Annotated in this window: 66 protein-coding genes and 1 other RNA gene (1 of these 67 only partly in view); 17 read left to right on the top strand and 50 right to left on the bottom strand. The window is 60.2% G+C overall.

The annotated features are described in order from the left end of the window. Positions 1-71: 71 nt before the first annotated feature. Both EOC83_RS17340 and EOC83_RS17335 read right to left on the bottom strand, forming a co-directional pair. Entirely contained in the window at positions 72-1,253 is a 1,182-nt protein-coding gene (locus EOC83_RS17340; RefSeq protein WP_013530937.1) for a lytic murein transglycosylase, read from the bottom strand. Positions 1,254-1,510: 257 nt separating this feature from the next. Beyond that, positions 1,511-2,311: a GH25 family lysozyme gene (locus tag EOC83_RS17335; protein WP_013530938.1), complete on the bottom strand. Its 801-nt coding sequence runs from the start codon at positions 2,309-2,311 to the stop codon at positions 1,511-1,513. A gap of 229 nt (positions 2,312-2,540) precedes the next feature. On the opposite strand from EOC83_RS17335, the gene EOC83_RS17330 reads away from it, so the two are divergent. Then, a complete protein-coding gene (locus EOC83_RS17330; RefSeq protein WP_063168488.1) occupies positions 2,541-3,920 on the top strand; it encodes a serine hydrolase in 1,380 nt (459 codons plus the stop codon). A gap of 52 nt (positions 3,921-3,972) precedes the next feature. On the opposite strand, the gene EOC83_RS17325 is transcribed toward EOC83_RS17330, so the two are convergent. From EOC83_RS17325 to EOC83_RS17310, 4 genes are all read right to left on the bottom strand, one after another. Next, complete coding sequence (locus EOC83_RS17325) at positions 3,973-4,656, bottom strand: class I SAM-dependent methyltransferase (protein ID WP_063168487.1); 684 nt, start codon at positions 4,654-4,656, stop codon at positions 3,973-3,975. Next, a complete protein-coding gene (locus tag EOC83_RS17320) occupies positions 4,653-5,951 on the bottom strand; it encodes a DUF3419 family protein (protein ID WP_063168486.1) in 1,299 nt (432 codons plus the stop codon). The genes EOC83_RS17325 and EOC83_RS17320 overlap by 4 nt, the downstream gene beginning before the upstream one ends. Before the next feature lie 467 nt (positions 5,952-6,418). Continuing rightward, on the bottom strand, positions 6,419-7,672 hold the full coding sequence (locus tag EOC83_RS17315; RefSeq protein ID WP_127224136.1) for a PIN-like domain-containing protein: 1,254 nt from the start codon (positions 7,670-7,672) through the stop codon (positions 6,419-6,421). A 312-nt stretch (positions 7,673-7,984) separates the two neighbouring features. Continuing rightward, positions 7,985-11,632 carry a hydantoinase B/oxoprolinase family protein gene (locus EOC83_RS17310; protein ID WP_063168484.1) on the bottom strand — a complete coding sequence of 1,216 codons (3,648 nt, stop codon included), beginning with the start codon at positions 11,630-11,632 and terminating at the stop codon, positions 7,985-7,987. 80 nt (positions 11,633-11,712) lie between these two features. On the opposite strand from EOC83_RS17310, the gene EOC83_RS17305 reads away from it, so the two are divergent. From EOC83_RS17305 to rnpB, 5 genes are all read left to right on the top strand, one after another. After that, on the top strand, positions 11,713-12,087 hold the full coding sequence (locus EOC83_RS17305; protein WP_244514312.1) for a hypothetical protein: 375 nt from the start codon (positions 11,713-11,715) through the stop codon (positions 12,085-12,087). 174 nt (positions 12,088-12,261) lie between these two features. Further along, positions 12,262-12,981 (top strand): DnaJ family molecular chaperone, encoded by a 720-nt coding sequence (locus tag EOC83_RS17300; RefSeq protein ID WP_013530944.1) that lies wholly within the window; start codon positions 12,262-12,264, stop codon positions 12,979-12,981. Beyond that, positions 12,978-13,736, top strand: coding sequence for an N-acetylmuramoyl-L-alanine amidase (locus EOC83_RS17295; protein WP_013530945.1), 759 nt, complete (start codon positions 12,978-12,980; stop codon positions 13,734-13,736). Before EOC83_RS17300 ends, EOC83_RS17295 begins: the two co-directional genes overlap by 4 nt. A gap of 211 nt (positions 13,737-13,947) precedes the next feature. Then, positions 13,948-14,679: a lytic transglycosylase domain-containing protein gene (locus tag EOC83_RS17290; protein WP_013530946.1), complete on the top strand. Its 732-nt coding sequence runs from the start codon at positions 13,948-13,950 to the stop codon at positions 14,677-14,679. 50 nt (positions 14,680-14,729) lie between these two features. Next, an RNA gene (rnpB, locus tag EOC83_RS17285) (RNase P RNA component class A) lies at positions 14,730-15,139 on the top strand. An 87-nt stretch (positions 15,140-15,226) separates the two neighbouring features. On the opposite strand, the gene EOC83_RS17280 is transcribed toward rnpB, so the two are convergent. The 25 genes from EOC83_RS17280 to EOC83_RS17160 all read right to left on the bottom strand — a co-directional run bounded on the left by EOC83_RS17280 (position 15,227) and on the right by EOC83_RS17160 (position 29,884). Then, complete coding sequence (locus EOC83_RS17280; protein WP_013530947.1) at positions 15,227-16,354, bottom strand: cystathionine gamma-lyase; 1,128 nt, start codon at positions 16,352-16,354, stop codon at positions 15,227-15,229. 161 nt (positions 16,355-16,515) lie between these two features. Further along, positions 16,516-17,712, bottom strand: coding sequence for an integrase (locus EOC83_RS17275; RefSeq protein WP_127224486.1), 1,197 nt, complete (start codon positions 17,710-17,712; stop codon positions 16,516-16,518). Continuing rightward, complete coding sequence (locus EOC83_RS17270; RefSeq protein ID WP_244514311.1) at positions 17,709-18,011, bottom strand: hypothetical protein; 303 nt, start codon at positions 18,009-18,011, stop codon at positions 17,709-17,711. The genes EOC83_RS17275 and EOC83_RS17270 overlap by 4 nt, the downstream gene beginning before the upstream one ends. Further along, positions 18,008-18,646 carry a hypothetical protein gene (locus EOC83_RS17265; RefSeq protein WP_063168482.1) on the bottom strand — a complete coding sequence of 213 codons (639 nt, stop codon included), beginning with the start codon at positions 18,644-18,646 and terminating at the stop codon, positions 18,008-18,010. Before EOC83_RS17265 ends, EOC83_RS17270 begins: the two co-directional genes overlap by 4 nt. Continuing rightward, positions 18,636-18,980: a hypothetical protein gene (locus EOC83_RS17260; protein WP_063168481.1), complete on the bottom strand. Its 345-nt coding sequence runs from the start codon at positions 18,978-18,980 to the stop codon at positions 18,636-18,638. The genes EOC83_RS17265 and EOC83_RS17260 overlap by 11 nt, the downstream gene beginning before the upstream one ends. Continuing rightward, positions 18,977-19,279, bottom strand: a complete 303-nt coding sequence (locus EOC83_RS17255; protein WP_063168480.1) for a hypothetical protein — start codon at positions 19,277-19,279, stop codon at positions 18,977-18,979. The genes EOC83_RS17260 and EOC83_RS17255 overlap by 4 nt, the downstream gene beginning before the upstream one ends. Then, positions 19,280-19,864 carry a hypothetical protein gene (locus EOC83_RS33025; protein WP_181172677.1) on the bottom strand — a complete coding sequence of 195 codons (585 nt, stop codon included), beginning with the start codon at positions 19,862-19,864 and terminating at the stop codon, positions 19,280-19,282. After that, positions 19,861-20,193, bottom strand: a complete 333-nt coding sequence (locus EOC83_RS17245) for a hypothetical protein (RefSeq protein WP_127224487.1) — start codon at positions 20,191-20,193, stop codon at positions 19,861-19,863. Before EOC83_RS17245 ends, EOC83_RS33025 begins: the two co-directional genes overlap by 4 nt. Beyond that, a complete protein-coding gene (locus tag EOC83_RS17240; RefSeq protein ID WP_127224488.1) occupies positions 20,186-20,428 on the bottom strand; it encodes a hypothetical protein in 243 nt (80 codons plus the stop codon). Before EOC83_RS17240 ends, EOC83_RS17245 begins: the two co-directional genes overlap by 8 nt. Continuing rightward, positions 20,428-21,042 carry an NADAR family protein gene (locus tag EOC83_RS17235; protein ID WP_063168478.1) on the bottom strand — a complete coding sequence of 205 codons (615 nt, stop codon included), beginning with the start codon at positions 21,040-21,042 and terminating at the stop codon, positions 20,428-20,430. The genes EOC83_RS17240 and EOC83_RS17235 overlap by 1 nt, the downstream gene beginning before the upstream one ends. Beyond that, on the bottom strand, positions 21,042-21,281 hold the full coding sequence (locus EOC83_RS17230) for a hypothetical protein (protein WP_127224489.1): 240 nt from the start codon (positions 21,279-21,281) through the stop codon (positions 21,042-21,044). Before EOC83_RS17230 ends, EOC83_RS17235 begins: the two co-directional genes overlap by 1 nt. After that, entirely contained in the window at positions 21,265-21,732 is a 468-nt protein-coding gene (locus EOC83_RS17225; protein ID WP_082826492.1) for an HNH endonuclease, read from the bottom strand. Before EOC83_RS17225 ends, EOC83_RS17230 begins: the two co-directional genes overlap by 17 nt. Beyond that, entirely contained in the window at positions 21,729-22,130 is a 402-nt protein-coding gene (locus EOC83_RS17220) for a DUF968 domain-containing protein (RefSeq protein ID WP_063168476.1), read from the bottom strand. The genes EOC83_RS17225 and EOC83_RS17220 overlap by 4 nt, the downstream gene beginning before the upstream one ends. After that, the gene (locus EOC83_RS17215) at positions 22,130-22,948 is read right to left on the bottom strand and encodes a radical SAM protein (RefSeq protein ID WP_063168475.1); all 819 of its coding nucleotides are present in this window, start codon (positions 22,946-22,948) and stop codon (positions 22,130-22,132) included. Before EOC83_RS17215 ends, EOC83_RS17220 begins: the two co-directional genes overlap by 1 nt. Before the next feature lie 8 nt (positions 22,949-22,956). After that, complete coding sequence (locus tag EOC83_RS17210) at positions 22,957-24,633, bottom strand: DUF87 domain-containing protein (protein ID WP_063168474.1); 1,677 nt, start codon at positions 24,631-24,633, stop codon at positions 22,957-22,959. Beyond that, positions 24,630-24,986 (bottom strand): hypothetical protein, encoded by a 357-nt coding sequence (locus EOC83_RS17205; RefSeq protein WP_063168473.1) that lies wholly within the window; start codon positions 24,984-24,986, stop codon positions 24,630-24,632. The genes EOC83_RS17210 and EOC83_RS17205 overlap by 4 nt, the downstream gene beginning before the upstream one ends. Positions 24,987-25,182: 196 nt before the next feature. Next, on the bottom strand, positions 25,183-26,295 hold the full coding sequence (locus EOC83_RS17200; RefSeq protein ID WP_063168471.1) for an AAA family ATPase: 1,113 nt from the start codon (positions 26,293-26,295) through the stop codon (positions 25,183-25,185). Further along, complete coding sequence (locus EOC83_RS17195) at positions 26,295-26,975, bottom strand: hypothetical protein (RefSeq protein WP_063168470.1); 681 nt, start codon at positions 26,973-26,975, stop codon at positions 26,295-26,297. Before EOC83_RS17195 ends, EOC83_RS17200 begins: the two co-directional genes overlap by 1 nt. Then, a complete protein-coding gene (locus EOC83_RS17190) occupies positions 26,968-27,360 on the bottom strand; it encodes a hypothetical protein (protein WP_181172676.1) in 393 nt (130 codons plus the stop codon). Before EOC83_RS17190 ends, EOC83_RS17195 begins: the two co-directional genes overlap by 8 nt. Next, the gene (locus tag EOC83_RS17185) at positions 27,353-27,616 is read right to left on the bottom strand and encodes a hypothetical protein (RefSeq protein WP_063168468.1); all 264 of its coding nucleotides are present in this window, start codon (positions 27,614-27,616) and stop codon (positions 27,353-27,355) included. Before EOC83_RS17185 ends, EOC83_RS17190 begins: the two co-directional genes overlap by 8 nt. Then, positions 27,613-28,332 carry a hypothetical protein gene (locus EOC83_RS17180; RefSeq protein ID WP_063168467.1) on the bottom strand — a complete coding sequence of 240 codons (720 nt, stop codon included), beginning with the start codon at positions 28,330-28,332 and terminating at the stop codon, positions 27,613-27,615. Before EOC83_RS17180 ends, EOC83_RS17185 begins: the two co-directional genes overlap by 4 nt. Continuing rightward, a complete protein-coding gene (locus tag EOC83_RS17175; protein WP_063168466.1) occupies positions 28,332-28,679 on the bottom strand; it encodes a hypothetical protein in 348 nt (115 codons plus the stop codon). Before EOC83_RS17175 ends, EOC83_RS17180 begins: the two co-directional genes overlap by 1 nt. Next, positions 28,676-29,218, bottom strand: coding sequence for a DUF1643 domain-containing protein (locus EOC83_RS17170; protein ID WP_063168465.1), 543 nt, complete (start codon positions 29,216-29,218; stop codon positions 28,676-28,678). Before EOC83_RS17170 ends, EOC83_RS17175 begins: the two co-directional genes overlap by 4 nt. Beyond that, a complete protein-coding gene (locus EOC83_RS17165; protein WP_063168464.1) occupies positions 29,215-29,655 on the bottom strand; it encodes a hypothetical protein in 441 nt (146 codons plus the stop codon). Before EOC83_RS17165 ends, EOC83_RS17170 begins: the two co-directional genes overlap by 4 nt. Next, positions 29,648-29,884 carry a hypothetical protein gene (locus tag EOC83_RS17160; protein WP_063168463.1) on the bottom strand — a complete coding sequence of 79 codons (237 nt, stop codon included), beginning with the start codon at positions 29,882-29,884 and terminating at the stop codon, positions 29,648-29,650. The genes EOC83_RS17165 and EOC83_RS17160 overlap by 8 nt, the downstream gene beginning before the upstream one ends. 43 nt (positions 29,885-29,927) lie before the next feature. Here EOC83_RS17160 and EOC83_RS32830 point away from each other — a divergent pair, with 43 nt between their 5' ends. After that, a complete protein-coding gene (locus EOC83_RS32830) occupies positions 29,928-30,305 on the top strand; it encodes a hypothetical protein (RefSeq protein WP_063168462.1) in 378 nt (125 codons plus the stop codon). Here the strand turns inward: EOC83_RS32830 and ssb are convergent. From ssb to EOC83_RS17065, 19 genes are all read right to left on the bottom strand, one after another. Continuing rightward, the gene (gene ssb, locus EOC83_RS17150; RefSeq protein WP_342030142.1) at positions 30,302-30,814 is read right to left on the bottom strand and encodes a single-stranded DNA-binding protein; all 513 of its coding nucleotides are present in this window, start codon (positions 30,812-30,814) and stop codon (positions 30,302-30,304) included. The two genes, EOC83_RS32830 and ssb, sit on opposite strands and share 4 nt — an antisense overlap. Positions 30,815-31,105: 291 nt before the next feature. Further along, positions 31,106-31,708, bottom strand: coding sequence for a hypothetical protein (locus EOC83_RS17145; protein WP_127224490.1), 603 nt, complete (start codon positions 31,706-31,708; stop codon positions 31,106-31,108). 14 nt (positions 31,709-31,722) lie between these two features. Continuing rightward, a complete protein-coding gene (locus EOC83_RS17140; protein WP_063168459.1) occupies positions 31,723-32,190 on the bottom strand; it encodes a DUF5662 family protein in 468 nt (155 codons plus the stop codon). A gap of 2 nt (positions 32,191-32,192) precedes the next feature. Then, positions 32,193-33,311 (bottom strand): DNA polymerase III subunit beta, encoded by a 1,119-nt coding sequence (gene dnaN / locus EOC83_RS17135; protein ID WP_063168458.1) that lies wholly within the window; start codon positions 33,309-33,311, stop codon positions 32,193-32,195. Next, positions 33,308-34,228, bottom strand: coding sequence for a 3'-5' exonuclease (locus EOC83_RS17130; protein WP_063168457.1), 921 nt, complete (start codon positions 34,226-34,228; stop codon positions 33,308-33,310). The genes dnaN and EOC83_RS17130 overlap by 4 nt, the downstream gene beginning before the upstream one ends. Beyond that, complete coding sequence (locus EOC83_RS17125; protein ID WP_063168456.1) at positions 34,225-35,484, bottom strand: hypothetical protein; 1,260 nt, start codon at positions 35,482-35,484, stop codon at positions 34,225-34,227. The genes EOC83_RS17130 and EOC83_RS17125 overlap by 4 nt, the downstream gene beginning before the upstream one ends. Beyond that, a complete protein-coding gene (locus tag EOC83_RS17120) occupies positions 35,481-36,419 on the bottom strand; it encodes a PD-(D/E)XK nuclease-like domain-containing protein (protein WP_063168455.1) in 939 nt (312 codons plus the stop codon). The genes EOC83_RS17125 and EOC83_RS17120 overlap by 4 nt, the downstream gene beginning before the upstream one ends. Further along, the gene (locus EOC83_RS17115; RefSeq protein WP_063168454.1) at positions 36,416-37,153 is read right to left on the bottom strand and encodes a hypothetical protein; all 738 of its coding nucleotides are present in this window, start codon (positions 37,151-37,153) and stop codon (positions 36,416-36,418) included. The genes EOC83_RS17120 and EOC83_RS17115 overlap by 4 nt, the downstream gene beginning before the upstream one ends. Before the next feature lie 139 nt (positions 37,154-37,292). Next, complete coding sequence (locus EOC83_RS17110) at positions 37,293-38,612, bottom strand: AAA family ATPase (RefSeq protein WP_063168453.1); 1,320 nt, start codon at positions 38,610-38,612, stop codon at positions 37,293-37,295. 1 nt (position 38,613) lies between these two features. Continuing rightward, positions 38,614-38,817, bottom strand: a complete 204-nt coding sequence (locus EOC83_RS17105; protein WP_063168452.1) for a hypothetical protein — start codon at positions 38,815-38,817, stop codon at positions 38,614-38,616. Next, a complete protein-coding gene (locus EOC83_RS32825) occupies positions 38,814-38,984 on the bottom strand; it encodes a hypothetical protein (RefSeq protein WP_158515797.1) in 171 nt (56 codons plus the stop codon). The genes EOC83_RS17105 and EOC83_RS32825 overlap by 4 nt, the downstream gene beginning before the upstream one ends. Beyond that, complete coding sequence (locus EOC83_RS17100; protein WP_127224384.1) at positions 38,981-39,172, bottom strand: hypothetical protein; 192 nt, start codon at positions 39,170-39,172, stop codon at positions 38,981-38,983. The genes EOC83_RS32825 and EOC83_RS17100 overlap by 4 nt, the downstream gene beginning before the upstream one ends. Continuing rightward, positions 39,160-39,363 carry a hypothetical protein gene (locus tag EOC83_RS17095; protein ID WP_063168450.1) on the bottom strand — a complete coding sequence of 68 codons (204 nt, stop codon included), beginning with the start codon at positions 39,361-39,363 and terminating at the stop codon, positions 39,160-39,162. Before EOC83_RS17095 ends, EOC83_RS17100 begins: the two co-directional genes overlap by 13 nt. Continuing rightward, positions 39,360-39,632, bottom strand: coding sequence for a hypothetical protein (locus EOC83_RS17090; RefSeq protein ID WP_127224383.1), 273 nt, complete (start codon positions 39,630-39,632; stop codon positions 39,360-39,362). Before EOC83_RS17090 ends, EOC83_RS17095 begins: the two co-directional genes overlap by 4 nt. A gap of 139 nt (positions 39,633-39,771) precedes the next feature. Further along, on the bottom strand, positions 39,772-39,987 hold the full coding sequence (locus EOC83_RS17085; protein ID WP_063168448.1) for a hypothetical protein: 216 nt from the start codon (positions 39,985-39,987) through the stop codon (positions 39,772-39,774). Continuing rightward, positions 39,974-40,150 carry a hypothetical protein gene (locus EOC83_RS32820; RefSeq protein ID WP_158515796.1) on the bottom strand — a complete coding sequence of 59 codons (177 nt, stop codon included), beginning with the start codon at positions 40,148-40,150 and terminating at the stop codon, positions 39,974-39,976. Before EOC83_RS32820 ends, EOC83_RS17085 begins: the two co-directional genes overlap by 14 nt. After that, positions 40,147-40,530 carry a ProQ/FinO family protein gene (locus EOC83_RS17080; protein ID WP_063168447.1) on the bottom strand — a complete coding sequence of 128 codons (384 nt, stop codon included), beginning with the start codon at positions 40,528-40,530 and terminating at the stop codon, positions 40,147-40,149. The genes EOC83_RS32820 and EOC83_RS17080 overlap by 4 nt, the downstream gene beginning before the upstream one ends. A 987-nt stretch (positions 40,531-41,517) precedes the next feature. Further along, a complete protein-coding gene (locus EOC83_RS17070) occupies positions 41,518-42,051 on the bottom strand; it encodes a hypothetical protein (RefSeq protein ID WP_127224382.1) in 534 nt (177 codons plus the stop codon). Next, positions 42,011-42,373: a helix-turn-helix transcriptional regulator gene (locus tag EOC83_RS17065; RefSeq protein WP_127224381.1), complete on the bottom strand. Its 363-nt coding sequence runs from the start codon at positions 42,371-42,373 to the stop codon at positions 42,011-42,013. The genes EOC83_RS17070 and EOC83_RS17065 overlap by 41 nt, the downstream gene beginning before the upstream one ends. Before the next feature lie 74 nt (positions 42,374-42,447). Here EOC83_RS17065 and EOC83_RS17060 point away from each other — a divergent pair, with 74 nt between their 5' ends. The 10 genes from EOC83_RS17060 to EOC83_RS17020 all read left to right on the top strand — a co-directional run. Beyond that, on the top strand, positions 42,448-42,678 hold the full coding sequence (locus EOC83_RS17060) for a helix-turn-helix transcriptional regulator (RefSeq protein ID WP_063168444.1): 231 nt from the start codon (positions 42,448-42,450) through the stop codon (positions 42,676-42,678). Next, positions 42,675-42,908, top strand: coding sequence for a hypothetical protein (locus EOC83_RS17055; protein ID WP_063168443.1), 234 nt, complete (start codon positions 42,675-42,677; stop codon positions 42,906-42,908). Before EOC83_RS17060 ends, EOC83_RS17055 begins: the two co-directional genes overlap by 4 nt. A 147-nt stretch (positions 42,909-43,055) precedes the next feature. Continuing rightward, positions 43,056-43,466: a hypothetical protein gene (locus EOC83_RS17050; protein WP_127224380.1), complete on the top strand. Its 411-nt coding sequence runs from the start codon at positions 43,056-43,058 to the stop codon at positions 43,464-43,466. 176 nt (positions 43,467-43,642) lie between these two features. Next, positions 43,643-44,020, top strand: a complete 378-nt coding sequence (locus EOC83_RS17045) for a hypothetical protein (protein ID WP_127325961.1) — start codon at positions 43,643-43,645, stop codon at positions 44,018-44,020. Between the two features lie 107 nt (positions 44,021-44,127). Continuing rightward, positions 44,128-44,526: a tellurite resistance TerB family protein gene (locus tag EOC83_RS17040; protein WP_164762425.1), complete on the top strand. Its 399-nt coding sequence runs from the start codon at positions 44,128-44,130 to the stop codon at positions 44,524-44,526. A 5-nt stretch (positions 44,527-44,531) separates the two neighbouring features. Then, a complete protein-coding gene (locus EOC83_RS17035; protein WP_063168439.1) occupies positions 44,532-44,720 on the top strand; it encodes a hypothetical protein in 189 nt (62 codons plus the stop codon). An 80-nt stretch (positions 44,721-44,800) separates the two neighbouring features. Then, on the top strand, positions 44,801-45,103 hold the full coding sequence (locus EOC83_RS17030; RefSeq protein ID WP_127273921.1) for a hypothetical protein: 303 nt from the start codon (positions 44,801-44,803) through the stop codon (positions 45,101-45,103). Continuing rightward, on the top strand, positions 45,100-45,252 hold the full coding sequence (locus tag EOC83_RS32815) for a hypothetical protein (protein WP_158515794.1): 153 nt from the start codon (positions 45,100-45,102) through the stop codon (positions 45,250-45,252). Before EOC83_RS17030 ends, EOC83_RS32815 begins: the two co-directional genes overlap by 4 nt. Before the next feature lie 34 nt (positions 45,253-45,286). Then, on the top strand, positions 45,287-45,826 hold the full coding sequence (locus EOC83_RS17025) for a hypothetical protein (protein WP_063168437.1): 540 nt from the start codon (positions 45,287-45,289) through the stop codon (positions 45,824-45,826). Further along, positions 45,823-45,873: the beginning of a hypothetical protein gene (locus tag EOC83_RS17020; RefSeq protein ID WP_063168436.1), read on the top strand. 558 nt of this gene lie beyond the right edge of the window; 51 of the gene's 609 nt are visible here — the first part of the coding sequence; its start codon is at positions 45,823-45,825; its stop codon lies off the right edge, out of view. Before EOC83_RS17025 ends, EOC83_RS17020 begins: the two co-directional genes overlap by 4 nt.

Below are 45,873 nucleotides of genomic sequence, written 5' to 3'. Positions count from 1 at the left end.
ATAGGGGAATAGGGGAATAGGGGTGGCGGCAGTCACTGCTTCGGGCTAATTTGCCCTACTGCCCTATTGCCCTATAATTTTCCCAACAGCTCCGGCGTCGGCCAGCCATCCACCGGCAAACCTAGCCGCGTCTGCTCCTTGCGGATCGCCTCGCGGGTGTTGGTACCCAAAATGCCGTCGACGGTGCCGACATCGTAGCCCTTGGCTTCCAGCTTGGTCTGCAACGCCTTCATCTGCTCATTGTTGAGACCGGTCTCGGGATTGCGCGGGTCCAGCGGCGGCGCGCCTGCCAGCCGTGCGGCAAGGTTGGCTGCCGTCAGCGCATAGGTGAAGGACTGATTCCATTCGAGATAAACGTCGAAATTGTCGTAGGTGAGGAAGGCTGGCCCCTTGCGGCCCATCGGCAGCGCGAGGCCTGCTTTCAGGCCGTTATCGACCAGCGGCGCGCCGCTGGGGTAGGTGACGCCCCATTGCGCCCACTGCGACAGCGGCAGCTTGTTGGTGCGACCGGTCTGATCCCACGGCATGTCTTCGGGCACGCGGACTTCCTGGATCCAGGGCTGGTCGCGTTTCCAGCCGCGCGACAGCACCTTGTTGGCAGTGGTCATGATCACATCAGGCACGCTGCCGCGCAGGTCGATCTTGCCGTCGCCGTCGCCGTCGACGCCGCGTGCCAGATAGTCGGAGGGCAGGATCTGCGTCTGGCCGATCTCGCCGGCCCAGGCGCCCCTGACATCGGCCGGCAGCACGCCGCGATCGATCAGTTCCAGAAGCGGCACCAGCTGTTGCCGGAAGAGCTGCGGCCGGCGGCAATCATGGGAAAGCGTCACCAGGGCGCTCAGCGTGTGGAAGTCGCCCTGCACGGCGCCGAAATCGGTCTCCAGCGCCCAGAAGGCGGCGATGATCGGCGCCTGGACGCCGAACTGCTGGTCGGCGCGGGCGAAGACATCCGCGTATTTCTTCATGTTCGCCGCACCTTGCTTCAGGCGATAGGCCGAGATCATCCGGTTGGAAAACTCGACAAAGGTTTGGGTGAAGACGCCCTGGGCGCGGTCGCGCGCCAACACCTTGTCATCTAAGGTTGCCGCTTCAAGGGCGTCGAGACCCACTGCACCTACGCCGGCCGCCTTGGCTTCCGCGGCGACGCCCTGCTTCCAGGATTCGAAGTCGCCGCCGCATTCCTGCGCCATCGCCGGCAAGGCCGTGGCGCACAGGGTCAGCGCAGCCGCGAGGACTTTGGAACGCAGTCGCATCAGCTTCCTTTCGAAACGAACAGGGGGTCATTTGTTGTGCTCCCCCCCGGGAAGCCCAACGCCCTGAATTACCGGCGGTTGCACTCTTTCCCGCTGGCTGTGTCGAAAAGCAGGCGGCAGGCCCGGTGTCAACGGTGTTCTGCGGCAGCTTCTCTGCTGGAGTGATTTGATGCAGGGCAGTGCTGCCGTTGCACCGGTTCAACGGAAGCTCTGCTGGAGTGATTTGATCCAGGGCGGTGCTGCCGTTGAACCTGACGTCAACGGGTGTTCTGCCGCAGCCATTTGTTCCAGGCGGCTTCGCTGCCGTTGAAGACGTTGATGTCGGACTTGCCGGTCATGCCGGGAACGATGCCGGTTCCGGTGTACTGCCAGAAGGTGAAGGGGTGGCTGCCGTATTTCTCACGCGGATGGCCGGCGACGGAACGCAGCCAGTAGGGATAGCCGCGGAACCCTGACAGCCCGTTGTCGTCGAAGAAGTCGACGGAAGTGTAGATGATCGGCTTCTTGCCGTAATGGCGTTCGACGATTTCGAGGAAGGTGGTCATCTCCGCGCGCACCGTGGCGGCGTCGGGACGCAGCCTGCAGGTCGGCGATTGCGGGTTCCATTCCATATCGAGGACCGGCGGCATCGCCGAGCGATCGACGGGGACGTTGCGGATGAACCAGCGCGCCTGAACGGCAGCCGGGGTGCAGAAATAATAGAAATGATAGGCGGCTCGCGGAATCCCGTTGGCCTTCGTGCGCGCCCAATGCTCGCTGAAATACTCGTCGAAACGGTCGCCGCCCTCGGTCGCCTTGATGAAGGCGAAGGAGATGCCGCTGGCCCTGGCAGCCGGCCAGTCGACCGAGGTCTGGTATTTGGAAACATCGGTGCCGTGGACGGCATAGTTCCACGGCGCGCCGCTCTCCCATTCATGCGGCTTGGAGTCGGCAAAGCGCGGCGCGCGCACGGCAACCGTCGGGCTGCTCGAAGCGGATGGCGACAGCGGCGAGAGATCGTCGACGGTCGAGCAAGCACCAAGCAGCGCTAGCATGATCAGGCCCGCAAGACGGCGCATCGCAATTCCCGAGCCGGATTCAGCCGGTCGCTGATGGGTCTCTACACTGATGGCCTGCTTTGTGATCGGGCCCCCTCCGAACGATCGCCCCACAGCATCGCTCAGCATATCCTGTGATCGCCGATCATGGTTGATAATCCGTTGATGGCGCTCGACAAGCATTGTGATTTGCGGAAGCAATGGCGGCAAATCGATGACATAAGGGTCGCGCAGGGCCCGGAGGAAATAAATGCGGATCGTGGTCAAGATCGTCAAATGGCTGCTTGGCCTGATCGTCCTGGCGGTCGCAGCACTTTTTGCCTGGCTTTATATCGCGCCACCGGAGTTGATCAGGGTCGGCTCGGGCTACTCGGCCAAGATCGTCTGTTCGAACGTTTTTATCGCCGGCCGCGATCCCAATGAGGTGCTGGCCGTCGACGTGCAGGCACCCGGGCATCCCCTGCTGCGGTTAATGCGGGTTTCGGTGGACAAGAACAGGGGAACGGTGTCTGCCGGCCTGTTCGGTTTCCTCGGCAAGAGCGTCGCCGTAGCCCGCGACGGGCTTGGCTGCGCTTCGGTTCCGGACGGCGACGTAGGAAAGGTGCGGCGGACCGCGATCCAAGCGGAGCCGTCCGCAGTCACCATGGGCGACCTGTGGCCGGAAGGCGAACGGGTCGAGGCATCACAGGATCCGGTTGTTGCCAAGCTGCTGGATGATGCGGCGCTGATCGGCACCGGCATGCGCGCGGTGGTGGTGGTCAAGAATGGCCGTGTCGTCGCCGAGCGCTACGGCGATGGCTTTTCCGCCAGGACGCCGCTGCTCGGCTGGTCGATGACCAAAACAGTGAATGCCGCCATCGTCGGTACGTTGGTCAAGGACGGCAAGATGGCTTTCGACAACAAAAACCTGTTCGCGCCGTGGAAGGCGGACGGCCGCGCCGCGATCAGCCTTGCCGACATGATGGCGATGTCGAGCGGGCTGGAGTTCAACGAGGATTATGGCGACGTCGCCGACGTCACGCGCATGCTCTATCTCGAACCTGACATGGCGGGCTTTGCCGAATCCAAGCCGCTGGCTGCAGAGGTCGGCAAACAGTTTTCCTATTCGAGCGGCACGGCGGTGATGCTGTCGCGCCTCTGGCAGGACGCGGTCGGCGACAAGGCCAGGGCGCTGACGTGGCCGCGCACGGCGCTATTCGAGCCGCTCGGCATGCACAGCGCGGTGCTTGAAACGGACGAGCAGGGCACCTTCGTCGGCTCGTCCTATCTCTACGCGACCGCGCATGACTGGGCGCGCTTCGGCCAGTTCCTGCTGCAAGGCGGGGTGTGGAACGGCAACCAGATCCTGCCGGCCGGTTTCGTCGACTGGATGCGCGAGCCGGCATCCGCCTCGAAGGTCTACGGCAAGGGCCAATTGTGGATCGAGGCCCCGGGCGATGAGGAAAACCCCGGCGCCGGCGTCGCGGCAGGCCTGCCCAAGGACACGTACTGGATGGAAGGCCATGACGGGCAGACGGTTGCCATCATTCCCTCGGAGCAGTTGGTGGTGGTGCGGCTGGGGCTGACGCCTGCCAAGCTTGGCTATCGGCCGCAGACGATGGTGGGGGCGCTGATGAAGGCGCTGCATTAAGGTGCATTGACATTCAGGTGAGGTCGGCCTGCAAATGGCGGTTTCACCTTGGCTAGCCGCGCGGCCCGATAACCGCCAGCCAGGCATAGCCGCGATAAAGCGTGCCGAAACGGAAGCTTGCGCCGGTTCGCCGAGATTCCGATTCCAGCACTTCGCGCAACGATTCACGCGGCGCGACGTGGAATTTTTTCAGCCAGCCGCGCAGCAGCGCACGGAACCAGCCGGGCAGCCCTTCCTGCTGGCCGAAATCGACGATGTGCAGCGAACCGTTCGGCGACAGGGCGGCAAGTGCCGCCGATACTGTTTTTTCCCAGCCGGGGATCATCGACAGCGAATAGGACACGAAGACACGGTCGAAGCGTTCGACATCGAAGAGTGCCCGGGCATCGAAATCGGTGGCATCGCCCCTAGCCAATATGACGCGACCGGACAGGCCCTCGCGGTCGATCGCCTTTCCGGCCGTCTCCAGCATTTCGGCCGAAATATCGAGGCCGAAAAAGCGCGCGTCGGGATAGTGACGGGCGGCGAGGATGACGTTGCGGCCGGTGCCGCAGCCGAGTTCCAGCACGGTGCCACCGGCAGGCACGTCGAGCCCCGAGATCATTGGGTCGCGGCCGAGCAGGTAGTATTTGCGGGTCAGGTCGTAGATGTGGCGCTGCCAGCGGTAGACGCCGTCCATCAGTTCGGCATGATTGGCCTTGAATTCGGGGCTGGCCGGCAGCTCGCTGCTGCTCATGCCGCGCGCTTTACGTAGAGATGGAAGCCGCCATAGATGGCCGAGCGGTCGCGGGCCGAAAATTCCCGCGAAGCCTGGTCCTGATAGTCCCATTGGTCGAGCAGCGAACTGGAGACGCGACCCGGCAGCAGGCTGGGCTCGGCGGCGGTGCGGAAGATGACGCGGGCGCCGGCCGAAGCCGTGCGGGTGATTTCCGCCCACAGCGCGTTGAGCTGATCGTCGGTCATCCAGTCCTGTGCGTCGAGCAGGACGAAGCGGTCGACCGCGCCTGCATCCTTGCCGGCGAGAAACTCGATCAGATTGGCATGGTGGATGGCGACGCGGCCGACATTGCCGCGGATGGTCTCGTAATTCTGCTTTTCGAGATAGGCGGGCAGGGCGGCCTCGCCGGGGTTCGGATAGCGGCGGGCAAAGGCCTGCCAGGCGAAGTAGTTATTCTCCAGCGGAAAATCGCAAGCGAGTTTTTCCAGCCGGGCTTTCAGCACGCTGGCCATGGTGCCGTCGCCAGAAGTGATCAGCGAATCGTACTGCGCCGGTGGAATGCCGAGGCCGAACAGCGAAGCCTTGCGCGACGTCGCCCATCTCAAAAGCTTGTTGTCGAAGACCGGCGCCAACTCCTCGTTGAAGAAGCGGCGCTGCTCGCCGATGTTCCTGGCCTGCATGATGCCGGCTGGGTCGACGCCGAAGAATTTTCCCGTGCGATGGCCCATGGCGATGAACAAGCCGAGCAGGCCGGTCTGGTAGAAATTGCGGTCGAACACAGTGATGCGACGGCGCCCGCGCCAGTTGCGGCGCTCCCAGTAGTGACGGCTGACAGGATCGAGATGCGGCGCGATGAAACGGTCATACGCTTTCGAATTGTGGCTGGTGTCGGCGGCGCCGAAGAAGCGGAACAGATCGCCCTGCGATGGCAAATGGCGCACCGCCTCCAGCTTCATGCGGTTCAGCGCGATGTGCGCGGTGTTGAGGTCGACGGCGTCGACCCGGGCCGGCGAGCGCGTGAGGTAGGCCAGGATGTTGCAGCCGCCGGAGGCGATGGTGACGACGCGGTGGCCCTGGCCAAGCTGCATCGCCTCCATGTCGACATCGGGGTCTTCCCAGATCTGCGGATAGACGAGGCCGGAGAACAGGAAGGCGAACAGCCGCTCCGAAATGCCGGCCTTCGACAGCGGGCGGTTCTGATAGACGGCCTTTCCAACTTCCTTGCCGCGGCGAAAAACCAGATCTGCGGAAACGTCCGTCATGGCAAGATGATTCCCCATTTGCTTTGCCGCAAGCGGGTAGCGCAGGCTCATGACAGGCCGGTGACAGCCGGTTGACGCCGGTCGATCCTTGCTGATCTCGATAATGTCTTCGAAAGTGCGGCGGTGCGCGTCTCGACATGGACCGCGCGCTTTTTCATCGAATCTGATTGCAAATAGTCATACGTCGGCCGGCTTCGGCAAGCAGGCCAACAGGACCAGTGCGCTCGATGAAGGGGTAGAGTTGCGAAGCCCGGTTGGAAGTTGTGTCGCCACAACGCTATATTCCGTGAACTGAATGTACGACAGCAGCAAGCTATACTCGACAGTCAGGAAGCCGCGCATGCTTGTCTTTTGGCGAGTCGGCATCCAGGCTGCGACATTGTCGTGGCAGAAATATTCCGGGGGTCGCCATTTCCCGATTTCACCCCCGCCAGCGGGACGATGCCGCCGGAGGGCCGATATACGAAGAGGTCTGTCGCCAGATCGGCAATCTTTTTATCTGAAGATGGTTCGTCCTTCTAGCCCTCTTTTTTGCGAAAAACTTCGTTTATCCCACGGTTTGATTTGATTGCATCCATTAATTTTGGAATCTGGTCCCAATATTCGCTGTAAGAAAAGCAATCTATTAGTTTACTGAACGCATACCACGTGTTTATTTTTTCCGGATCGTCTTTATTTTTGTTTTGGAAAATTGATTGTGCTTCTATGGATAGTTTTTCAAGATGCTCTTCCAGGGAATTGAATTCCCAGTCATCTAAATTCCCATCACCGGTTCTTCTAAGAGATTGTTCCTCCGAAATTCTCCCCGACACTTTAGTGATTTTCATAGCAGTTTTTATAATTTCATCTTCGCTTTTAGCCGTATGAAGGGCAAGGACGGTCACGAGATTCAGCATTTCGCTATGTCTAAACAAAATTGAACGTCTAGGAATTTCTCTTGTTTCTTGAACTCTCTCCATCTCTTTCACTGTTTCCTTGGAAACCAGTTCTTCGTCCTCGCTGGATACGAAGGCTAAAAAGCGCGATGGCGAATATGCGTAGAACAACTGGCCAGTCGCTTCGAAAAACTCGTGCCTGAGTTCAGGCCTTGGTCCCAGGGTCTTGCCATCATGTCGTGCCCACCAGTCTTCTTTGTTATCGTCAGTGACAAAAAGGACCGGAAGCTGAGCCGACTTTGCCTTGTCCTTCATTTCAGCCCAAATCAGATAATCGCCCGGACGGCCTTTGTCTTTATAACCGGGGGGGATTTTCGCATCGAAACGTCGCAGCGCTTCTTTCCGTCGCTGTTCGATGTCGACTGGTTGCTTCCCTACCTTTCCATCGAAGATGTCAGTAACGTCCTTGAAAACCGATAGAGCTTCAGGAAGCTGCTTTACGGCAGTTTCAACTTCAAGGGTCAGGCGCTCGAAGAACTTGCCGATCTCGTCCATAGAGGATCCTTGGGGCCAAGGATCGAATCTGGAGAACGCGCCAATTGCCCCTTCGACCTCATTGCGTTTCTTTAGCAGCTCATCTTTTAGCTTCTGATATGCCGCTCTATTGGTCGAATCAGCATCGCGCCCGTCTGCCTGGAACTCTGCACCGGCCTGATGAGGCAACCACAGTCTATCCCCAAATGACCTAAATGCAGCAAGGACTTCCGCCCGTCTAGCGGGCATAAATCTGAATAGGTGTAATAAGACATTTGTATCCGGGACCAGAAGTCCCGTCTTCCAGATCTTGTCTAATTCCTTTTTGGTGGGCTCGTAAAACCCATGAAAAATCTTCCGCATCCAACCCCCCGGAGTCGAAGCCATTACAACATCGCTGTGAACATTGAAGCAAGCGAGACTTGTAGAGAAATGCCTTTCGAAACCTTTTCTTACCGTGTGAACGGCTCGCTATTGTCGAATGGTAGCGTATAGCGGAATCCTGAATGGTTGCGGTCCCACGTGCCCTAGAATGTCAGAATGCTCCGATGGTGCGGGGAAGTAGGAGGTGGCGATCACAGCCGCTATCATCTGCGCAATAGCCTACTAGGCTAGCATCGCCGCCGAATAGCTGGTGATAAATGCGGCCGGGAGGCGCGAGCCAGTCAAGCGGTTTCAGGCCTTGCCAAATCCCCCCGGCGTCGGCGTCGTCAGGATGACGGCGTCGCCGGCCTGCAACATGGTCTGGTCGCAGGCTTTCAGCAGGTCGATCGTGCCGTCCTTGCGGCGGATCTTGGTCGAGCCGACCTCGCCGTCGCCGCCTCCGTCCAGCCCTTGCGGCGGCCGGTTGCGGTGCGAGGACAGGATCGCGCATTCCATCTTTTCGAGGAAGCGGATGGTGCGTTTGGTGCCGTCGCCGGCGCTCCATCTGCCCTTGCCGCCGGAATCTTTCCGGATGTGGAAATCCTCGAGCAGAACGGGAAAGCGCAGCTCCAGCACTTCGGGATCGGTGAGGCGCGAATTGGTCATGTGGGTGTGGACGCCGGAGGTGCCGGCAAAGCCGCGGCCCGAGTTCATCCGGCCGGCCGGCGAGCCGGAGCAGATCGTCTCGTAATATTGATACGTCTTGTTGCCGAAGGTCAGGTTGTTCATCGTGCCTTGGGCGTTGGCCATGGCGCCCATGGCGCCGAACAGCGCGTTGGTGACATGCTGCGAGGTCTCGACATTGCCGGCGACGACGGCGGCGGGGTAGGCGGGTTTCAGCATGCAGCCATCGGGAATGATGATGTTGATGGGCCGCAGGCACCCGGCATTCATCGGGATCATATCCTCGACCATGACGCGGAAGGCGTAGAGCACGGCGGCGCGGGCCACCGGCTCGGGCGCGTTGAAATTGTTCTTCATCACCGGCGAGGTGCCGGTGAAGTCTACCGTCGCCTCGCGCTTTTGCCGGTCGACCGTGATCTTCACCTTGATGATCTGGCCGGTGTCGGTCGGGTATTCGTACTCAGAACTATCCGGCAGCCGCTCCAGCACGCGGCGCACGCTTTCGGCGGCATTGTCCTGGACATGGCCCATATAGGCCTCGACGACATCGAGGCCGAAATGGGCGACCATCTTGCGCAGTTCGGCTACGCCCTTTTCGTTGGCGGCGATCTGCGCCTTGAGGTCGGCGATGTTCTGGTGCGGATTGCGGGCCGGATAGCGGTGATCGGTGAGCAGCGTTTCCAGCTCCTTCTCGCGGAAGCGGCCACGGTCGACGATGCGGAAATTGTCGAACAGCACGCCTTCCTCGTCGACCGTGGTGGCGAGCGGCGTCATCGAGCCGGGTGCCGTGCCGCCGATATCGGCGTGATGGCCGCGCGAGGCGGCCCAGAACAGGATTCTTTCCTTGGCATCATCGAAGACCGGCGTCACGACAGTGATGTCCGGCAGATGCGTGCCGCCATTGTAGGGTGCGTTGAGGGCAAAGACGTCGCCGGGGTGGATGTCGCCGGAATTCAGCCGGATGATGGTTTCGACCGAGCGGTCCATCGAGCCGAGATGCACCGGCATGTGCGGCGCATTGGCGACCAGCGCGCCGGTCCGGTCGAAGACGGCGCAGGAAAAATCCAGCCGTTCCTTGATGTTGACGGAATAGGCGGTGTTCTGCAGCGTGACGCCCATCTGCTCGGCGATCGACATGAAGAGGTTGTTGAAGACCTCCAGCATGACCGGATCGGCCTCGGTGCCGAGCGCTGCCTGCCGGCGCTTTTTCTCGACGCGGTGCAGGAGCACGTGGTTCCTGGCGGTGATTTCGGCCAGCCAGCCCGGCTCGATGACGATTGTCTGGTTCGGCTCGATAATCAAGGCAGGTCCCGCAACCCTGTTTCCCGGCTTCAGCGCCTCGCGGCGGAAGATGGGTGAAGTGCGCCACTCTCCCTCGGTGAAGATTTCGCGGGTCTGTGAAGGGCTTACGGCAAGGTCTTCGGTTCGCGATTCAGTTTCGTCGCGCCCAGTGCCGCCGGTGTCGGTGCCTTCGACGCCGACGGTCTCGACGATCATCGGCTTGTCGTCATAGACGAAACCGAACTGCGCCTTGTGGGCGATTTCAAAATCGCGCCTGGCCTGGAAAATCGAATCCGCCTCGAAATTCACCGGCAGTGTCGTGTCGGTGCCGTCGTAGCGAATGTGCAGCACCGGCTTCGTGGCGACCGTATCCTCGCCGATGCCTTGCGCCGCGAGTTCTGCGACAACGGCTTTCCTCAAGATGGCAATGAGGTTGCCGATCTCCGTTCTGGACTCTTCGGCAAGCGGTTTCAGCAGCGCCTGCTGGCGCGAGGCAAAGACCGAGGACAGGCCGATGCCATAGGCCGACAGAAGACCTGAGAAGGGATGGATCAGCACCGCTTCCATGCCGAGCGCATCGGCGACCAGGCAAGCGTGCTGGCCGCCGGCGCCGCCAAAACAGTTCAAGAGATATTCGGTGACGTCGTAGCCGCGCTGCACGGAGATCTTCTTGATGGCATTGGCCATGTTTTCGACGGCGATGGTGACGAAGCCCTCGGCGACAGACTCGGGCGACCGGCCGTCGCCGATTTCGGCGGCGAGTGCGGCGAATTTTGCCCGTACCGTCTCGACGTCGAGCGTCTGGTCCTGGCCGGGTCCGAAAATGGCCGGGAAGAAATCGGGCTGCAGCTTGCCCAGCATCACATTGGCGTCGGTGACGGCGAGCGGGCCGCCGCGCCGGTAGGCTGCCGGGCCGGGATTGGCGCCAGCCGAATCCGGCCCGGCCCGGAAGCGGCCGGCCTCGTAATGCAGGATCGAGCCGCCGCCGGCGGCGACGGTATGGATGCGCATCATCGGCGCGCGGATGCGCACGCCGGCGACCTCGGTGTCGAAGGCGCGCTCATATTCGCCGTCATAGTGAGCGACGTCGGTCGAGGTGCCGCCCATGTCGAAACCGATGACCTTGTCGAAGCCGGCGAGCCTGGCCGTCTCGACCATGCCGACGACACCGCCGGCTGGTCCTGACAGCAGTGCGTCCTTGCCCTGGAACATGTCGGCGGCGGTGAGACCGCCCGACGACATCATGAACATCAGGCGGGGGAATCGATCGCTCTCCCCCACAAGAGGGGAGCTTGGCGCCGCACCCAACTCTCCCGCCACCCTTTGCACATAGCGCGATAGGATCGGCGACAAATAGGCGTCGACCACCGCGGTGTCGCCGCGGCCGACCAGCTTGATCAGCGGCGAGACCTCATGGCTGACCGAGACCTGGCTGAAACCGAGTTTGCGGCAGACTTTCGCCACCGCCTTCTCGTGCTCGGGGTATTTCCAGGCGTGCATGAAGACGATGGCGACCGCATCGATGCCATCGGCCCTGGCCTGTTCGATCGCCGGCCGGCAGGCGGCGATATCGAGCAATTGTTCGACGCAGCCATCGGCGCGCACACGCTCGTTGATTTCGATGACGCGCTCGTAGAGCTGTTCGGGAAGGATGATCTCCTTGGCGAAGATGTCCGGGCGCGCCTGGTAGGCGATCTTCAGCGCATCGCGGAAGCCCTTGGTGATGAGCAAAAGCACGCGGTCGCCCTTGCGCTCCAGCAGCGCATTTGTGGCGACCGTGGTGCCCATCTTGATGTCGCCGATCAGGCCGCTCGGGATCGTGTCGCCGGCCGACAAGCCAAGAAGGTCGCGAATGCCCTGGATGGCGGCATCGTTATAGGCTTCGGGATTTTCGGAGAGAAGCTTGCGCGGGTGCAGCCCGCCCTCCGGATCTCGGCCGATGATATCGGTGAATGTGCCGCCGCGGTCGATCCAGAAATCCCATTTTTCGGTCATGACAGCCCCTGGCGCTCTTCTGTTCGATCGGTGTTTCGGCACATGCTGTTAGTTCGCTACGGCCTGAGCGGCAATCGCAAATGAACCAGACGATGTTACATGCGGAAACGCAACGTTACGAAACTCATGGCCGGCTGACGCATTTGTCCTTCGACCGCTCACGGCAACGTGAGCGTGTGTTGAAGGAGAGACAAATGAAAAAGCTCATTCTCGCGTCCGTTTCCGGTTTGGCTTTGCTTGGCGTCGCCGCCTGCAGTGACAGCGGTACGGACAACACCACCACCCAGAGCACCAACCCGCCGGCCGCCGAGGAACCGATGAAACCGGCCACCCCGGAAGCCACGCCGCCGGCCGCGACGCCTCCGGCAACGGATAATTCGACCACGAAGAGCATCACACCCGAGAAGCCCGCCGAGCCGGCTCCGGCAACACCAGCTCCTGCGCCCGCGCAGTAGTGAGCAAGCAGTACTTCTTGTGATGAATGAGGAAGGTCGGCTCGCGCCGGCCTTTCTCATGTCGTCCGAGCGCCGTGGGCCAATCCCTCTCGCGCGCCGGATCGATTTGTCGCGCAAAGCCTGCGGCACTGTCCCGGCTTGATAGGAGGGAGCGGTGGCTCTAAGAAGCAGGCCATGTCGATTTGGGATCGCCTCGGCGAGTTCATCACCCGCGTTTCATCCTCAACCTCGTCGGGTGTCGTCGACGTTGTCGAGGCTGTGCGCACGGTTTTCTCCGGCGATGCGGATTTGCGCCGGCGTGTCGCCTTTTCGGTGGCGATGATCGCGCTGTCGGCCAAGATGGCCAAGGCCGATGGCATCGTCACCCAGGACGAGGTGCGCGCCTTCCAGGAGATATTCGAAGTGCCGCCGAAGGAGACGCGCAATGTGGCGCGGCTGTTCGATCTCGCCCAGCGCGACGTGGCCGGTTTCGAAACCTATGCCGAGCGGATGGCCCAGATGTGCGGTTCGGGGCATTCCAACTGCGTGATGCTTGAAGACATACTCGACGGTCTGTTCCACATTGCCAAGGCCGACGGGCTGGTGCACGAGCGCGAAGGCCATTTCCTGCACCGCATCGCCGAGATTTTCCGCATCGACGAAGCGCATTACGAAGCCATCATGGCCCGGCACGTCAATCTCGGCGCCGGGGATCCCTATGTCGTGCTGGGCATCGAGCGCGGCAAGCCGTTCGAAGAGGTCAGGAAACGCTATCGCAAGCTGGTTTCCGACAATCATCCGGATCGGCTGATCGCGCGCGGCCTGCCTCAGGAATTCATCAAGATCGCGACCACCAGGGTGGCGGCGATCAATGCCGCCTACGAGATGATCGAGCGGGGCCTGCGCCACGCATGAGCGGCTTTCTGCCCGACGAGCCACGTGCCGAAGTCAGGGTATCGCCGAATTTCGGCCCGCGGCGCGAGACAACACCCAGGCCCGACATGATCGTGCTGCACTACACAGGCATGGCGACCGGCGCCGGGGCCGAGGCCTGGCTTTGCGATCCGGCCAGCGAGGTCTCGTCGCATTATCTGGTCCACGAGAATGGCCATATCGTGCAGATGGTCAGGGAAAGCGACCGCGCCTGGCACGCCGGCAAGAGTTCGTGGTTCGGATGCGCCGACATCAATTCCTGTTCCGTCGGCATCGAGATCGTCAATCCGGGGCATTCGCTGGGCTATCCCGGTTTTCCCCGGCGGCAGATCGATGCCGTGATCGGGCTGTGCCGGGGGATCGCCGGTCGGCATTCGATCGCCGCCGAGCGGGTACTCGCGCATTCCGATGTTGCGCCGGGGCGCAAAATCGATCCCGGCGAGAAGTTTCCGTGGCGGGCGCTATTCGAGGCCGGTGTCGGCCATCTCGTTACGGCCGCCCCCGTCAGGCGAGGCGCTACTCTGACAACCGGCGACACCGGCGGCGATATCGAAGCGTTGCAGTCGATGCTGGCGCTCTACGGCTATGGCGTTGAAATATCCGGCGTTTTCGACCGGCAGACGGAGGCGGTGGTCGAAGCCTTCCAACGGCATTTCCGGCCGCGCAAGGTGGACGGCGTTGCCGACGGCTCGACGCTGCGGACGCTGCAAAGGCTGCTTGCTTCCGTGAAGCGCTAATCCCCGGGAGACCTCTCCCAAGCAATTCTTTCCAATCCTTAAGTTACAGGCTGTCACTCAAAGTGACTTGCCTGGCCTTGTTTGACACCAATTCGGGCGTCAAACGGCTGACGTGTAGATGTCGGACCCCAAGCCCCCCCCGGGTTGTTCCGACGTTGGTTAGGCGTTGCTGCGTGAACATCTTCGCGCGGTTCAGACAGAACAGGATCACATGCAGAAATTTACCGTTTTAACGGCAGCTCTTGCTGCCGGCGTAATGACTTTTGCCTTCAGTGCGGCGCATGCAGCGTCATTCAGCCCGCGGGCCGATCAAGGGTTTCCCGTGGTATCCGCAAAAAGCGGCAAGGCAGGCCACGACGCCAAGGCGACAAAGCAGGCATCCGCCAAAGCGGAGACGAAGCGGGCTTCCGCCAAAGCGGAAAAGGCAAGCTGGTCCAAACCGAAGAAGTCCATCGCCAAAAGGCAGACGAAGCGCGGCCGCAAGACCGTCGACATGACGAGAACGGCATCGATCGGCCTCAGGAACGCGGCGGAGTCGACGGCCGCGGTGGCGAGCAGCGGCCAGTATTCCGCAATCGTTGCCCGCTATGCGGCGATCGAAGGCGTGCCCGTGTCGCTCGCCTCGGCGGTCATCAAGATCGAGAGCAACTACCGGCCCAACATCGTCGGCAGCGCCGGCGAGATCGGCCTGATGCAGATCAAGCCGGCCACGGCTCGGATGATGGGCTATAGCGGCTCCGCCAAGGGCCTGTTCGATCCCGACACCAACATCAAATACGGCATGAAATACCTTGCCATGGCACGGAGCCTCGGTGGCGGCACGACCTGCGGCACCATTCTGAAATACAATGCCGGGCACGCCGCAACGCGGATGAACCCCGTGTCGGCAGCCTATTGCGGCAAGGTCAAGGTGCAGATGGCTGCGCTTGGATCGCCCGCATAAGTCAGCTTTTTCGTTTGCGTTTTCGGGCGTGAACCCCTTTATACGCTCTGCCAGCTGGCTGGGCGGCCGCACCCGCAAACGCCGAAAGGTCGTGGGTGAGGAAAGTCCGGGCTCCATGGAAACACGGTGCCGGTTAATGGCCGGCGGGGGCGACCCCAGGGAAAGTGCCACAGAAAGCAAACCGCCACGATCCGGCTTGCCGGATTCGGGGCAAGGGTGAAAGGGTGGGGTAAGAGCCCACCGCGCGACTGGCAACAGGAGCGGCACGGTAAACCCCACCGGGAGCAAGACCGAATAGGGACGGTGCGAGGGGAAACCCTCGAGGGCTGTTTCCGGCTCACCGTCCGGGTAGGTTGCGTGAGGCGCATGGCAACATGCGCCCAAGATGAATGGCCGCCACGTTCTCGCCTCGCAAGGGACGAGGGCCATACAGAACCCGGCTTACAGGCCAGCTGGCAATTTCTCTCCCCCGATATCAAGAGAAATCTCTTGAAATCAGCAGGTTGCGCCCTCGGGCGCGCCTGTTGATTCAAGCCTGTCCGGCCGTTCATCCGAGCCGGGAGCCGCTGATCCCGTCCAGCGACGTCTCGATCGCTTTCCAGAGCTCTTCCACCGGCTCGCAGCCGACCGAGAGGCGGACGAAACCGGCGGAGACCGCATCGCCTCGCTTCAGGCGCCGCTCGGCGGAGGTGTGGACGCCGCCGAAGGATGTCGCGGCCTGCATCAGGGCACAATTGTTGATGAAGTCCTCGGCTTTGTCTTCCGAGGCGAGTTCGAAAGAGATGAGAAAGCCGAAGCGCTCCATCTGGGCGCGGGCTAGGTTGTGCGACGGGTCGCCTTCAAGCCCGGGATAACGCAGGCCGCTGATTGCCTTGTGGCCCTGCAGTCGCCGCGCGATGACTTCCGCCGAGGAACACATGCGATCGAAGCGCACATCCAGTGTCTCCAGGCCGCGGTGCACCAGCCAGGCTTCGAACGGACCGGGAATGCTGCCGGAAACTTCGCGCCAGCCGGTCACGGCGGCGATGATATCGGCATTGCGACTGGCGACATGGCCGAACAGCACGTCGGAATGGCCATTGGGTGCCTTGGTGTCGGCGGCAACGACGATGTCGGCGCCGTGGTCGAGCGGTCGTTGGCCGAGAGGGGTCATGGTCGTGTTGTCGACCACAAGGATCGCGCCGGCTTTGTGGACAGCATCGGCAACGGCGGCGATATCGCAGATATCCAGCCCCGGATTGGCAGGGGTTTCGACAAATGCCAGCCGATAGCCATCGAAGCCGCCATCGAGGAAGGTCGAAGTCGGCCTGGCATCATAGGTGATGCCGAGCGGCTTGAGGAAGCGCTCGGCCAGCGCTCGTGTCGTGTGATAGCCGTCCGATGGCAGCAGGATACGGTCGCCGGCCTTGAGCACGGCAAAAAACGCCGCCGAGATTGCCGCCATTCCGGAAGGGAATGCGACGCAGGGCGCGTCCTCCAGATGGGCCAGCATATGCTCGACCGCGTCCCAGGTCGGGTTGCTGAATCGCCCGTACTGGTTGAAGCCGGTGGCGTCGCCGGGCGCATGAAAGATGGCGGCCATGGTCAGCGGCAGGGGAATGGAATCGCCCATGGCAAGCCCGCTGCGACGCAGGTGAGGAAGCGCTGCAGCGCGTGACTTTGCTGTTTCAGACATCGAATTTCAGACCCTGTTGGTGACCGGCTGGATGTGGCGAGACGCTATGCCCGGCAGCGGCTCGCGGCAAGGCGCGTCCGGTTGGGCCAGGCGGCTCTAAACGCTTCGTTAGTATAACGAACTCGCAAGCGATTGTATTTCCATCACAAAATGGAAATCCGTTACCGCCCGTTACCGCTCCCGTTACCGCTCTGTTCGCGACCCTTAATTCTGGCGTCAGCAAAGCGGTCGGCGGCCTCAAAGACAGCCCGGTCATAGACTCGTCCGGTCGTCTGCGTCCCGCTATGCCCGGCGACCTTCGACGTATCCTCGAGCGAAGCGTTGCCGGCGCGGCCCTCGGTGATGCCGGATGCGCGGAGATCGCGGGCCCACATCGTTCCCGGGATGCCTGCCTTCTTCCGATCGAGCCGCCAGCGATAGGCGAAATTCTTTGGCCGGTAGGGAATGCCGCTGTCCTCGCAAACGACGATCGGACCGACTCGCTTCTCGAGCGGCACCCGGTTGATCTCCTCCAAAACCATGGGCGCCTTGGACAGGGGGTAGATGATCCGCTTGCCTGTGGTCTCATTGGTCTTCGACGGCGTGTACCTGAGCACCATATGTTCGTCGATATCTTCCCAGCGCAGCCCGAACCATTTCTCGCCAGTTGCCGGGTCCAGTACGGCAGACAGGCCGCCTTCGTTCAGCGGATACCATTGGCCGATGACGTCCCACAGGCGCAAGGTCGTCTCGAACGCGAAGGCGTAGGTCAATGCCGACGATTGACGGCCGGCGGCGCGCGCAGCCGCCCTGGCGGCGACAACCTGGTCGGCGGAGATGACGGCCGTCCGCGGCGAAGACCGGGGAAGCGACTTCTTCGCCTCGCGCAGCATCATCAGGAGTTCGGCACAGCCGTCGAACCGGCACATGACGCCAAAGCTGAGAGCGGACTCGAGGATGGACCGACACATCGCCGCGGTGGCGAGGTTGGCGCCGCCGTTTGACCAGAGGCGGTGATAGCGGATGATGTCGACGCCGCTGATCGCATCAACGCGCCTGGCGCCGATATGGCCCTCAACCTTGGAGAGAAAGCCAACGTAGGTGCGGCGGGATGCCGGCTTCAGTTTCTTGAATGGGCTTTCGGCATGGCGCTGGTAGATGGTGAGCAGTGACTTGACCGATCCGTCGAATGCAGTCGGATCATTGCGATATCCGGTGCGCCAGAGGAGCATGTCGGCTTGTAGCGAGTCGCATTTCGCCTTTAGCATCTCCGGCTGATCAGCAAGGGCCGACAAGTTCACCGTCTTTGGAGAAAACCCCTTTTTGACGTCGACTTCATCAGCGACCCAAACAGGCGTCATGCCGCCGGCGCGCTTCATCCATTTGAGGCCCGGGGCTTTCGTCTTGTCCATGCGCTGTCATCCTCCTTGCCGTCCGGCTTGCCCTTGGCATCCGCCGGCAGGCCGAGGTAGTTCTCATAGAAGCGCTTGACGAGCGGCACAGGTCGCCCGCCGTGAAAGGCATCAATAGCAGGGAACCCTGGCCTCTGCGCAAGGGTCGGAAGGCGTTCCTTCACCCATTTTTCGGCCGCCAACCGTCCAACCAAAGCTTCGGCGATCTCGCGGTCGCCTGCGAACATCGGCAGATCGTCGAGTTTGGTTGGCGGAATTCTGGTCACGGAGCGGTGACCTCCGGCGTATTGCGCTCAGCGGCGCGCTCGACATAAGCCCAGTCCGGTGCCAGGCCATGATTGATCGAATTGCCGGCGAGTCGGTACTGGTGCCGCGAGACGCTGATCTTGACGAACGTCCTCATGCCAGGCGACTCGAAGTCGGCGACGCGGTGGATCACTCCTTGGTCAAGGCGAAGCAGATGCTTGTCCGGATAGGTCTTGAACGGCCCACGCTCGGCCTTGGCTTCCATCTCATCAAGGGATTTCGTGTGATCTTGGATGAAAGTGGTTGCCTCGTCCGGCTCCCAGAACAGCGTGCCCCTCGAGTCCGACCAGATATAGTTCAGGTCGTCGGTCATGAATCCGTCGGAGTGCCAGCCGCGGCGGTTGCCAGGGTTTTCGTGCGTCACCCAGAGGGTCTTGGCGGTGATGTAGACGTAGCTATCGAGCCACCTCATGCTGGCGACGTCGCGGTAGACCGCATTCACGATATCTTCGAACTGCCGCAGGTTTGACGGGATGACGACCTTGAACCGGTCCGCCATCTTGATCGGGCAATAAAGCCAGAACATCATCTCCTTCGGCGAGAGATCGACAAGGCCTAGATCGACCGGCTTGAAGCCGTAGAGGTTATCCCGCATGGCCGAGATCCTCGAAGATGTAGAGCATAAGCTCCATCTGGATGAAGACCGCGCAGCACCCGACGTATTTCAGGTTGAGTTCGCCAGGGATCGCGCCGCCGGTCTTGAACGCATGGAAATGCCGCTCCTCGTCGGGCACGTCGGTCCGGACGACGGCCCACAGCCAGAACATGCCGGCCACATCCGCCATGCGGATGATCTCGGCGCCGGCCGGCAGTTTCATGGTGAAGTGCTCTTGGACCGGCATCTGGTAGCGGTAGATCACTCGGCCGGTCGCATCCGACACCTTTTGGCCGCGGACCGCTGGATCCCATTGATCGGCTTGAACGGTCATGCGCTCGCTTCCTTTGCTGTCTTGATTGCCTCCGCTCGCTTTTCGGCTGCCTTCTGGAGATCCTTCCGGGCCTCATCGATATCACGAAGGGCAGGTAGAACGTCCCTGCCTACCGCCTTGAAGAACGATCTCACTCCTTCCTGGTGGTCTCGGATGTAGTGTTCGCCGAGTTTTTCCTTGAAGACTTTCAGGAATGCGTCGGCGCCATATCCAATCATGGCTTCAAGCGCTCTGACCTCGGTTTCGTTCAGAGTGATCGACGCGCCAAAAGTTAGCGTGGCAGTGGTGCGCACGGACATTCAATCCTCCTTCGCATGGTTCGGCTGTCGAGACTCGATGAGGCGCCAAAGCGCACTGCGCTGTCCGTCGCCTATCTTGGCGATGAAGGTCAGAGGGTCGCGACTGAACCGCTCCCATGAACTGCCGCCGCGGTCGAGGTTTCCCGGTTCAATGACGCCGGCCCCTACAAGCTCATCCATATCGAGGTTCATTAGAATGAGGCAGGCATTGTAGAATTTGCGCTGCGCGCGCTCCTGCATCGGGGTGTCCGAAGATTGTATCTGTTTTTCGGACACTTCGAGACGGCTACCGACTTCGTTGATTTCGGCACAAGCTTCGCATCTCGCGGCCCTTCCGCAGAGGCCGCACTTGTCGTCATCGCCTCGTACGGCGTCTGGCATCCCCTCAAGCATGTGCTGCACCATGGCCGTGGCCTGGATGGCGTCGAACAGATTGGTGCCGATTGGCTTGTGCTCCATTGGTCCGAACTGGCTGTTCTCGTTGAACGTCTTCTTGAAGCTGATGCCCGCGTCAGGACTGAAATTCTCTGGCAGGCGCCATTGGAGGAACCGGTCGACCATGTGCTTGATCTGATCTTCGGTCATGACTGCTCGCTCCGCACCGCATAAGGACCGTCGGTCTGTGCCCGCCACCAACCGCGGAAATCATCCGTGTCAGCCGGCTCACACACCATGAGCAGGCTGGGGGCGAGCGGACCTCCGAAGTGAAGCAGTTCGAGATAGATATCCGCGCCATTGGCGATAGCCTGGCGCTGACTGTCTGTCAGACTGAACCTGCTGATGGCGCTCACTCCTTTGCGACCAGGCAGGGTGCGCAGCGGCCGATACTGCGGCTGTTCCTTGGCATAAACAGTTTCGAACTTCTCAAGACCTGGAATGACCGGTCCGTTAAATGGGTCCAGTATGTCAAACATGCGTTGTTTCTCCTTTGTAGCCGCGCCCCTTGCCATGGTTCGGATACCAATTGCCGTACCAGCGCTCTTTGCGGCGGATTGGCCCGTAAGCCGTTTCCCAGCGGGACAGTCGGTTTTTTGGCTCAACATCCTGACGGCAGTGCGGGCAAACTTCTTGATCGTCACAGATCGCCACTTCGCAGCACGTCGTGAACAGGGTGCTGTTGTTCGGGCAGTCGAGGAACACGGTAGCCATCACGCCGCCGCTCTAATCTCGTCACGTATCTCCATCCAGAGCTTGCCGAGCATGTTCTGGCCGTCGCGGTTTGGTCCCCAACCCCAAAAGTCATCTCTCCATGAATTCTCGACCAACTGGCGATCGCCAGTCGCAAGGAGTTTCCGGCGCACATATTCGTGCTGATCGGCCTTAGCGTGGAGGATCTCACGCATGACGTCGACCTTAACGTAGTCCCAGTCTGGCCGGCGATGATGCTTGTTGCGTTCAGCGATTTTGAACGCCTCATGCGCAGACGGCGCGAGGATGATGTTGTGCATCAAACTCCACTGCTCCGCAGTCGGAACGCCTGGCTTGAATTTCATAAAATGGTAGACCGCTTCTGACGTATCGAACCGGGCTAGACCGTCGCGCGGCGTCCACTCCCACATAATGGTGAAGGCCGAGAAATTCGACAGGACATAGAAATCCTGCTCGTAGAAGCAAACTCGCTCCTGTGTGTCGAGACCGTGGCATTCGATGGTCGGCAGCGGCGGCTTCGGACACGGTCCACTATAGCCGTGGAACTTGAACATTTGCTCACCGGCCGGCATTGGCTCGCCGCAGATGTCGCACTTGGCTATTTCGTCAGTCATCAGAAATCGTCTCCATTGTGAGGATGGCCGGCTTCGAACTCGCGGTCTTCGCGCCGCGCCTCCATGATGTCGTCCGGGTCAGGCTCGCTCTCTTCCCAAGGGCAGACGCCGCCAGTCTCTTCCTCAAGATCGCACTGGCGAGGCGAATAGGCGCCGCACCAAGGGCAGAGCTTGCCGCCGCGGGACTCGTTGTCCTCTTCGGGCGTCATCAGCTTCCATGCGTCATAATTCTCTAACACTTGCCCACCTCCCATTTTTGATGATCGGCATTGTGCCGTGCTGGATCTTGTCCAGTTCATTTTCGGCCTGCGTTTTCCAAGAAAGATGCCGGTGATTTACACAGGCCCGATTGCCGCATGAATGAGCGGCTTGATGGTCTGGTGTCGGTGGACGCCCATGTGTTTCACGACAAATAAGGCGGTGGACGTTGTGCGATTTGCCGTTGATCCGCATTTGCCCGTAGCCGACGCCTGATCGTGCATACGGCCATTCCAAACACTCGTCGCCACGAAATGGCACGACCGTTTCTTTGTAGAAGTGCTCTGGTTCGCCATGCGTCGTCCCAAGATCGCCGCCATACAGTGGATCGCCATGCGATCTCAATCGTTCATAATGAGCGCTGCACAAGCCTCGGCTTTTCTGCGTCTTCGCACATCCATCAATGGAACATAGTGGCGCTGAATTGGTCATGTCTTCCTCGCATTTCGAATGATCAGTTCTGCCTGCTCATCGTCCCCAGTGACGTTGTAGAGCGCTAGGGCGACGCGAAGCGGGTCGATGAGGTGCTTCTCCCAGAAGGCGCGCTCCCCACCCGCATGCTGCGCGTCAGGCCCCTCAGTGTGCAGCGACCGATGAAGGGGAACTGTCCATCTATCATCAGATTTCCGGCCGCCACCGGTTTCACCCTTTCCGTAGACCGGATCGGCATAGCGGACATGCGCGGCGTCGACCGGCCGCTTGCCGCTGATCAAACAAGGTAGGCCGCGGATCCATCTCAAATGGGCACCGTCTTCCTTGCGTGGCCGCTTCTGGCCTTTGACCGGGGAGTTGGTGAAGGCTTCGGGATGGTAGGGGACTCGACCGGCCATCAGGCGACTGCCGCGTGGTTCTGCCGGACGCGCAGCGGATTATGATAGCCGGCCGGGAGGAAAGATTGGAGGTCGCGCTTGATATAGTGCTTCTTCCTGAGCGCCTGCATCTTGTCGATCATGCGCAGGGTGTAACCCGGCCAATCCGTCGTCCTCGTGATCTCCTTCAGATAGTTCGCTTTGCCGATCTTGTAGAGATCAACGAACTCGTGAGTGGCGTCGACGACAGCAAGCGACGCTTCGATGTCGAGCGTCGGTTCAAGGCTGACCCATGTGAAGATGCCGGCTTTGTGGAAAGCCTTCAGCGTCGAAATGCGGTTATCAGGATCAGCCGCGTTGCGTTCCCATTTTCGGGAAAAACGCGCATCGACGCTGGTCAAGGTGGTTGCGAACGCATCCCGGTCCGGACGGAATCGGCTGATGTCCTGAAGCGCGCGGCTGCCGCCCTTCGTCAGCGTGCAGAAGCCGAGACCATGGCCGGCCAGGATATGCAGTACGAGTCCAGTCAGGCTGTTGTCGCCTGGATGATAGGGATCGGTCGTGAACGACAGCATGACCTGTTCGGTGATGCCAGCCGCTTCATACTTCTTGGCGTCAGCGAGCAGCCGCTTGTCGAAGTCGGCCCGGTCGACGGCGCCGGCGTCGAACTCCGGCCGCGGCTGCTTGGTCACCAGTGGCACGTAGCAATAGGCGCAGCCGTGACCGCACCCGCGATAGGGATTGGTGGCAAGTGGCGCATACTCGCCGGCCTGCCCCTTCGGCGCATAGATGATCGAGCAGCCTTTGATGCTGACGCCGTCCGGATTGATGGTTGCCATTGTGGTCCTCACAAAAAATCGGGCGACAGGCGGTAGCCGCCGTCGGTCTTGATGATCAGGTCGAGCGCGGCGAGCTCGCGCAGCCCGGTGGTGAGCCCGCTGGACGTGCGTGAGACCTCCGCGCGGTCCGCAATGGTGTCCAAGTCCATCTCCGCGCCCTGTGCGGCCTCCAGCGCGCCCAGCATGCGTGCGTAGGACGATGGCAGGCGCTCCTTGAAGGCGGCGAGCCCCGGCGGCGCTGTGATGCCTGCTTCAGCCTCGACAGCCACGTAGCGGCCATCGCCGCGGTCCTGGATGCGCGGGGAGGCCGCCGCCTCGGTCATGTACTTCCGGAATGCGCTCGATCGCGACGAGATGCCGGCGCGCTTGGCAGCGACCTGCAGGCTGATGCCGAGCGGGTAGGCGGACACGACGGCGTCGACCACCTTGCGCGAACTCGGCGACATTTTCGGCTCATTGTACGGGCCGTCGTAGCCTCCATCCAAGACGGGCTCGCGGGTCTTTACGCCGCGGATGAACTCTCGCTGTGGGCCTTTCGAAACCAAATGCGTGATATCGATAGCCTCTGCACCGCTTGGCATGCTGACCGGGCCGATCTCGGTCCACACCGTTTGATCCGGTCCGCCTGCAAGATCGACGCCGATATGGACGGGCTTCGGCGGCCGCGGCCGGTCGAGGAACTCCTCAAGCGCCACCCGGATCGCCTCGGCGCCGGCGGCAAAGCCATCCTCTCGCCCCTTGTCCATTCCCTCGCCATAGCCGCGCGCGAAGCCTCGCTTCTCGGCTGTGGCGATCTCAGCCGGATCGGCCGCGCGCGGCGCCGTACTCTTTTGATCGACCGTCGGCGGCGCCTTGGAGGCCTTCACTAGTTCCGCCAGCGCCCGCTGGATGGCGGCAGGCGTTGCCGACGGCAGAACGGTGCTGCCGGGCTTCGGCGCCTCCGTGGAGGCCTTGAACATGCGATCGCGCACCGGTGTCGATGCGAGGGCGGGCCCGACGACATAGAACTCGCCCGGCTTGAACGCCTGCATGTCGACAGCTTCCGAAGAGCGCGGTCCAAAACCAAGCAGATCGGCAACCGCGCGGCGGTCGGCGCTTTGCTCCACTCGGCCGAGAAACTTGTTCTCGCACTGGCCGAGCACGTCGTTGTTGATGAGACTCAGCCGCTGGGTGGCGAAGATGGCGCCAAAGCCCCTCTTGCGGCCGGCGGTCGCCAAGTGGGTGATCGCCTCGCTCGAGGCAACGACGCCCTGCTGCGGCGCCCACAGATGTGTCTCGTCCAGCATGACGATCGTTGGATGCCAGAGATCCGACTTGGCCCGCATCATGCCGGCGACAAACCGGCCGATGAACGATCGCTTCTCCTCAAGGGTCCAGTCGCCGATTTGCAGGATTGTGGAGACGCCGACCTTCAACAGGGTAAGCGCCAGGTCGCCGGCATCCTGCGTCTTGCTCAGCGGCGCGTCGCCATGGTCCCCGCCGATGATGGCGTATTCGCGCTCGGCCGTCCGCAGCGTGTGGAACTCGTCCTCGACATCAAGGATGATCTGCTGGAACTTGCCATAGGTCGCCTCGAGCAGCACCCGAGCGACGGTCGACTTACCGGATCCAGATGCGCCTTGAAGCAGGCATCGTTGGCCGCGGAACGTCTCGAGATTGAAATCGATGTTGGCTGCGATCTTCATGGCGTCTCGTTCTCAAGGCCGATGTCGGCGAGGAAGTTCTCAAGCCCTTCCGGCTTTTCCGGATCGCGGAAATAGGCACGGATCGCTTCCCAGTTCCGCTTGGCCTGCGCATCGATCATCTCGCCGAGCATGTTGATGCGGTATTGCGGCATCGTGCCGGCGGCGAAGCGCCTGTCGATCAGCCGGGATAGGCTGTTGTCCCGGCGCCTCAGTGCCTTGAACCGATCGGTAATCTGCTTCGGTAACTGTTTCCAGCATCGGCGGCAGATGATGTCTGCCGAGTCGCCGCACTTGTCCCTCGGCGCCGTGCGTCCGCAACGTGGATTGACGCAGCAGATCCTATCTCCAGTCATATCCATTCCCTCCCGCACGATGCCGCCAGCGCCAGGCAGGTTGCCCTGCGCAGTTCTCCGATCAGCGGTTTCCATTCCCGATGGGTTGACCGCTTTCTCTCCATCTCGCTCAGGATCGCGTCGCGCCGCCGTTCAGCCGCGGCGGCCTCACGGCGCCGGACCTGTTCCTCGGCGAAATCGAAGAGAGATGGCTGGTTCACATCACCACCGTGATCTTCTCAGCGGCGCGCGTCAGTCCGGTGTAGAGCCACCTGGACCGGCTGTCCGCAAAGGCTCGGCTTTCATCAAAGAGACACACGGTGTCCCACTGTGAGCCCTGCGCCTTGTGCACGGTCAGCGCGTAGCCGTAGTCGAATTGCTGAGTGCCGCGCAGTTCCTGCCAATTGACCTCGTTCAGCCGGCCTTCAAAGCATTCCTTGCGGGCTTTGACCTTTACCGGTGTCGTCATCTCGAAGTCGATCGATGTGACATCCATGGCGACGCAATGGTCTTCGATATGGCCAGCGCGGCGCTTTGCGACGTACAGGGTCGTCCACAGCCCGCCGTTGAAGAGACCCATGTTGCGGTCATTTTTCAGGCAGACGAGACGGTCGCCTTTCTCCGGCAACGCCTGCTTTCTCCCGAGTATCTCCCGCATGCGCTGATTGTAGCCGGCCCTCGTCTTGTTCAGGCCGACGAGAACCTGATCAGCCTTCATGACGTGGTCCTGCACCAGATAGGAGCGTTTGATGACTTCGCTTGTGCCGTAGGCGCCATATTTGAGTTGGCCGCCTTCGCGGACGATCGTGGCCATTTGAATGATCGGGCTCTCGGCCGCCTGCCGATGGATCTCCGTCAGCATGACGTCTGGGTCGCATTCGGTGAAGAATCCAGCGCCGGGAGAGACTGGTGGCAACTGGGCCGGGTCGCCGAGGACCAGGACCGGGATGCCGAAGGAAAGGATTTCCTGGCCGATATCCTGATCGACCATCGAGCACTCGTCGATGACCAAGAGCGCGACGCCTTCGAACTCGCTCTTGTGGCGGAGGATGAACTTGGTCGCGCCCGTGGTCTTGTTGACGTCGACGGCATAGATCGTGGAATGGATGGTGCTGGCGTTCAGGCAACCGTTCTTCCGCATCATCATGGCGGCCTTGCCGGTATAGGCCGCATAGAGAACGCGACCTTTCAGCCCTTCGGCAAAGTGCCGGGCGAGCGTGGTCTTGCCGGTGCCGGCGTACCCGAAGACGCGGAACACCTGCTTTTCCTTCGCCTTGTGCCAGGCGCTGACGGCGTCGATCGCGTCGGCTTGCTGCGGGGAGAACTGCATCAGGCCGCCACGTCCTGCTCGAACAGGCCCATCTCGGCGAACCTGAAATAGAGCGCCTTCATGGTGACGAGATCCGACCACGCATCCCGCAGCCCTTCATGCGCCGGCTGGCCGAGAATGATCGATCCGGCCTCGTCCAGAGACGGCCATTTGAAATCGCCCAGGCCGCCTTCGAACTCGCTCGGTAGCTTGCACAGTTGCTGCGCATAGGGCTTTTGCAGGTCGATGAACTCGATCAGCGGCCGGTTGAGCCATAGCCGGTCATAGGCGTCCGATTTCTTGCCGCTCGCCAGCGCGAACCGGGCGAAAAGGCTGGCCACCACCATGCGGTCCATGTCGCCGAATGTGACGACCTTAATGTGACTGTCGAGCGGCGCCGTCTTGAGCATGTCGCTGAGCGCGCCCAGGACTCGGGGCTCGGGTATGCCGACCTGCGAACTCGCGCGCGCCGAAATGCCGTGCACCTTCTCGGCGTTCTCCTTGATCGTGCGGCCGTCGGATTTGACCATGTGAGCGAAATGGTTCGTGATCAGGCCCGACCGATTGCAGAGCGCCGCCGCGATCTCGGGGCACCATGGTTGGGCCGAGTCGTCGATGGAGATGTCTTTGCGGTAAAGGCCGCTCGTCTCCAGTTTGAGAAAGAGGATCTCGGGTGCTGACAGGTTGCGGGGCTCAGTCATCGTAATCGTCCCCATAGTCGTCACGGTCATCGTCGTAGGCGTCCAGTTCGGCGCGCGCCTCGTCATTGACGCGCTTGATGCAGGCGTCGCAAACCTCATACACCCGTCCCGACATGCCTTCCTCGTAATCGCGCTGCGGTCGCAGGTGAGGCTTGTGCTGCTTGCACCAATCGCAGGCGCCGGAATGGTCGGCGTTCTTCATGTACTCACGGTGCTCATCCAAGCACTCTTGGCACATGTCGTTGCGCTCACTGCCAAAACTGTCCGTCTCCCCCTGTATCCGAGCAACGGCAGGGCGATCGGGATGGTCGTCGCACATCGTCCCATCGGGAAAGTCATGAGACGAGCCAGGCAAAGATGAAGTCGGTCCGGTGACGTCAGCCATTGGCGTCATCCCGAAGGGCTTTGAGTTCAGCGCGCGCGTCGCGAGCCTCTTGGAGATAGCGGTTGTTCGCCTCGAGCAGATCCTGCACGCGCCGCTTGTTCCCTGCTTCCATGGCGGCGCCGACTGCGGCGCACATCATCCGGTACTCATCGGCATTGTCGCGCTTCAGTTCGGCCACGTAGTTGTCATCAGTTCGCTCGTTGATGACCCTCATGAAGGCGAGCAGTGCGGCGTCGAGGTGTTCCTGTTCGGTCATGGCTTCACCTTGTCGATGTTCTGGTGGATGACGTGCGACCAACTGGTGACGCAGACCCACGGGTTGGTGTCCCAGGAGCCGACGCCGTTGATGCTCTCCCAGAGAGAGCGATAGGACAGCACGGCGTTCTCGTCATGGTAAGGCACGACGCTGTGCGGATGATCCTTGCGATAGTCCTTCCAGCCGAACTGGCCGACGTGATCGGGGATCTTGCCTTCGTATGGTATGCGCTCGATGCCTTCCGCAATGGTGCCGGCCTGGGTGATGTCGTGCAGCTGCTCGACGCGCACGCCGGTCACCGGCAGCGTCATGCGGGAGAACCTCTTGAACATATGCATGGGGCGCGCTTTGTCGCGCTGCCATTCCGCCGGCCAGCTATGGTCGAACGACGGTTTGGCATCCGCAGAATACAGGAGGTATTTCTTGTATCCCGGGCCTGCGGACATCGCTTCGATCTCCTCGCGGACATAGAGGCGATCGCCGACGGCATGAGGCAGGAAGGGTGAAAGTTGCCTGGTGATGTCGTCCCAGTTGTCGGCACCGACATGGCCTTTCCAGCACCAGTGCCGATACTCACTGTCATGCAGTCGCTTGCCCTTCCAGTCGTAGACCTGGAGGTGCGCGGGCTGAGGATTCAACACTCGACGGGTTTGTGTCTTGGTGCCGGCGAGCAGGGCTCGCACCATAGGCGCGCTGAAAGGAATTGGCCGATCCATCAGCGGTTCCACCACGGTGTCTGCGGCTCCGACCAAGTCGAGCCATAGGAGTTGACGACGGACGATGGCTGCTCGACACGGCCGAACGTTCTGTAGACCGGCTGGACTGGCAACGGGTCGCTCTCGTTGGCGCGCGTGATGTAGCCTTCGAGGCGCGCGACCTCGAGACTTTTGGTCATTAGTTCAGTCTTCAAGTCGGCGACGGCGGAGCTTTGCCGATCGCGTTCTTGCAAGGCCACTTTCATGGTGGCTTCACTGGTGGCCGCTTTCTGTTGCAGTAAGCGCTTCTCATCGTTGATGGTCGCAACCCGGAGTTCGAGATCGGCCTTCGTCACTTTCTTGCTCATCGGGTTCTCCATGTGATCGGTTGCTGGTCTCTTGGAATGCGATGCAGTCCGCGAGCCATCGGATGCTTGGGCGCACCGCTCCGTGTCGTGCCAAGGCAGATCAGTTCGACGCCGAGATTGAGCGCTCGCTCGATGAACCAGAATGATGGATCCTGACCATCGTTGCCCCATGCGGCGAGCATCTTGCCGCCGTGGTTGTGCGCATAAAGGATTGCCGCGTGAACACTGTTGAGGTTGTAGGGGCCGACTGGGTCTTCCGCCTTAAACATCACGGCTGGCGACGAGGAGCGGAAGGCATAGAGATTGACGATCAATAGGCCGCCGTAGCCCCACAGCTTCGCAAAATGGATCAGCGCCAGGATTGTCGGATCATTCTTCTGATGGTCTGCCGTGCTTGGGTTGAGCATGCAGACGACCAGCATTGGAAGGTCGGCATTCCATACGCGCCGGAGCTCGTAGCGATAGATGTTGTCCCAGCCGCCGAAGACGGCCGTCATCTGCATGTCGTCGAACAGACTGGGTTGCGCCAGCGCGTTCATGCGACCGCCCTCCAATTGGGGAATGGGATTTCCTGCTCGCGAGGCCACCAAGCGTAGCGCCATCCCTGGAAGCCCTTCACTGGCCCCGGAATGGTGACAGCCACCGCATCGCCGCGCCGGCAGATGCACCATTGGTCAACCCCGTGATATGGCGGAGAAGCATCGAGATCGGCTGCGTCCATGTAGACGCCGCGGACGCCGTCGGAGCCGTCCTTCAGATCGAAGCTGAGTCCGCGCAGCGCAGTGACCGGCGCATACCCGCGTAGCCGGCCATGGGCGACCACATAGAGGCGATCGCCGACGTTGATTGGCGGGCGTGAGCGGGACGTCAGATACCAGCCCCATTCGGTGCCTGACCATGCGGCCCCGACTGGGTCGCCTTCAGCGATCCATTCTTCCCAGAAGGTCTTGGGGCAGGTAACGACCAGATCAGACATTGGCCACCGGCGGATGGATTATATCGCCGTCGGCATCCATGAGCGGATTGGCCGGCCAGCCATGGGCGCGGATATTGAGCGAGCGCAGTCTCCGGTTATAGGCTTTGAAGGCGAGGGAGAACGGCGTCGTCAAAACGGCCTGCACGGTCCAACAAACCGGCCAGATCCCCCATGCGAGGAAGAAGGTGACCGCCGGATGCGCGCCGGCGAAGGTGAAGAAGTCGTTCATATCATCCTGCCTTTTTCTTTCCCTCGAGTTCCGGGAACAACGCATGGAGCCGATGGTGGCACTTCGGACAGAGCCAGACGACTTCCAGCGGTTTGGTGTAATCTCTGTGATGAGCGTGAACCTCATCGTCTCCGCAAAATTCGCACGGTTGTTTGAAGAGTCTGCCGTCGCGCACCGCATTGCTAACGGCGGTCTGCGCCTTATAGGCAACCGGGTTCTCTTCTCGCCAAGCCATCGTTATTTTCCTCGCCTTGGCTTTCCGGTCTGGGCGCTTGGCACGATTGCGATCATATTCCTGCACCGCCGGGTTTGTTCTTGCGCGCTCTCGCACGCGGCGCTTGACACACTCTTTGCAGGTGCTGTGTTTGTCGTAGAAATCATCGACGATCTTATCCTCGGAACAGTTCCTGCAGATCATTAGAACGGCACTTCGTCGCCCAATCCGCCACCACCAAAGCCGCCGCCGGATGAACCGCCACCTCCGGACGATCCGCCGCCGCGCGACGACTGGCCTCCACCAGAGTTGCCGCCACCGCCACCGCGATCATCCTGGCGCTCGCTGCGGCCACCGTCGCCATCATTCTTGGCGCCGAGCAGGTACAATTCCCCATTGAATGGCGCGATGACGACTTCAGTCATGTACTTGTCGTTGCCGGCTTGGTCCTGCCATTTTCGGGTTTGCAGTTCCCCGAAGATGCCGACCAGGCTTCCCTTCCTCACGTACTTCTCGACGATGCCGACCGTGCCCTGATTGCGGACGGCAATGTTGTGCCACTCGGTTCGCTCCTTGCGCTCGCCGGATTGCTTGTCCTTCCAGGACTGGCTCGTAGCGATGGAGAAATTCGCCACCTTGTCGCCGTTGTTGAAGGATTTGATCTCGGGATCTTTGCCGACGTGGCCAACGATCAAGACCTTGTTGATACCACCCATCAAACACCCGCTTTCTTGTTCAGCGCGGCATTAACTTCGTTTGCCGTCGCATTTCGATCTTCAGTCACATAGGCGTCGACGATGGTCGTGCACTTGCCGCAGAGACACATGTCGCCCTAGACGGATGACATCCCGCCCTCGCGCGGCGTGCCGGCGCGCACGGTCTCCATGGCCATGTCGTGCAGGGACGCGCCTTTCGGAATTGCCTCCGCCGGGTCCATGTCGAATGTCATGGCGCCGACGCAGCCGTCGCACCGGAAGTGAGCTCGGATTGAGGAGAGAGTCATCTGCTCAACATCCGCACGAAAAGTAGATGGCGCGCTTGGTGATTTTCTGACCGGTGACGACCTCGACGTGATCCCAGAATTCAGGCGGGATTTTGCCATGAGCGTCTTGGCCGTTGAAGTGCAGGTAGTCGTCATCCCAACTTTCTGCACCATCGCCGACTGCGGCGGCCATGACAGCCTCGTAGCCAGGGCAATCAGAGTTTTTCACAAACTCGCGGAGCCATGCTTCAGAAGTTTCCTTGTTCGGCGGCGCGGGCGCAACGTAGTGTTCGTCAGCGTCTGCGTGAAACGTCGCCTCTTCCGGGAATGATGGATGGCTCCAGACGTGCCGTAGCGACGTGATGGTGCGCGGAAGGACGACGAACCAGAAGCGCTGGCCGGACTGAACAAGACCGCCTAGGAACGGGTCAACTATACCGGTGGCGTCATGGCGCGCCGGGACAGCGCAGCCCTTCTCGATTTTGACGCGCTCGCCCGGGCGAAGCCTGACACCGGCCACGACCGGCTCAACAGCAAGGTGGATGGCGTCTCGTCCGCTGTTGTCGGGGATGGGGTGCGTTCCGAGTGTTTCAAGGGCGTCGGTTGCCACGGTGTGCTTGTTGGCCATTTTCGCATCCTTTGTCATTTCACAGCCCACCCCAGGTCTGCGGCCGTGTTCCTGAGAATGTCTGCCAGCATCGGATCGATCTTGTACTTGTCGATCGAGTAGGAGAGGTTCATCGGCTCCCCGGCGTCTCGATCGACATTGGCTGCTCGCCAATCGCAAAACATTTCCACGAGACTCATCAGCGTCATGCCGGAGATGCCGCGCTCCAAGTGGAATTCTGGATGGTGGTCGTTATTCGCGTGATGGTGCGTGATCATCTCGCCGAGCATCGCCGTCCGCCGGCGCGCCTCATCAGTCCCATGCGGCGCCGGCCCGTCTCGTTCGATGATGGTCATCAGTTCATCCAGCGGACCTTTCTCGGTCGGTGTAAACTTCGACATGTCATGGAATTCCGCGCGGACATCCATGAGGTGGCAGAAATGATGAATGGCCTTGCGGACGTGTCCGATGTGCCTGTTCGTGCTTTCTGTTGAATCGGCCATGGTTACACACGCATCGGCATGAGAACGTACAGCGAGGCCGGATCCTTGTCTGTCGTGATGACCGTTGGGCTGCCGGCGTCGGTCAGGCTCATGCGGACTTCGCCGGCGCCAATGACGCTGCATATGTCACTGAGGTATTTGGCGTTGAAACCGATCTCGAGTTTGGCGCCGGAGTAGCCAATGTCGATGTCTTCTTCCGCCGACCCGTGGTCGGGATTGTTGACCGCCAGGCTCAGCTTGGTTTCCTCGAACGTGAGCTTGACCGCGCGGCCGCGCTCATTGGAGATGGTAGTGACGCGGTCCGCGGAAGCCGACAGCGCTTTGGAGTCGACCGTGGCGATCGTATTGGTCAAAGCTGGGATGACGCGGCGATAGTCAGGGAAACTGCCATCAATGAGTTTGCTCGTGAGCACCGTGGTTCCCGACATCACCCGGATTTTGTTCTCACTCACCTCGATCTTGACCGCTTCGGCGCCGGCGCTCTTGGCCAGCGTAATGATCTCGCCGACGGTCTTGCGCGGAACAATGATTGGCGGGAAGTTCTCGACGTCGCCGCTCGGCTCACGGAAAGACTTGGCCAGCCGATGCCCGTCGGTTGCCACGAAGGTGATGGCGCCAGGGTGTTCGCTGTCGTGATTGAAATGCACGCCATTGAGGTAATAGCGGGTTTCCTCCGTCGAGATGGCGAACTGAACCTTGGACAGCGCCTCAAGCAGGACGTCACCGGCGAATTCAATGGTGTGCGAATAGTTGCCGTTCGACATCACGGGATAGTCCGTCTCAGGCAGGGTCTGCAGCCTGAACTTCGACCGGCCGGCGCCGACGCTGGCAACCTGGCCATCCTTCTCGCTCTCGAAGGTGACTTCGGCGCCCGGGGCCATCTTGCGCAAGATATCGCCGAGCAGTCGGCCGGGCACGGAGGTCGCACCGGGGCTTGTCACATCTGCCTTGAATTCCAGAGATATCTCCAGATCAAGATCGGTCGATTTCAGCGTGACGGTATCGCCCCTTGCGGCGATGACCACATTGCTGAGGATCGGAATCGTGTTCCGGGATTCTATGATTTTCCCTGCGACGCTCATTGCGTCAGCGAAGGCCTTCGCGGCTGCGGTGAATTTCATAGCGGAAACATCTCCTGGGTCTCGTATGCCGCCACAGGCGGCAGTTCCTGGGCCGGTGGCGTCTCGGGCAGGCTGTTGGCTTTGAACTGCCTGTTGAGGTCGACGCGCTCGTTCTCAAGCCGCTGGTCGACCTCTCGGCGCTCCATCTCGCGACGGACGGTGAAGACGACGTCCTCGCCGAAATCCTTCTTTAAGATCCACGTTAGCATGGACCATTCAACGTCCTTCCACGGCGTTCCCTTGCCGCCGTTGTAGTAGGTGTCGCCAATCTTGCAGGTTGGGATCGGCGCCGGGTTGTTGGTGAATTTCACCAGCTGCTCGATGGCGTGGCCGGCGTTCAGCATGTCTCGCACGGTATGCGCCGTGACGTAGGAGTCCGGCTGCGCCCGATGCGGTGGCATGCACAGTTCGCGGTCGATGCCCTCCGGCCGCAGGTAATAGCGCAGGCCGTTGTTCTTGAATGTCGGTGAGTCAGGATAGAGGTTGAGGGCGCACCGGTAGGTATCGATCCACGGAGCCTTGCCGGTGATCTCCTCGCTCAACCATTTGCGCTCGAATTCAGCCCCATGGGCGGCGTAGGCGACGACGTCGACATCGAAGACCAGCGGGTGAACCTCGCGCCACACCGGCGCGCCGACGACGTCGCAATCCATGATGTGGTGGACCGCCATTGTCTCGGCCGGAATGGGCTGCAGGGGATTGACCAAGTATCCCTTCCCTGGTCGCACCTCCCATTGCGTCGGCTCGCCAAACAAATCGGTCCGGGTCGCGACGACGTCGGTGTATCCGATCTCCACGATGCCGTTCGGCTCGGGCTCGGAGAACAGTGTTTCCAGATCGACGACCCGCACCGTAGGTGGCGACTCGACTGGAGGGTTGGTCATCTCGGATGGGTTGAAGGTGTCGTGCGCGGTCATAGGTCAGATGATCCTGAAAATGAGGTGTCGATGTCGGCATGGATTTCGTCGAGCAGGCCGTCGGCATCGGTGTCGCCCTTGGCGCGCGCCATCTGCTTGTCATAGATCGACTTGGCCAGCGCACGGTCGACGCCGCCCTTCGGTGCGCCGCCGTTGTCCTGCCAGAACATGGCGGAGGCCTTGTCGACATTGGCCTCTGTCTGCATGCGGGCGAGACTCGACGCGTACTTTTTGAACAGTTCGGCGGGAAGGCGCTGGATGGCGCCCTCGCTCTTCCCGCCGTCATCGCTCTTGCTCCGGTCATCGGAACCCTGCGATGAATTGGTGGAGCGGCTGTCATCAACCGGGGATGAGTTTCCGCCGCTCCGGCCAGCATCGTCAGATGCCGGCTTTGCTGAGGCCGCTTTCGCAGATGACGACGTGGTCTTTTCCGTAACCGCCGCTGTGCGCTGTACCTCAGTTTTCAGAATCTCTCCGGTCTTCGGGTCGATCGTCTCCATGGCGACCTGGCCGGAGTTGGTCAGTTGCTTCACGTTGTCGGGATTGAAGCCGTCGGCCGATTGCCTGCCGCCGAAGCGCTCGTTGAGCGATGGAGTGATATCCCGCGCAAGCTGTGCCTGGCGCTCCATGCCGATCTCATAGAGTTCATCATCACCAAGAACGCCCATGATGGCACCGGGTTTGTAGACCCGTGGCCATTCGCGACTTCCGCGGTAGACCAGCATCTTGGTATAGGTGGCCGGCCGCCAAGGTGAACCGTTACCGGTCGTCTTCCACTCAGCGACCGACCCATCCATGATCTTGAAGCGCGGGTGGCGGTAGCCTGGCTTCAGTTCCGCGATGATGTCATCTGGGAGGGGCTCGTCGCAAAGATAGATGTGGTGCTGCTCGCTCCGCGGATCGCCGGTGAAGTAGTGGTGGAGTTTGATGTGGAACAGCGATTCGAGGACGGCCGCAATCACCTTGCCTTCGAACCCGAGCCGGCCGTGGACGATGGCGGCGCAGGCGAGCAAAGCAAATGGTGAGATGTTCCAGCGGTCCGCTTGTTCGACAACGGCAAACACGTTGGCGACAATTACGTCGCGAGGCAGATCGGTCTTCTTGTTTGCCGGCCCTTCAGTGCGAAGGCTTTCCGGAACCAGACTCGATGATGCAATGCGCTCCGTGAGCGTCCAAAGGTATTCCAAGCGGGTAGGATCAATCGCGGCCGAAGGCCGGTACGTCTCGCCCTCTGGCTGGCGGGTAATCTCGTTCAAGCTGCTAACTCCTGCTCTATGAGGGCAAGGCGCCGCTCAGCCTGTGTTCTCGACCACGGCGTGCGCCGCACGAATCCGCCGTCGCCAGAAAGGTTCTTCGGGCCAGGCCAGTACCCGGTGTCCAGCGCCTTCCTAAACAGGCGCAGCGCTGCATGGTTCTCGGCGGTGCCGGCGTCGATCTCTTTCGGGTCGACGGTGTCGATGCGCACGCAATGCGGACGCTTCTGTTCGACGTAGACGAGATAGAAGTTTTCCATCTGTCGGCGCAGAACGACGCTCATGGCCTCGTTCACGAGGGCGGCCTGTTGGTGATACCCTCTTTCCCCGAGAGCGCGCGAGATGCCATCGTCGGTGATGTCCGAAACGCATTTCAAATCAGCGGCATCGGAATCGTTGGGAACCGCATCCGGCCGGCTCTTCAGCCATATCCCAGTTTCAGGATCCTGCCAGAACAGCGAGAGCTCGACCATGCCGTTGAGGATGCCGCCCTGCACCGGCGGCTCAGCGGCCAGCGTCTTCGACATGCCCTTGATGTACTCGAGTTGCTCTGGCTTGAGGACTGTCAGTCCTTCCAGCGCACGCTCAGCCAGCCACTGCTTGCAAGTCGCGTTGTTCCCATTCCAAGCGCGACCGTCCGGCGCCTCAGTAGGGCGTATGACGAAGAAGTTGGAGAAGTCGGCTTCTCCAAGCAGCAAAAAGTGCGCTGCACGGCCCAAGATGGTGGCCTCGGTGTCCTGGAATTCCTGCCGGTCAGGGTTTAGCGGCGACTTATCCCAGTAGTGGGCTAAGCTCTCATTGAAGATGGTGCGCAATCCACTGGAACTGATCGATGGCCCGTCCGTCGGCTGACCGTGATAAAATTCCATAGGCACATTTTTATATGCGCCAGACTCGGTGATCTTGGTGCCAGGAACGTATTCACGTATCTCAGTCATGTCCGTTCCCTCATAGGCTGCGTTAGTGCGCGCTCCACCGACCAACCGCGGCGGAGGCGCTTATTAATCTCATTTGAGGAGATGCCGACCGCTGAAGCCCACTCGTGGCTAGTTTTGGTCTCACCGCGAAATTCTATCCGCCGAACTACACGCGTATTCTTCGCTTGCTCAGGTCGGGTAGCCCAGGCCACATTGCCAGGCTCATAGTTGCCGTCATTTTCTTTGCGCTCGATAGAGTGCTTTGACGAGAGGCGCATACCTAGATCGGTGATGAAGCATTCGAAGCCACCGCGCTCACCATCTCCATGCAACCACCTGTCGCAAACCTTTATGCCGCGACCGCCATAATCGCTAAAGCGCTTTACCCTTGGGTTTAGACACCTGTTTTTCATGCCTGCCCAAATTCGCCATTCCCGAGTATGGGAGAGACCATGCGTCGTTCTGATTTCTCGGTTTTTGTCGACAAGCAGACACCCGCAGCTACGCGTGACTTCCGTTGAGACGAGATAGCCCTTAGTGATGATTTCGTTCCCGCATTCGCATGCAAACACAAACGCATGATCCGATCCCATTCGACCGGCATACGAAGCAGCAGTGAGCCGATTGAATTTCCGCCCAGTTATATCTTTGAAGAGTGGGTGAATGGGCTTCTGTTCGATCACCAGTTTCCCACGCTTGCGCCTGTCGCGCCGCGTTTGACTATCGAACAGTTCCATGATGGCGGCAGAACTCATGCTCACTCGTCAGCATCCTTCTTGATGACGCGGATGAAGCCAACACCGGACGTTCGCCAAAAGCGTCTATACCGAAGATGAAACCAGACGCGACCGACCTGGGCCTCCCACGCAGTCGCTCCCTTGAAGCAGACGAACGTCATTCTGCGGCCTCCAGCGCTTGCTCCTGGCGAATGGACCCATCTTCTATGACAATCGCAGTCGGCCGCGTGCTATCAACCGTCTCGACGAATACCTGGAGGTCATGCTCGATCGCGAACTGCTCAAGCAGCGCCCACGACTTCTTGTCGAGAAGGCTGCCGTCCTTGATGATGGCGACCTTCAGTTTCGGGCTCATTGCCGCGGCGATCGCGACAGAAACCCGGATCTTCTCCGCCTGCGATGCCTGATCGAGTGGCTGACCATTGAACAGCACCATGTCATCGCCGAATTCCAGCCCATCAACCGGCATCTTGGCCTTCCGGACGGCTTCCGCCTTCTCCTTTTTGCGGGCGTCCATAGCGGCGGTGAGGGCGATGCTCTCGGCTTCGGCGGCGTCAGCCTTCTTGGTCAGATCAGCGCGTTCGATCTTTCGGGTGACGTGGACATTGATCGTCCGTGCCGCGTTGATCTTGGCGGTGATCGCCGACTGGTCGATGGGCGTCGGCAACGCACCAGCCTTGGCCAAGCGAGTTTTTTGTTCCGAGATCCAGCCTTCATCGACGGTGATGCTCTCCTCGATGGCTGATATCTGCTGCTTTAGTTCGTCGATTTTTGCGTGGGAGCGCCCGACGCCATCTGCGCGCTGATCAATGTCTCGTTGAAGAGACTGCCTGTTTGCCTTGCGCTTTTCGATGTCAGAGTTGTGCGCGCCGGCGCTTTGCAGTTCCTCCACGAGAGCGGACTCATCGATCGGTTCATCCGGTGTGTCTGCTGGCACGATGATGCCGCCGACGCGAGCTCGCAGATCCTTCGCCGACCGGTTGACGTCGGTCCTAGTCTCGAAGTCCTCGCGGTTCTTCTTGTCGATCGCGTTGAAGTCGAAATCGGGAACGAACCTTTTCAGGATCTCGGCTTGTTCCTTTGCATCCATGCGGGTGAAAGCAAGGGGGTCGAACGCAAAGGCGCCCAGCCAGCCGGTCATCATATTCTGGGGGGATGGGAACCTGGCCCCGTCGGCGCTTTCAATGATCAGGGACTCGGCCTGCCTGCCGTTCTTGTCGGTCCAGAATTTGCGGACGATCCGTATCTGCGCCGTGCCGATTCCGTCAACGTGAATTTCAATCGTCGCCTCTTCCGCGCCATCTCGGATAGGCTTCCAAGCGATCTCTTTCTTTCCGCCCATGGTCGCGAGCGCACTCAGCGTGCTTGTCTTGCCGGCGCCGTTTGCCCCGGTTATCTCATTCAGCCCACCCTTTGGGTTGAACTCGACGTTCTCGACGCGCATGTAGTTGTTGATGCGCAGGTAGGAGATGGGCATGTCAGTATCCGGTCCGAATGTTTGAGTGCGTCATCACGATGCCGGCGCCAGCGTCGCAACGCTTCGGCTCGACTACAGCAAGGTGGGGTTGGGTCAGATCGCAGTAGCGGCGGCGCGCTGCGAGAATGAACGCGCGGTCCGTGTCGAACTTCTCGATCTCTTCGAGGGCGGCTAGAACGCGGCGCTTGGCTTCGGCGCCGATCATACCGGCCAGCCCATGAGCTTACCGTAGGCGTGCACACCGAGGCAGAGAGCAAGCACAGCTGGACATAACTTCGCAGCGATGAGCGCGAACGTATCGTTTGCCTTGACCGTGCCGGAAAGAACCGCCAGATTGATCGCAGCGGCGCCTTCAACAATGATGTCGATCATGCTGCCTTCTCCACATATTCAAGGCTGCCGGGATGGCAGGGTATGGCCTCGTCGGCGCCGTCGAAGAGCACATAGACATGCGTTGCGTCGCTGCCCGGCTGGACAACCACGAAGCCCTGCTTTTGAGTCTCGTCATGCACGACTCGGCGGCCGATCTGCTTCGGGTATGGCTGGTTCAATCCGCGCACGCCGATTTCCTCCTCATGCGATTTTGATAGGTCATCAGCACTTTGCGGGCGGCGGCGTCCTTCAGTCGTGACGCCAGTCCCATGGCGATGCGGATATGGAAGAGGGCGGCATAGCGATTGCCACCATGGTGAAAGCTGACCGCCTCGGCGGCGTGCGCCATCATGTCTTCGCGAGCGAGGCAGCGGATCATGCCGCCACCCCGCTACTTGCCTTCAGTCTGTCGATCAGTTCCGCTTCCGTCAGGGTCGAGAATCCGTCCGCGCCACCGTTGGCCTGGATCTCGTCGTTCACCCGATCGCAGAAGGCGGTGCAGGTGCAAAGCTCGCCGCAGATCTCGTATTGCGCGACGCTCTTGCGGCGCTCGATCTCGTCGACATATTTCTTGGTGGAGATGATGTTGGCTTCGGCCCAGGCTCGCAACTGGACGATCGGATATTGGGCGAGGGGATTGTGGCTCATGATTGCCGCCTCAATCTTGCATGGCAAGGAAGGCAGGCGCTCCATGTTTTCCAGCGCTCGGCCTCCGCTTCTGTTTCGAAGTCGCGATACAGTTGCGGCGACGGCGGGACGCAGAGGGAATACAATGTGACCCGCCACATCATGGCTTCTGCCTTTCGGCGAGCATGGCGTCGGCCTGCATGTACGAATTGAAGGCGAACATTTTCATTCGGTCGACGTTGCTCATCCGAACAAACCGAATGTCGTCTGTCAGGCTCCATGAGGCCAACAGTCCGGCCAGCGCTTGACCAGCGAACCAGTCGCGCAGAGCAGCGACGAATTCTTCTTCGGTGGTAAATTGTTCACGCGTCGGCATGCTTTTCCGCCTCCGCGATCGCCGTATTCAACCGATCGATCTCGACCTGGCATTCGCCCTGGCATGCACGCAGGCGCTGGTAATTGTCGTGAAAGCTGCAGTGCTCGTAGGCCTTCTTCGCCTCGGCAAGTTCGTCATTGAGGGCGGCGAGCGTCTTGTTCACGGCCGAGCTTCCTCGGTGACGATCTGCCGGCTCGCATGCCGCTGGTGGTATTGCTTCTGGCGTTCGGCCTCACGAGCTCGTGCATAGGCCTCGGAAGCGGCCGACACATTGCCGGCCGGCTTTCCGTCCAGATCGACGCGGACGGCGCCGGTGACCATGGCCTTGGTGTATTTCGGGCCGGAGCAGTAATCGCTGATCGCCCGCTTGACGACCTTCCGCGGAATATCCTTGACCAGCGCCAGGACTTCCTTGGCGATTCCGATTTTGAGAGGTTTCTTCTCCGGCTCGCCCTTGCGCATGAAAGCTGCAGGGAACCGCTTCGCCAGTTGCTCACGGGCGGGAAGGATGTGCTCGCGATAGGAATAGAAGGGCTTCGACATGATGGTCCCCTTTGTGCGAGGCGCCGACGGCGCTAGTTTGAGTGATGAGGTGGTGTGCCGTCGCCCCGTTGGGGTTCGTTCGGCCGTTCATTCCAAAGCGCCCAGGCTTCGGTAGTGCCATCAGCAAGAGGACCGTCAGCGCCGCAGTTGTGGCAGTTGACGTGGAACTGTCTGGTTTTTCCGGTTCCGAAGTTTCGCACGGCGAGGTCCAAGGAACGGCAGAAGGGGCATGACATGTTGATTGAGGTGATCACGCTGTCCTCCTTTGTGGGAGGGGCTGGCATTCGCGCCAGCCCGTTGACGATGTGCCGAATTCGGGTGGTCAGATCTTCGTCACGAGGGCACCTCCGGAGTGAGAGTCGATTCCGATTTAATGGGCTTTCAATGCCCTCTAATATGCATATCACATAAATTCAGTCAACAGGAAAAATGGTAAATCCATATTTTCTGGTTGACGATATGCAGAACGCTCGGCATGTTGAGCGTGCAAGAATTTATAAAAATCGAAAATGTTGGCTGTTCCGCTCAGGCGAGAAGGCCAAAAAGAAAGGCCCCGATGGGAGATCCCAAGGGGGCCAAAGACTGGATGAATTCGGTTCGTGGCCAAAATCCAGTGATTCGGTGTAGCCGAACTCACTTGGTATTACAATCATGAAACGAGGGCATCATCGCAGCGACCAGGTGCAATCCCTGGCCGGATAAGCTGCGGGCGCGGGGTTAGATCATCCTGCGGCGCCACCGGGATTTGCAGGGCTTGATTTGCCGCAAGGTAAATCTGGGGGCTCTAGTCGGCTCGTCCTGAGTTGCAGAGTTTTCCAAGACCCCCGAGCTCCGTAGCTAAGGCTATGGGGTTAGGGGGTCTTTGGAGGATAGCCGGCTGAACCTGTTTGCAGAACGAAAACATAAGGGTAGTAAGAAAGATTGCCTCAAGGAAATGAAAGAAGGCGCGAGCACCTTCGTCTCCGAGGTCTGGTGGCGAATATCTTTTCAGTGAGCGGCTGACTTATCCACAGATTTCAGCTTGATCACGAAGCTTTCCACCTCATCTGGCGACATCCGCACGCAGAAAGGAGAGTGCTCGGCGAATTGGTATATTACCACGCGGTCGCGGGTTTCCTTGTCCAGTATGACTTCCGTGGTCGAAGGTCTGAGTGCCGTCGCGCATAGCTCAAGCATCTTTTCCACGCCCTTATCCACCCTCATCCTTTGCCGGTAAATCATAAGCTGCGCGGCGTAGCGCACCTCATGGTATAGCATCCCCATTAGCGAAAAAGGCACCGACACCGTAATATTTTCTTTACCTTCATATTTTGCTTTAAAATCGGCCACATCCCCCTCCATGGAAACAAATGCCTCACATGACTGGAATTGTTGGGTTTCTGATACTTCAGTCATCCCAGAATCCGACCACAGGCCAGCACCGAGCGCCACACCCATTTTAAGCTTACCCCCTTTGTTTCCCCTCGATTTATTTACGTGATCACTTTCGGCTTCTTTGGACTGCCCTGTCAACAATGCCATCGAGATAATCAAAGACTTCGATCAGGTCGTCCGGCTCGAGAAGTTTCAGTTTTTCTTTTGTGTGATCAGGTATCGAAAGGTCAGGACCACCCCCGGGTCCGCGGCCGACGTTACTCCAAAGCCATGACTCATCCACCTTGAAGGCCCTAGCGTAGTCAGTCAGCCAGTTCTGATAGCCGGTTCGCCCGGTCTCGTGTTGATTGTAGGTCGGCACCTTCCAGCCGAAAAATTCGGCGGCGGCCTTTGCGGTCTTGAAGCCGCGGGCGATCCTCGCCTGCTGCAGGCGTTGAGATCTGTCGGGTCGGTCATCAAACTTTTTCATAAAATACATCTTACTTGCTAACGATATGCGTTTCGCCTCTTGACTGTGAATATGTGATATGCATATTACGGATTATGAGCGAAACGAATTCACCTCTCGACATGAAGGCGCTGCGAAAGCGCCTTAAGTGGAACCAGGGCCGACTGGCCCGTTTCTTGGGTGTTCATCAGTCGACGGTTTCCAACATGGAGCGCGTCGGCAATCCGCCGAAAGGCGCTGTGCTCATTTCTCTCCAGGTTCTTTCAGATGCGGCTGACGCCGGCACGGCCGATGCGCTGTGCCCTGAGCTTGCGGTCGCAGAATGACCAACGCCTTCGCCATGAACGGCATTTGCCGCCCCGCTGGCGCGGTGACGGCTACCTCTGGTCTTCTGCGTTCGGATTCATTCTCTGCGGTGAGCGAGAATCGCGGATCCGACAATTCCGGCGCGGCATGCGTTGGCTCGCGCGCTTTCTACTCGGTTGGCCGGCTGGCGATCGCTGTTGCGATTTCCTTCGGCCTTCATCAACCAGTTGGGGCGGCGATCCGCCCATGAATTTGTCTGCTCTCCATCTCGGACAAGTATCAGCCTGCAAGCAATTCCTTGTTCTGGTCTCGAGAGCATTTTCGTTCTTCCTTTTTCCCAGCGGCCCGGGGTTATGGGGTGGGCCGTTCTTCGATGGTGTTCAACGTATCGGAGGAAATGAACATGCGCGTGCCCTTTTCGGGCAAGGCTTCCGCAATGTCTGATGTGGCAACTGCGAGCAGCCTCGTCCAAAACACCTGGCAGGTTCGCCAGGGCAGAAACGCAAAGAGCTGCATTGGAGCCGCTTTCGAAGCTGTCAAGCGAATCGAACGCAGGCTGCCGATCGACGTTCTGCGCGATCGACCGCGGCAGTGGACTGAGCGGCGCGTCCAGACGATCTGGAAGAAACAGGCGCGACGGATCGACAATTACGAAATGCTGGATCTCGAACAGGCAGCCTTAGAAGCTGCTCGGGGGGAATTTGATGCCTCAATCAAAAGGGCTGCTCGACTGGCGGCGTTTATTTCCGCTCATGCGGAGACTGAAGGTGGCGAACTGGTTTCAAAACTGCGGGAACTCGTTGGCTGAATGGATCGCACCGGAACTGCCAACAGAGCAGGGGTCCGACATCCATAGGAAGATACAGGAATTCAGCCGGCGGCAGATGTCGCGGCGGCAGTGAAAGGGCATAAGTGATGTTTACTGCGACCAGAACGCCACCGCGCGCTAGATTTGGCAAAAAGACCGAGTTGGACCTTCTCTATATGACTGCCGCAGAACTCAGGCGCGCGGCTAGGGCTGGCAGGGAGCGGTCATTCCAGCCAGTGCAGCCAACCAATTCACCAGGCGCCACTCTCCTGCGCGGTGAACGCCGTCGCGCTATCCGCGAGGAGCGCAGCAAGACGATCTTCGAAGGTGGCGCTCTCGCCGCCATCCTGCGGCATGCCGAGCGCGTAGGTAAACGGCCGCGCCGGAAGGCTGTAAGCTCGCGCAAGATGGTGCCTGTCGCCGTCGATGATGAAGAGACGATGACGCGCGGCGAGCGCAAACGCGCCCTTCGCCAGGCGACCAACGAAAAGATCAACGCCCAACAGAAGGCTGAAGCCGATCGCCGTCGCAAGATGGCTGAGCGCTTCGCCTGAAGGAATTCTGGCCCACCACGCCAGGATAAGTAGAACGACCAAACCTCAACCAAAATATGGAGACGACATTGTTCGGAAGTTTGTTCAAGGGCAAAGCCAAGGAAGCCATGAACCAGTTCTCTGGGAACAAGGATTTTCTTGAAGGCATGTGCGCCGCGTGCGCGCTCACCGCGGCGGCCGAAGGCGGTATCGACGACAAGGAATACGAGAAGACGCTGACCGTCATTCGCTCGAACTCAGCCATCGCCGCCGGCTTCGATTCCACCCAGATCGAATCGGTCTTCGGCAAGATGCAAGGCAAAACGACAACGCGATCTGGCAAGGCCGAACTGAAGAACGAAATCCGCGAGGTCATCGCCCGCGACAAGACAGGCTCGCTCGGCCAGGCAATCGTTCTTGCCAGCCTTGATGTCGCCGATGAAGGCGGCATCTCGCCGGCCGAAGTCGCTGTCATGAAGGACATAGCGTCGATCTGCAACGTCAACTACGACAAACTCGCCGCCTGATCGATATGCTCGCCTGGCTCAAGGAGAAGGCGCTCGGCGCCGTTCTCGTCATCCAACTGGTCCTGATCGTGCTGCAATTCGTAATTTTCAGCACGCTCATGGATCTGTTCTCGAGCCTCTTCGTCGCCAGCCTCATCTTCACGTTGTGGAAGATGGAGACGATCGAGGGTTGGCTTAAGGGGTCGAAGTCCTGATCGTCGCCTAACGGCGACAATCCAACTTAACTGGCCAGCCGGGGGCCGTGCCCGGCACCAATTCCTCTAGGAGACTTGCCGTGAAAGCATGCCTGTTCCTCGCAGCGTTTTTGACAATGTCTCCAGCGCTTGCCGCTGATCAGCCATCCTGTGCGCCTTGGGCGGACATGAAGAAGGCACTCGCCGAGAAGTTCCACGAGGTTCAAATCGGTGGCGGCCTCATCAATGAGAAACTTCTCATGGCGGTCTTCGCTTCGGCCGGCGGCGCTACATGGACGACGGTGGGAGTCAACGCCGACGGGTCTTCGTGCGTCCTGGCGGTCGGGACTGACTGGTTCCTGACCAAGCCGGCGGCACCCGTTCCGGGCGGAAGAGAATCATGAGAGTCGGGAGGCGCACGGCCATTGTCTCCCTCAAGGGATCGATAGCGCTGGCCGCCTTCTTTGGCGCCTGCTTCACCATCCTGCTGATCACATTCGGCTCGAGCGCGCGGACGTCGGCGCCGATCGAGATGCACACTGCGGCGGACTGAACATCAACAACTCGGGACTGAAAAGGGGAAGTGCATGCTGAATAATCTCTTGTGGTACAGGATTGTCGTTTTTAACGCATGCATCGTCGCCGGACTGAGCTGGGCTTTCATGCAGGGTCATGTTCAGGTTCTCTTCGCCAATGAGACGACAGGCATCGGCTACGGCATGGTTGTTGTCTTCCTGGTGGCCATGGTTGGCTTTGTCCAGCGCGTCAGGAAGACGTCGGCAGCCCTAAACGAGGTCAAGCTCGGCAACTGGGTTGATGTCCGGAAGTTCAAGATCAAGAACACCTTTGTTGCGGCCGTATCGGTCTGGCTGGTCACGCTAGGACTGATAGGCAACATCACCGGGTTTGCCCAGGCGGTCGAGGGGCTCAACCTTTCCGGCGGGAGCGATGCGGCCATGCATGCGATCTCGCAGATGATCGACGGCATGAAGGTCGCGTTCTACACAACGCTGATCGGCACAGGTCTCGGCCTCTGGCTGGCCGTCAATGGGCACATTCTGCGAACCGCGACCGCGCTTCTGCACATTGACGCCGACGCACTCAAGGGTCGGATGTACATCAAATGAACGAGCCCGAGATCGACTACGACAGCGAGATCAACAGCGTCGCCTAT

Source organism: Mesorhizobium sp. Primo-A (genome assembly GCF_003997175.1).
GTDB lineage: Bacteria > Pseudomonadota > Alphaproteobacteria > Rhizobiales > Rhizobiaceae > Mesorhizobium > Mesorhizobium ciceri.
Note: the sequence above shows the minus strand (reverse complement) of the source record. Positions and strands in the feature narration are given on the sequence as shown.

Bases quoted from the DNA above. Each gene is read 5' to 3' on its own strand.
- EOC83_RS17165 (WP_063168464.1), bottom strand. From the start codon at position 29,655: ATGTCTGATCTGGTCGTTACCTGCCCCAAGACCTTCTGGGAAGAATGG.
- EOC83_RS17320 (WP_063168486.1), bottom strand. From the start codon at position 5,951: ATGAGCCTGCGCTACCCGCTTGCGGCAAAGCAAATGGGGAATCATCTT.
- EOC83_RS17175 (WP_063168466.1), bottom strand. From the start codon at position 28,679: ATGAGCAAGAAAGTGACGAAGGCCGATCTCGAACTCCGGGTTGCGACC.
- EOC83_RS17235 (WP_063168478.1), bottom strand. From the start codon at position 21,042: ATGACTGACGAAATAGCCAAGTGCGACATCTGCGGCGAGCCAATGCCG.
- EOC83_RS17215 (WP_063168475.1), bottom strand. From the start codon at position 22,948: ATGGCAACCATCAATCCGGACGGCGTCAGCATCAAAGGCTGCTCGATC.
- EOC83_RS17115 (WP_063168454.1), bottom strand. From the start codon at position 37,153: ATGAGTTCTGCCGCCATCATGGAACTGTTCGATAGTCAAACGCGGCGC.
- EOC83_RS17205 (WP_063168473.1), bottom strand. From the start codon at position 24,986: ATGACTGGAGATAGGATCTGCTGCGTCAATCCACGTTGCGGACGCACG.
- EOC83_RS17045 (WP_127325961.1), top strand. From the start codon at position 43,643: ATGACTGCCGCAGAACTCAGGCGCGCGGCTAGGGCTGGCAGGGAGCGG.
- EOC83_RS33025 (WP_181172677.1), bottom strand. From the start codon at position 19,864: ATGACCGAAGATCAGATCAAGCACATGGTCGACCGGTTCCTCCAATGG.
- EOC83_RS17040 (WP_164762425.1), top strand. From the start codon at position 44,128: ATGAACCAGTTCTCTGGGAACAAGGATTTTCTTGAAGGCATGTGCGCC.
- EOC83_RS17025 (WP_063168437.1), top strand. From the start codon at position 45,287: ATGCTGAATAATCTCTTGTGGTACAGGATTGTCGTTTTTAACGCATGC.
- EOC83_RS17280 (WP_013530947.1), bottom strand. From the start codon at position 16,354: ATGTCTGAAACAGCAAAGTCACGCGCTGCAGCGCTTCCTCACCTGCGT.
- ssb (WP_342030142.1), bottom strand. From the start codon at position 30,814: ATGGGTGGTATCAACAAGGTCTTGATCGTTGGCCACGTCGGCAAAGAT.
- EOC83_RS17275 (WP_127224486.1), bottom strand. From the start codon at position 17,712: ATGAAGCGCGCCGGCGGCATGACGCCTGTTTGGGTCGCTGATGAAGTC.
- EOC83_RS17120 (WP_063168455.1), bottom strand. From the start codon at position 36,419: ATGACTGAGATACGTGAATACGTTCCTGGCACCAAGATCACCGAGTCT.
- EOC83_RS32815 (WP_158515794.1), top strand. From the start codon at position 45,100: ATGAGAGTCGGGAGGCGCACGGCCATTGTCTCCCTCAAGGGATCGATA.
- EOC83_RS17060 (WP_063168444.1), top strand. From the start codon at position 42,448: ATGAGCGAAACGAATTCACCTCTCGACATGAAGGCGCTGCGAAAGCGC.
- EOC83_RS17330 (WP_063168488.1), top strand. From the start codon at position 2,541: ATGCGGATCGTGGTCAAGATCGTCAAATGGCTGCTTGGCCTGATCGTC.
- EOC83_RS17170 (WP_063168465.1), bottom strand. From the start codon at position 29,218: ATGAACGCGCTGGCGCAACCCAGTCTGTTCGACGACATGCAGATGACG.
- EOC83_RS17050 (WP_127224380.1), top strand. From the start codon at position 43,056: ATGAACATGCGCGTGCCCTTTTCGGGCAAGGCTTCCGCAATGTCTGAT.
- EOC83_RS17325 (WP_063168487.1), bottom strand. From the start codon at position 4,656: ATGAGCAGCAGCGAGCTGCCGGCCAGCCCCGAATTCAAGGCCAATCAT.
- EOC83_RS32830 (WP_063168462.1), top strand. From the start codon at position 29,928: ATGGAGCCGATGGTGGCACTTCGGACAGAGCCAGACGACTTCCAGCGG.
- EOC83_RS17110 (WP_063168453.1), bottom strand. From the start codon at position 38,612: ATGCCCATCTCCTACCTGCGCATCAACAACTACATGCGCGTCGAGAAC.
- EOC83_RS17130 (WP_063168457.1), bottom strand. From the start codon at position 34,228: ATGACCGCGCACGACACCTTCAACCCATCCGAGATGACCAACCCTCCA.
- EOC83_RS17305 (WP_244514312.1), top strand. From the start codon at position 11,713: ATGAACCAGACGATGTTACATGCGGAAACGCAACGTTACGAAACTCAT.
- EOC83_RS17335 (WP_013530938.1), bottom strand. From the start codon at position 2,311: ATGCGCCGTCTTGCGGGCCTGATCATGCTAGCGCTGCTTGGTGCTTGC.
- EOC83_RS17225 (WP_082826492.1), bottom strand. From the start codon at position 21,732: ATGACCAATTCAGCGCCACTATGTTCCATTGATGGATGTGCGAAGACG.
- EOC83_RS17035 (WP_063168439.1), top strand. From the start codon at position 44,532: ATGCTCGCCTGGCTCAAGGAGAAGGCGCTCGGCGCCGTTCTCGTCATC.
- EOC83_RS17190 (WP_181172676.1), bottom strand. From the start codon at position 27,360: ATGGCTGACGTCACCGGACCGACTTCATCTTTGCCTGGCTCGTCTCAT.
- dnaN (WP_063168458.1), bottom strand. From the start codon at position 33,311: ATGAAATTCACCGCAGCCGCGAAGGCCTTCGCTGACGCAATGAGCGTC.
- EOC83_RS17260 (WP_063168481.1), bottom strand. From the start codon at position 18,980: ATGACCGTTCAAGCCGATCAATGGGATCCAGCGGTCCGCGGCCAAAAG.
- EOC83_RS17070 (WP_127224382.1), bottom strand. From the start codon at position 42,051: ATGGCATTGTTGACAGGGCAGTCCAAAGAAGCCGAAAGTGATCACGTA.
- EOC83_RS17055 (WP_063168443.1), top strand. From the start codon at position 42,675: ATGACCAACGCCTTCGCCATGAACGGCATTTGCCGCCCCGCTGGCGCG.
- EOC83_RS17220 (WP_063168476.1), bottom strand. From the start codon at position 22,130: ATGGCCGGTCGAGTCCCCTACCATCCCGAAGCCTTCACCAACTCCCCG.
- EOC83_RS17310 (WP_063168484.1), bottom strand. From the start codon at position 11,632: ATGACCGAAAAATGGGATTTCTGGATCGACCGCGGCGGCACATTCACC.
- EOC83_RS17210 (WP_063168474.1), bottom strand. From the start codon at position 24,633: ATGAAGATCGCAGCCAACATCGATTTCAATCTCGAGACGTTCCGCGGC.
- EOC83_RS17240 (WP_127224488.1), bottom strand. From the start codon at position 20,428: ATGGCTACCGTGTTCCTCGACTGCCCGAACAACAGCACCCTGTTCACG.
- EOC83_RS17265 (WP_063168482.1), bottom strand. From the start codon at position 18,646: ATGCGGGATAACCTCTACGGCTTCAAGCCGGTCGATCTAGGCCTTGTC.
- EOC83_RS17105 (WP_063168452.1), bottom strand. From the start codon at position 38,817: ATGATCGGCGCCGAAGCCAAGCGCCGCGTTCTAGCCGCCCTCGAAGAG.
- EOC83_RS17085 (WP_063168448.1), bottom strand. From the start codon at position 39,987: ATGCCGACGCGTGAACAATTTACCACCGAAGAAGAATTCGTCGCTGCT.
- EOC83_RS17290 (WP_013530946.1), top strand. From the start codon at position 13,948: ATGCAGAAATTTACCGTTTTAACGGCAGCTCTTGCTGCCGGCGTAATG.
- EOC83_RS17340 (WP_013530937.1), bottom strand. From the start codon at position 1,253: ATGCGACTGCGTTCCAAAGTCCTCGCGGCTGCGCTGACCCTGTGCGCC.
- EOC83_RS17185 (WP_063168468.1), bottom strand. From the start codon at position 27,616: ATGACCGAACAGGAACACCTCGACGCCGCACTGCTCGCCTTCATGAGG.
- EOC83_RS17080 (WP_063168447.1), bottom strand. From the start codon at position 40,530: ATGTCGAAGCCCTTCTATTCCTATCGCGAGCACATCCTTCCCGCCCGT.
- EOC83_RS17195 (WP_063168470.1), bottom strand. From the start codon at position 26,975: ATGACTGAGCCCCGCAACCTGTCAGCACCCGAGATCCTCTTTCTCAAA.
- EOC83_RS17145 (WP_127224490.1), bottom strand. From the start codon at position 31,708: ATGGCCAACAAGCACACCGTGGCAACCGACGCCCTTGAAACACTCGGA.
- EOC83_RS17090 (WP_127224383.1), bottom strand. From the start codon at position 39,632: ATGAGCCACAATCCCCTCGCCCAATATCCGATCGTCCAGTTGCGAGCC.
- EOC83_RS17160 (WP_063168463.1), bottom strand. From the start codon at position 29,884: ATGAACGACTTCTTCACCTTCGCCGGCGCGCATCCGGCGGTCACCTTC.
- EOC83_RS17315 (WP_127224136.1), bottom strand. From the start codon at position 7,672: ATGCGGAAGATTTTTCATGGGTTTTACGAGCCCACCAAAAAGGAATTA.
- EOC83_RS17065 (WP_127224381.1), bottom strand. From the start codon at position 42,373: ATGAAAAAGTTTGATGACCGACCCGACAGATCTCAACGCCTGCAGCAG.
- EOC83_RS32825 (WP_158515797.1), bottom strand. From the start codon at position 38,984: ATGATCGACATCATTGTTGAAGGCGCCGCTGCGATCAATCTGGCGGTT.
- EOC83_RS17255 (WP_063168480.1), bottom strand. From the start codon at position 19,279: ATGTCCGTGCGCACCACTGCCACGCTAACTTTTGGCGCGTCGATCACT.
- EOC83_RS17180 (WP_063168467.1), bottom strand. From the start codon at position 28,332: ATGGATCGGCCAATTCCTTTCAGCGCGCCTATGGTGCGAGCCCTGCTC.
- EOC83_RS17245 (WP_127224487.1), bottom strand. From the start codon at position 20,193: ATGTTTGACATACTGGACCCATTTAACGGACCGGTCATTCCAGGTCTT.
- EOC83_RS17095 (WP_063168450.1), bottom strand. From the start codon at position 39,363: ATGATCCGCTGCCTCGCTCGCGAAGACATGATGGCGCACGCCGCCGAG.
- EOC83_RS17140 (WP_063168459.1), bottom strand. From the start codon at position 32,190: ATGGCCGATTCAACAGAAAGCACGAACAGGCACATCGGACACGTCCGC.
- EOC83_RS17295 (WP_013530945.1), top strand. From the start codon at position 12,978: ATGAGCGGCTTTCTGCCCGACGAGCCACGTGCCGAAGTCAGGGTATCG.
- EOC83_RS17300 (WP_013530944.1), top strand. From the start codon at position 12,262: ATGTCGATTTGGGATCGCCTCGGCGAGTTCATCACCCGCGTTTCATCC.
- EOC83_RS17200 (WP_063168471.1), bottom strand. From the start codon at position 26,295: ATGCAGTTCTCCCCGCAGCAAGCCGACGCGATCGACGCCGTCAGCGCC.